At 33.8% G+C, this 57,671-nt stretch carries 48 protein-coding genes and 12 pseudogenes (1 of these 60 running past the window's edge); 49 read left to right on the forward strand and 11 right to left on the reverse strand.

Features of this window, described 5'->3' with window-relative positions:
- The 9 genes and pseudogenes from ABH959_RS23605 to ABH959_RS23645 all read left to right on the forward strand — a co-directional run.
- Positions 1 to 710: methyl-accepting chemotaxis protein (locus ABH959_RS23605; protein WP_404493246.1), on the forward strand; the 710-nt coding region annotated here is incomplete at its 5' end.
- Between the two features lie 569 nt (positions 711 to 1,279).
- Positions 1,280 to 1,741, forward strand: a complete 462-nt coding sequence (locus tag ABH959_RS23610) for a helix-turn-helix transcriptional regulator (RefSeq protein ID WP_002016811.1) — start codon at positions 1,280 to 1,282, stop codon at positions 1,739 to 1,741.
- Between the two features lie 251 nt (positions 1,742 to 1,992).
- Complete coding sequence (locus ABH959_RS23615; protein ID WP_201055160.1) at positions 1,993 to 2,370, forward strand: ammonia permease; 378 nt, start codon at positions 1,993 to 1,995, stop codon at positions 2,368 to 2,370.
- 788 nt (positions 2,371 to 3,158) lie between these two features.
- Positions 3,159 to 3,558, forward strand: a pseudogene (locus ABH959_RS23620) (hypothetical protein); the annotation flags it as partial.
- 181 nt (positions 3,559 to 3,739) lie between these two features.
- Positions 3,740 to 4,865 (forward strand): annotated as a pseudogene (gene tnpB / locus ABH959_RS23625) (IS200/IS605 family element RNA-guided endonuclease TnpB).
- A gap of 412 nt (positions 4,866 to 5,277) precedes the next feature.
- Positions 5,278 to 12,876: a non-ribosomal peptide synthetase gene (locus ABH959_RS23630; RefSeq protein WP_404446545.1), complete on the forward strand. Its 7,599-nt coding sequence runs from the start codon at positions 5,278 to 5,280 to the stop codon at positions 12,874 to 12,876.
- A gap of 554 nt (positions 12,877 to 13,430) precedes the next feature.
- Positions 13,431 to 14,336 (forward strand): ABC transporter ATP-binding protein, encoded by a 906-nt coding sequence (locus ABH959_RS23635; protein ID WP_404446548.1) that lies wholly within the window; start codon positions 13,431 to 13,433, stop codon positions 14,334 to 14,336.
- Positions 14,337 to 14,338: 2 nt separating this feature from the next.
- Entirely contained in the window at positions 14,339 to 15,064 is a 726-nt protein-coding gene (locus tag ABH959_RS23640) for an ABC transporter permease (protein WP_404446551.1), read from the forward strand.
- A 15-nt stretch (positions 15,065 to 15,079) separates the two neighbouring features.
- Positions 15,080 to 15,793, forward strand: coding sequence for an ABC-2 family transporter permease (locus ABH959_RS23645; protein WP_033729679.1), 714 nt, complete (start codon positions 15,080 to 15,082; stop codon positions 15,791 to 15,793).
- A 252-nt stretch (positions 15,794 to 16,045) separates the two neighbouring features.
- On the opposite strand, the gene ABH959_RS23650 is transcribed toward ABH959_RS23645, so the two are convergent.
- Positions 16,046 to 16,720 (reverse strand): hypothetical protein, encoded by a 675-nt coding sequence (locus ABH959_RS23650; protein ID WP_404446555.1) that lies wholly within the window; start codon positions 16,718 to 16,720, stop codon positions 16,046 to 16,048.
- A gap of 467 nt (positions 16,721 to 17,187) precedes the next feature.
- On the opposite strand from ABH959_RS23650, the gene ABH959_RS23655 reads away from it, so the two are divergent.
- Positions 17,188 to 17,358, forward strand: coding sequence for a hypothetical protein (locus ABH959_RS23655; protein WP_002016670.1), 171 nt, complete (start codon positions 17,188 to 17,190; stop codon positions 17,356 to 17,358).
- 244 nt (positions 17,359 to 17,602) lie between these two features.
- Here ABH959_RS23655 and ABH959_RS23660 read toward each other — a convergent pair whose 3' ends face one another.
- A complete protein-coding gene (locus ABH959_RS23660; RefSeq protein WP_002016668.1) occupies positions 17,603 to 17,899 on the reverse strand; it encodes a hypothetical protein in 297 nt (98 codons plus the stop codon).
- A gap of 1,150 nt (positions 17,900 to 19,049) precedes the next feature.
- Here ABH959_RS23660 and ABH959_RS23665 point away from each other — a divergent pair.
- Positions 19,050 to 20,051, forward strand: coding sequence for a LacI family DNA-binding transcriptional regulator (locus ABH959_RS23665; RefSeq protein ID WP_404493247.1), 1,002 nt, complete (start codon positions 19,050 to 19,052; stop codon positions 20,049 to 20,051).
- An 88-nt stretch (positions 20,052 to 20,139) separates the two neighbouring features.
- Here the strand turns inward: ABH959_RS23665 and ABH959_RS23670 are convergent, their stop codons facing one another.
- Entirely contained in the window at positions 20,140 to 21,420 is a 1,281-nt protein-coding gene (locus ABH959_RS23670) for an MFS transporter (RefSeq protein ID WP_404446562.1), read from the reverse strand.
- A gap of 491 nt (positions 21,421 to 21,911) precedes the next feature.
- On the opposite strand from ABH959_RS23670, the gene iolG reads away from it, so the two are divergent.
- The 7 genes from iolG to ABH959_RS23705 all read left to right on the forward strand — a co-directional run bounded on the left by iolG (position 21,912) and on the right by ABH959_RS23705 (position 30,895).
- Positions 21,912 to 22,937 (forward strand): inositol 2-dehydrogenase, encoded by a 1,026-nt coding sequence (gene iolG, locus ABH959_RS23675; RefSeq protein WP_002016661.1) that lies wholly within the window; start codon positions 21,912 to 21,914, stop codon positions 22,935 to 22,937.
- A gap of 489 nt (positions 22,938 to 23,426) precedes the next feature.
- On the forward strand, positions 23,427 to 24,425 hold the full coding sequence (gene iolC, locus ABH959_RS23680) for a 5-dehydro-2-deoxygluconokinase (protein ID WP_404493248.1): 999 nt from the start codon (positions 23,427 to 23,429) through the stop codon (positions 24,423 to 24,425).
- A gap of 77 nt (positions 24,426 to 24,502) precedes the next feature.
- Positions 24,503 to 25,966 (forward strand): CoA-acylating methylmalonate-semialdehyde dehydrogenase, encoded by a 1,464-nt coding sequence (locus tag ABH959_RS23685; protein WP_404493249.1) that lies wholly within the window; start codon positions 24,503 to 24,505, stop codon positions 25,964 to 25,966.
- A gap of 145 nt (positions 25,967 to 26,111) precedes the next feature.
- The gene (gene iolD / locus ABH959_RS23690; protein WP_201055179.1) at positions 26,112 to 28,046 is read left to right on the forward strand and encodes a 3D-(3,5/4)-trihydroxycyclohexane-1,2-dione acylhydrolase (decyclizing); all 1,935 of its coding nucleotides are present in this window, start codon (positions 26,112 to 26,114) and stop codon (positions 28,044 to 28,046) included.
- Positions 28,047 to 28,168: 122 nt separating this feature from the next.
- Entirely contained in the window at positions 28,169 to 29,065 is an 897-nt protein-coding gene (gene iolE, locus ABH959_RS23695) for a myo-inosose-2 dehydratase (RefSeq protein ID WP_340853421.1), read from the forward strand.
- A gap of 88 nt (positions 29,066 to 29,153) precedes the next feature.
- Entirely contained in the window at positions 29,154 to 29,999 is an 846-nt protein-coding gene (locus ABH959_RS23700) for a class II fructose-bisphosphate aldolase (protein WP_404493251.1), read from the forward strand.
- 104 nt (positions 30,000 to 30,103) lie between these two features.
- On the forward strand, positions 30,104 to 30,895 hold the full coding sequence (locus ABH959_RS23705) for a 5-deoxy-glucuronate isomerase (RefSeq protein ID WP_404493252.1): 792 nt from the start codon (positions 30,104 to 30,106) through the stop codon (positions 30,893 to 30,895).
- 685 nt (positions 30,896 to 31,580) lie between these two features.
- Here ABH959_RS23705 and ABH959_RS23710 read toward each other — a convergent pair.
- Positions 31,581 to 31,739: a Phr family secreted Rap phosphatase inhibitor gene (locus ABH959_RS23710; protein ID WP_098180350.1), complete on the reverse strand. Its 159-nt coding sequence runs from the start codon at positions 31,737 to 31,739 to the stop codon at positions 31,581 to 31,583.
- Positions 31,739 to 32,839: a response regulator aspartate phosphatase gene (locus tag ABH959_RS23715; RefSeq protein ID WP_201055184.1), complete on the reverse strand. Its 1,101-nt coding sequence runs from the start codon at positions 32,837 to 32,839 to the stop codon at positions 31,739 to 31,741. Before ABH959_RS23715 ends, ABH959_RS23710 begins: the two co-directional genes overlap by 1 nt.
- Positions 32,840 to 33,203: 364 nt before the next feature.
- On the opposite strand from ABH959_RS23715, the gene ABH959_RS23720 reads away from it, so the two are divergent.
- The 3 genes from ABH959_RS23720 (at position 33,204) to ABH959_RS23730 (ending at position 34,627) form a co-directional block, all read left to right on the forward strand.
- A complete protein-coding gene (locus ABH959_RS23720) occupies positions 33,204 to 33,422 on the forward strand; it encodes a hypothetical protein (RefSeq protein ID WP_002144183.1) in 219 nt (72 codons plus the stop codon).
- A 46-nt stretch (positions 33,423 to 33,468) separates the two neighbouring features.
- Entirely contained in the window at positions 33,469 to 33,594 is a 126-nt protein-coding gene (locus ABH959_RS23725; protein ID WP_256508296.1) for a hypothetical protein, read from the forward strand.
- 472 nt (positions 33,595 to 34,066) lie between these two features.
- Positions 34,067 to 34,627, forward strand: coding sequence for a GNAT family N-acetyltransferase (locus tag ABH959_RS23730; protein WP_201055185.1), 561 nt, complete (start codon positions 34,067 to 34,069; stop codon positions 34,625 to 34,627).
- A gap of 123 nt (positions 34,628 to 34,750) precedes the next feature.
- On the opposite strand, the gene ABH959_RS23735 is transcribed toward ABH959_RS23730, so the two are convergent.
- Complete coding sequence (locus ABH959_RS23735; RefSeq protein ID WP_201055186.1) at positions 34,751 to 36,133, reverse strand: alpha/beta hydrolase family protein; 1,383 nt, start codon at positions 36,131 to 36,133, stop codon at positions 34,751 to 34,753.
- Positions 36,134 to 36,621: 488 nt separating this feature from the next.
- Between ABH959_RS23735 and ABH959_RS23740 the strand changes: the two genes are divergently transcribed.
- The 7 genes and pseudogenes from ABH959_RS23740 to ABH959_RS23770 all read left to right on the forward strand — a co-directional run.
- Entirely contained in the window at positions 36,622 to 37,014 is a 393-nt protein-coding gene (locus ABH959_RS23740; RefSeq protein WP_002204105.1) for a transporter, read from the forward strand.
- 53 nt (positions 37,015 to 37,067) lie between these two features.
- Positions 37,068 to 37,562 carry a hypothetical protein gene (locus ABH959_RS23745; RefSeq protein ID WP_002013693.1) on the forward strand — a complete coding sequence of 165 codons (495 nt, stop codon included), beginning with the start codon at positions 37,068 to 37,070 and terminating at the stop codon, positions 37,560 to 37,562.
- Between the two features lie 23 nt (positions 37,563 to 37,585).
- Positions 37,586 to 37,810, forward strand: a pseudogene (locus tag ABH959_RS23750) (DDE-type integrase/transposase/recombinase); the annotation flags it as partial.
- Between the two features lie 655 nt (positions 37,811 to 38,465).
- Positions 38,466 to 38,900 carry a sodium:proton symporter gene (locus tag ABH959_RS23755; RefSeq protein ID WP_404493253.1) on the forward strand — a complete coding sequence of 145 codons (435 nt, stop codon included), beginning with the start codon at positions 38,466 to 38,468 and terminating at the stop codon, positions 38,898 to 38,900.
- 238 nt (positions 38,901 to 39,138) lie between these two features.
- Positions 39,139 to 39,840 (forward strand): YrrS family protein, encoded by a 702-nt coding sequence (locus ABH959_RS23760; RefSeq protein ID WP_404493254.1) that lies wholly within the window; start codon positions 39,139 to 39,141, stop codon positions 39,838 to 39,840.
- 43 nt (positions 39,841 to 39,883) lie between these two features.
- Positions 39,884 to 40,339, forward strand: a pseudogene (locus tag ABH959_RS23765) (Rpn family recombination-promoting nuclease/putative transposase); the annotation flags it as partial.
- Positions 40,340 to 40,610: 271 nt separating this feature from the next.
- Positions 40,611 to 40,706 (forward strand): annotated as a pseudogene (locus ABH959_RS23770) (helix-turn-helix domain-containing protein); the annotation flags it as partial.
- 155 nt (positions 40,707 to 40,861) lie between these two features.
- Here ABH959_RS23770 and ABH959_RS23775 read toward each other — a convergent pair.
- A pseudogene (locus ABH959_RS23775) lies at positions 40,862 to 41,170 on the reverse strand (amidohydrolase family protein); the annotation flags it as partial.
- A 411-nt stretch (positions 41,171 to 41,581) separates the two neighbouring features.
- Here ABH959_RS23775 and ABH959_RS23780 point away from each other — a divergent pair.
- From ABH959_RS23780 to ABH959_RS23810, 7 genes and pseudogenes are all read left to right on the forward strand, one after another.
- A pseudogene (locus ABH959_RS23780) lies at positions 41,582 to 41,967 on the forward strand (DUF6018 family natural product bioysynthesis protein).
- 48 nt (positions 41,968 to 42,015) lie between these two features.
- Positions 42,016 to 42,153 (forward strand): hypothetical protein, encoded by a 138-nt coding sequence (locus ABH959_RS23785; protein WP_404493255.1) that lies wholly within the window; start codon positions 42,016 to 42,018, stop codon positions 42,151 to 42,153.
- A gap of 102 nt (positions 42,154 to 42,255) precedes the next feature.
- Positions 42,256 to 42,375 (forward strand): annotated as a pseudogene (locus tag ABH959_RS23790) (DUF6094 domain-containing protein); the annotation flags it as partial.
- Positions 42,376 to 42,440: 65 nt separating this feature from the next.
- Positions 42,441 to 43,019, forward strand: a pseudogene (locus tag ABH959_RS23795) (hypothetical protein); the annotation flags it as partial.
- Between the two features lie 16 nt (positions 43,020 to 43,035).
- A pseudogene (locus tag ABH959_RS23800) lies at positions 43,036 to 43,745 on the forward strand (transposase).
- Between the two features lie 318 nt (positions 43,746 to 44,063).
- A complete protein-coding gene (locus tag ABH959_RS23805; protein ID WP_113937310.1) occupies positions 44,064 to 44,693 on the forward strand; it encodes a hypothetical protein in 630 nt (209 codons plus the stop codon).
- Positions 44,693 to 45,328, forward strand: a complete 636-nt coding sequence (locus ABH959_RS23810) for a hypothetical protein (RefSeq protein WP_002069133.1) — start codon at positions 44,693 to 44,695, stop codon at positions 45,326 to 45,328. Before ABH959_RS23805 ends, ABH959_RS23810 begins: the two co-directional genes overlap by 1 nt.
- A gap of 53 nt (positions 45,329 to 45,381) precedes the next feature.
- Here ABH959_RS23810 and ABH959_RS23815 read toward each other — a convergent pair whose 3' ends face one another.
- Complete coding sequence (locus ABH959_RS23815) at positions 45,382 to 45,996, reverse strand: hypothetical protein (RefSeq protein ID WP_404493256.1); 615 nt, start codon at positions 45,994 to 45,996, stop codon at positions 45,382 to 45,384.
- Positions 45,980 to 46,564 (reverse strand): hypothetical protein, encoded by a 585-nt coding sequence (locus ABH959_RS23820; RefSeq protein WP_404493257.1) that lies wholly within the window; start codon positions 46,562 to 46,564, stop codon positions 45,980 to 45,982. Before ABH959_RS23820 ends, ABH959_RS23815 begins: the two co-directional genes overlap by 17 nt.
- A gap of 125 nt (positions 46,565 to 46,689) precedes the next feature.
- Between ABH959_RS23820 and ABH959_RS23825 the strand changes: the two genes are divergently transcribed.
- From ABH959_RS23825 to alr, 5 genes and pseudogenes are all read left to right on the forward strand, one after another.
- Positions 46,690 to 47,073 carry a hypothetical protein gene (locus ABH959_RS23825; RefSeq protein WP_404493258.1) on the forward strand — a complete coding sequence of 128 codons (384 nt, stop codon included), beginning with the start codon at positions 46,690 to 46,692 and terminating at the stop codon, positions 47,071 to 47,073.
- Positions 47,074 to 47,089: 16 nt separating this feature from the next.
- Positions 47,090 to 47,728, forward strand: coding sequence for a nuclease-related domain-containing protein (locus ABH959_RS23830; RefSeq protein ID WP_404493259.1), 639 nt, complete (start codon positions 47,090 to 47,092; stop codon positions 47,726 to 47,728).
- Positions 47,729 to 48,185: 457 nt separating this feature from the next.
- On the forward strand, positions 48,186 to 48,926 hold the full coding sequence (gene map / locus ABH959_RS23835) for a type I methionyl aminopeptidase (RefSeq protein WP_016093807.1): 741 nt from the start codon (positions 48,186 to 48,188) through the stop codon (positions 48,924 to 48,926).
- Between the two features lie 317 nt (positions 48,927 to 49,243).
- Positions 49,244 to 49,959 (forward strand): annotated as a pseudogene (locus ABH959_RS23840) (tyrosine-type recombinase/integrase).
- A gap of 450 nt (positions 49,960 to 50,409) precedes the next feature.
- On the forward strand, positions 50,410 to 51,525 hold the full coding sequence (gene alr / locus ABH959_RS23845; protein WP_404493261.1) for an alanine racemase: 1,116 nt from the start codon (positions 50,410 to 50,412) through the stop codon (positions 51,523 to 51,525).
- Positions 51,526 to 51,576: 51 nt separating this feature from the next.
- Here the strand turns inward: alr and ABH959_RS23850 are convergent.
- A pseudogene (locus tag ABH959_RS23850) lies at positions 51,577 to 51,687 on the reverse strand (TetR/AcrR family transcriptional regulator); the annotation flags it as partial.
- Positions 51,688 to 52,046: 359 nt separating this feature from the next.
- Between ABH959_RS23850 and ABH959_RS23855 the strand changes: the two are divergent.
- From ABH959_RS23855 to ABH959_RS23875, 5 genes are all read left to right on the forward strand, one after another.
- A complete protein-coding gene (locus tag ABH959_RS23855; protein ID WP_404493262.1) occupies positions 52,047 to 52,370 on the forward strand; it encodes a hypothetical protein in 324 nt (107 codons plus the stop codon).
- A gap of 124 nt (positions 52,371 to 52,494) precedes the next feature.
- Positions 52,495 to 52,740: a hypothetical protein gene (locus ABH959_RS23860; protein WP_404493263.1), complete on the forward strand. Its 246-nt coding sequence runs from the start codon at positions 52,495 to 52,497 to the stop codon at positions 52,738 to 52,740.
- Between the two features lie 78 nt (positions 52,741 to 52,818).
- Positions 52,819 to 53,004, forward strand: coding sequence for a hypothetical protein (locus ABH959_RS23865; RefSeq protein ID WP_404493264.1), 186 nt, complete (start codon positions 52,819 to 52,821; stop codon positions 53,002 to 53,004).
- A 259-nt stretch (positions 53,005 to 53,263) separates the two neighbouring features.
- Entirely contained in the window at positions 53,264 to 54,157 is an 894-nt protein-coding gene (locus ABH959_RS23870) for a hypothetical protein (protein ID WP_404493265.1), read from the forward strand.
- 298 nt (positions 54,158 to 54,455) lie between these two features.
- On the forward strand, positions 54,456 to 55,004 hold the full coding sequence (locus tag ABH959_RS23875; RefSeq protein ID WP_404493266.1) for an AAA family ATPase: 549 nt from the start codon (positions 54,456 to 54,458) through the stop codon (positions 55,002 to 55,004).
- A 9-nt stretch (positions 55,005 to 55,013) separates the two neighbouring features.
- On the opposite strand, the gene ABH959_RS23880 is transcribed toward ABH959_RS23875, so the two are convergent.
- A complete protein-coding gene (locus ABH959_RS23880) occupies positions 55,014 to 55,379 on the reverse strand; it encodes a cupin domain-containing protein (RefSeq protein WP_404493294.1) in 366 nt (121 codons plus the stop codon).
- An 819-nt stretch (positions 55,380 to 56,198) separates the two neighbouring features.
- Here ABH959_RS23880 and ABH959_RS23885 point away from each other — a divergent pair.
- The 4 genes from ABH959_RS23885 to ABH959_RS23900 all read left to right on the forward strand — a co-directional run.
- Complete coding sequence (locus tag ABH959_RS23885; protein WP_404493267.1) at positions 56,199 to 56,840, forward strand: thermonuclease family protein; 642 nt, start codon at positions 56,199 to 56,201, stop codon at positions 56,838 to 56,840.
- Between the two features lie 65 nt (positions 56,841 to 56,905).
- Positions 56,906 to 57,106: a hypothetical protein gene (locus ABH959_RS23890; RefSeq protein WP_201053760.1), complete on the forward strand. Its 201-nt coding sequence runs from the start codon at positions 56,906 to 56,908 to the stop codon at positions 57,104 to 57,106.
- A 75-nt stretch (positions 57,107 to 57,181) separates the two neighbouring features.
- Positions 57,182 to 57,475 carry a hypothetical protein gene (locus ABH959_RS23895; RefSeq protein WP_002139809.1) on the forward strand — a complete coding sequence of 98 codons (294 nt, stop codon included), beginning with the start codon at positions 57,182 to 57,184 and terminating at the stop codon, positions 57,473 to 57,475.
- 33 nt (positions 57,476 to 57,508) lie between these two features.
- On the forward strand, positions 57,509 to 57,671 hold the 5' end (the start) of the coding sequence (locus ABH959_RS23900) for a disulfide bond formation protein B (RefSeq protein WP_201053761.1). Its footprint extends 269 nt past the window's final position; 163 of the gene's 432 nt are visible here — the first part of the coding sequence; its start codon is at positions 57,509 to 57,511; its stop codon lies off the right edge, out of view.

Here is a 57,671-nt window from a genome sequence, read left to right on the forward strand (position 1 = left end):
CTGAAGTATCGACCTCATCTTTATACACAAAACAAAAAGCAAATGAGGGGGAACAATTAGTAGAACAAACTGTAACACAAATGCAGTCTATACATCATTCTGTTTCCCAATCCGATAATGTAATTAAATTATTAGATAAGAAATCGCAGCAAATAGGCACTATATTAGAAGCGATTCAAAATATTGCTGAACAAACAAATCTACTAGCACTAAATGCGGCGATTGAGGCGGCTAGGGCAGGAGAACAGGGACGTGGATTTGCAATTGTTGCGGATGAAGTTGGGAAATTAGCGGAACAATCAGGACAATCTTCAATGGAAATTGGAAAATTAATTAAAGAAATACAATTAGATGTACATGAGACTGTAAAAGCTATGAATGAAGTAGGAATAGAAGTACAGTCGGGAATTAAGGTAGCGAATGATACAAAACAAAGTTTTTATGAGATTTCAAATTCAGCGAATGATATCGTTTCCAAAGTACATGGTATGGTGGACCTATCAAATAAGATGACATTTGATGCAATGCAAGTCGATACATCTATTAATCAAATAGCAGTAGCTGTAAAAGAGAACACCACAAGTATGCAAACTATAGCTGGTTCATCCGAAGAACAACATGCTTCCATGGAAGAGATAAATTCTTCAGCAATTCAATTAGCACAAATGGCCGAAGAACTTCAAGATTTAATTGGAGGATTTAAGGTATAAGTTCAGATTATAGGAAAGAATAACAGGAAGTATGTTAAAGAGTGTTAGTTGAAAATCTTTTAAAATAGCAAATAAATATAATATGTATTTTTTATAGAAATTGCACATGCAGATCAACTACTTTAAATGGTAGCTGATCTTTTTTTGTTGGAATGCAAAACAAAAAGGAATGAAAATCAAGAGGGAGTTGTGTTAAAAAAATTAAATATTAGGTGTTGCTTGTTTTGTACTAAGAGTACGCAACGTGGGAAAGATGTTGCATGTTAACAGGAAGAGTACGCAAGATGTTGCATATTTTACAGGAAGGGTACGCAATATGAGAAAGGTGTTACAACACAAACATCTGCGTACTTCCACTCACTCCTAAACGCTTATACACTTCATTAGCGGTATATACAATCTCCGTATCTGACATAGCACCATGACACCTCCTATAAGGGAATTATACCTTTCATAATCAATCGCCGAATTTCGTCCGAGGCCTAGGGAAAAATCAAGTTGAAAAAGGATTAACAAAAGTGTAAAATTACACTAAATAATACATAAGTTACTTTTGGGGAGGGGAAAAGATGAATAAGGAGCTTATAATCGAACTCATTTCAACAAAAATAAAGTTAATTCGTACTGAAAAGGGGTATACGCAAGATAAAATGGCTGAAGTTCTCGGCATTTCAAAGAAAACACTCGTTCAAATCGAAAAGGGGAGATCTAATGCAGGCTGGACCAATACCGTGGCTATTTGTGCATTATTTAGGGGGAGTGAGGTTTTACAGTCCGCTTTGGGAGATGATCCATTAGTAGTAATCGAAACAATGGCCCACAAAAGTATTAACAACTCCAAAGAAAAAACATTGGGAGGAAAATTATGGTGGAAAAAAATTCAAGAAAAAGGGGACTTTCGCTTACAGCAAAATCTGATTAGTCAGCATTATCGTATTTTAGACGAACATGATTACCGTTGGTTTAGTTCGTTTGATAGAGAAGAAGCGCTAGATCAACTGTTTAAATTAACAATAAATTCCGAAAAATAAATAATTTCTTGGGGCTAAAAAGAGGTGTAATACATAAATGAAAAATATTTTACTAATGTTGTTGACCCTGACCTTATTATTAGGATGTGCTTATTTTATCCCCAATACTATATCGACGGGATGGCGGCTTAAGCCTTTTTCAGCTTCTTAACTATTGGTAGTTGTGATTTTGTTGAACTTGATTCCTCAGTTCCTCTCTCTATATATAAATAGAGTTAAAATAAAACTTATCAACTTGAAGGAGATTATATATGTACATCTTGAGCTTACTTTATATTTTATTTACGCCTATTCTTTGTTCATGCGGTTTTTTTGGTGGGATTTTTTTAATAATTACAGGGGTTAAATATCGTAAATTACTCGCGAGTGTAATGGGATTACTTAGCCTTTCCTTTATCGTTCTACCTTATGTTGATTGGGGTCTGGGGATTGGTGGAGATATAATTCCTCCTATTCCACCCCTGCTATACTGGACTCTATTCTCTTTAACTGGGTTGTTAGCAGCATTCAATGGTCTACAAGCAAAAATTAAAAGCATACGCAATATGGGATTTATTATTTTTACTACTGGAATATTAGGGGCTTTTTTCTATTATTTAATGTCTGTACAAGATTCATTTTATATCTAATAGTTATTTTGGTTGCGAAAACTCAATCAGTGTTTTTCAGTCTATAAAACTATATTATTAATAAGTAAAGGAATCTATTTATAATGAACCTAATAAAACAGATGTTAAAAAGTTATACATTTTTATCTTTAGCAATCGGTTTATTACTTTGTTATTTTCGCATTAGTGGACTAGATCCTCAAGGACTCTTTTTTTTCGTTTTCGGATTGGAGCATATATTAAATAATTTAATATATGCTGAACCTTTTAGAGATATGGTGTTTAACCATCATATATACGCATTTCGTATATTGACAGCTCTCATATATGGTATTTTCTTTGATTGTCTAAGATATTTGATACAAAGGTATTTAACACCAAAGTATGCATTATTTTTTAAATATTTGAAATTCAGTACTTTGATACTCGTGTTAATTAGTATACTAGTACTCTTGTTGATTGGTATACTCTTCAATTTGTCTCTCCCAATCATTGATGTTGGCTTATAATAATTTACAATAGAGCCACAATTAGTATCTTAATAAAAATAGAACAGCACAACGCAATGCTGTTCTATTTTTCATTTTAACAATAATACACTAAAAATTCCTAAACCATCCATGCTATCTATCCCGAAAGGTACACCATAATGCAAATGTGTTACGTGTTTTGCGATAAGATGCACAATTCAGAAAAAAACAGTTGAATAACTAGTGATTTTTACATACTTTTGAAACTCTATTTAGAAAGGTATAAATGATTAGCAGCAATTGATATAATTGTATTAGAAGCAATTAGGAGGATTATTAGTGGAAAAGTTAAAAGTACTATTTCAAAACACTTTATATATAGCGTACCCTCTATTTACTGGAGTTGAGGGAAGTGAAAGAGTTTTAAATAAATGGCAGCACTTCTATCAAGATATAGAAAGAGATCTACAGAGGATTTACAACTCAATTTATTCGTCACAGACTTTCGAAAGATTAGTGAAATGGGTTTCTAAAAAGGAAGCTTTAGGATTAGCTGCGATAGACATCCTTCCCAAATTAGATAATTATTAAGGAAGAAATTTTTGAATGTCTAAAAGACGATTTATATATGGAATTTGGAATTAAACTGCCTGTTTTCGCAAAAGAATTACCTTTAGATTCAGAGGCTAAGAGTGATTATATAGAGCGAAGTAATGCAGGGTTTATGTACCGTTTATCATTTTAGCCAAGAAGACTCCTTCCTCAAGGAACGTGAAGAGCCACAGCCCAGTGAGTAGTTGGGAGATGAATTGTTCGACAGGTAGTAAAGTGTTACTTGACAAATTGTCATGATCATTTTATTATATGCCGAATATACGTTCGGTATATAATAGATATATATCGAAATGGAGGTGAAACTTATGATTATCAATAAAGCATTTAAATTTCGTATCTATCCAAATAAAGCACAAACGACTCTAATCAATAAAACGATTGGTTGTTCTCATTTTGTATTCAATCATTTCCTATCTCTATGGGATAATGCATACAAAGAAACAGGAAAAGGTTTGACATATGGTACATGCTCTGCCAAACTTCCTGCCATGAAGAAAGAGTTTGTTTGGCTAAAAGAAGTGGATAGTATTGCTATTCAGTCGTCTGTTCGCAACCTTGCGGATGCTTATACACGTTTTTTCAAAAAACAAAACAGTTCCCCACGTTTCAAATCTAAGAAGAACAACGTACAATCTTACACCACAAAACAAACAAATGAAAATATTGCCGTTGTAGGAACCAAAATTAAACTGCCAAAACTAGGTCTTGTTCGATTTGCCAAAAGTCGTGAAGTAAAGGGACGTATTTTAAATGCTACGGTTAGAAGGAACCCTTCTGGTAGATACTTTGTGTCATTGTTAGTGGAAACAGAAGTGCAAGAACTCCCGAAAACACTTTCTTACATTGGAATGGATGTAGGGCTAAAAGACTTCGCGATTTTGTCAGATGGAACAACCTATAAAAACCCGAAGTTTTTTCGATCGTTAGAAGAGAAGTTGGCAAAAGTACAGCGTGTTCTTTCTAGAAGAATGAAAGGATCTTCTCGCTGGAATAAACAAAGAATTAAGGTAGCTAGAATTCATGAATATATAATGAATTCTAGAAAAGATTACTTGGACAAAATCTCAACTGAAATCATCAAAAACCACGATGTTATCGGTATAGAAGATTTGCAAGTATCGAATATGTTAAAAAATCATAAGTTAGCAAAAGCAATTAGTGAGGTATCATGGTCACAGTTTCGAACCATGTTGGAATATAAAGCAAAATGGTACGGCAAACAAGTCATTGTCGTATCGAAAACATTTGCTTCAAGCCAATTATGTTCTTGTTGTGGATATCAAAACAAAGACGTTAAAAATCTAAACCTACGTAAATGGGACTGCCCTTCTTGTCGTACACATCATGATAGGGATATTAACGCAAGTATGTATCAATCTAAAGAATGAAGCGATAAGGCTTCTAACCGCAAGGACTGCGGAGATAGCCTAATCAATTAGAGTTCGATAGAATTCTTTACTTAGGAATCCCTCACTTCTAAACGAAGTGAAAGTGGGGGTAGTTCAAGTTATTAGAAATATATATAGTGACCTGTTGGAATATCCTTGAATTTATTTTCGGGGTATAAATCAGAGTATATATTTTAATAAATATATATGAGATTACTTTATAAAAAGTAATTGGAATTATTAGTAAAATGATTTTTTATGCTTAAATTGAATAAAAGTATGAACTTTCACGGTATAAATATGAATTTTATTCATCATTTTAATAACTATGCAATAAGTGAAATAAATGTTGAATTTAGTCGGAAAAAATACATTTACAAATCGTAGAATATGTACATATAGTTGTAACTGTAAATATTATCCGTTTTGAAATATTTATAAAAGGAGAAATTCAAATGAAAGAAATACAAAAGCAATGTGAAATTGTAGAAGAATTGGATGCAACAGTAGGGCAAGAAGCATTATGGATAGCTCATCAAATGGAATTAGAAAAAGGAATGAACAATGAAGCTGCCCTAATAAAGCTAAAAGGAAATCTTCAAATAGAGACTATAAAGAAAGCGCTTACTTTAATAGTGCAATCTCATCCAGCGCTACGTACACTATTTATTAAAAGGGACGAAAAAATTAAACAATTCATTCAAAAGAGTATAGATTTTGATATACCAATTAAGGATTTAACTGCTTTTAAAAACACAGAACAAAAATTTATTTTTAAAAAATTCTTAGACTCTATAGTGAATGAGAAATTTAATTTAGAAGAAGGGCCTTTGTTTAAATTCCACATCATTAAATTGTGTGAAGATGAATTTATTTTACATATGATTTTTCATCACATTATTTATGATGGATGTAGTTTAGGAATTTTTATCCAACAATTGTCTCATACGTATTGTGAATTACTTCAAGAAAATACGGGTTTAGTATTAGAATCTCCTTATAAGAGCCTTGTAGAATTTGAGGAAGGTTTTATTGACTGTGCAATATATAGAGAAGGATCATCCTATTGGAAAGATTATTTACAAGGTGAATTACCTCCTACAGAGTTTCCTGCTACTATTAAAAAAATGAATGAACCGATATATACGAATGAAAATATAAGTAAGAATATTGATGCCGATCTATTTTATCAAATACAATGTTTTGCTAAAAGTAATAACATAAGTGTCTATCGGGTTATGTTAAGTACTTATTGTGCCTTACTTCATCAAATGACAAACGCTGAAGAAATTATTGTAGGTATTCCAATTAATACTAGACCACACACGGAAGAAGGGAATGCTTTTGGTTATTTTGTTAATACATTACCTATACGTATAACAATAGAAAAGGGGGATACATTTAAGGGGATATTTAACAAGGTGAACAAATCTGTTCATTTGGCTATTAAGTATAAACATAATCCATATTCACATATAGTAAAAGATTTAAATCTAAATAATAATACACATCATAATATGATATATTCAACAGCATTTAATACGGTAAGGATACCTCAATTAAAAATTCCAGATATTGAGTCCACAGTTTTAACAGATTGTAAAAGAGTAAATCCTTTTAACATGACCTGGAGAATAATGAGATATGAAGGGGAAACAGAGAATAAAATTGAGGTTGACTATAATTCAGCGTTATATAAAGCAGAGAGTATTAGTGATTTAGTTGAAAGATATATATATTTGTTACAAAAACTAATGAAGAATGTAAATGAGCCTATCCATTCATTGGAGTTACTTTTAAAAAAGGATCATTTTTTATACAAAGATATAAACTCAAATACTCTTGCATATCCTAATTCAAAAACACTAGATCAATTAATCGATCTACAAGCATTAAAATCGCCAAATCAAATAGCGATTTCAATGGGGGATAAATCGATTACCTATTATGACTTGCAGCAAAGGTCAAATCAAATCGCGAATTATTTACGTGAAAATGATATAAAAAAGGGACAGCGTGTAAGTATTACTATGGTGAGAGAGATCGATACAATTGTGTGGATTCTAGGCATACTAAAATCAGGTGGAGTTTATGTACCAATCGATCCAAAGTTTCCTGAAAAAAGAATAGAATATATATTAAAAGATAGTGAAAGTCAAATGATTATTACAAAAAAAGAATTCAGGGGATTAATTGAAAGTTTTGCGATTCATACAATTTATCTAGAGGATTTTCATTACGCTAATTCTATAGAAAATATTGTACCTACACATACCATAGAAGATACAGCGTATATTATCTACACGTCAGGTTCGACAGGTTTACCAAAAGGAGTAGGTGTACCACATAAAGGAGTAATTAATTTATCATATTCATTAATGAATCAATTTAATTTAGACAAAAATGATGTATTTTTACAATTTGCAACGATGATTTTTGATGCCTCCATTATGGAAATGTTTCCGGTTTTGTTATGCGGAGGGAGAATGCATTTAATTTCTGAAATGGAAAAACGTTCTGCAGAAGAATTTATAAATGTAATTAACAAGAATGGTATTACATATGTTCTTTTACCAACTGCATTTTTTAAATTAATAGCTGATATGCCAAAAGAAATGTTACTTACATTAAATTCTTTAAAATGTGTATTTGTGGGAGGGGAAACCCTACCTGCTGAATCAGTTCGTAAATGGCAAAGTAAATTGGGGTTAAAGATTCCAGTTCTTAACGCATATGGTCCTACTGAAGCTACTGTATGTACAACCATTTATGAAGTAAATCATGAGATAAAAGAAGAAAGTTCTAGTATCCCAATAGGTAAACCAATTGCTAATAGTAAAGTTTTCGTGGTCAGTCCGTTCAACACGTTATGTCCGTCAGGAGTAGTAGGTGAGCTATTCATTGGTGGTGATGGGGTTGCCAAAGGATATATAAATCAAAAGGAAAAAACAGAAGAGGCATTTATTTCTTTCGGAGAATCCTATAATCGCGATAAAAAAATGTATCGTACTGGGGATTTAGTACGTCTTTTACCAAGTGGGAACTTAGAATTTATCGGAAGGAAAGATAATCAAGTAAAACTACGTGGGTATCGAATTGAGCTTGATGAAATTGAAAGAGCATTATTTAAACACCCAGAGGTAAAAGATGCAGTAGTAGTAACTTATCAAAATGACAAAATCGCTAGCTTTTATTTATCAAAAGACAATACAGAGATAAAACAAGAGGACTTAAAAACATTCTTAAGTGAAAGTTTACCAGATTTTATGACTCCAAATTATGTATTTCACCTTAAAACATTTCCATTATCACCAAGTGGTAAGATTGATAGAAAAAAATTAGAATTACAAATCCCATCTTTACTTGAAAATATGAAGAATCAATATGTACCACCAATAAGTGAAACAGAAAAAAGGTTGGTAAAAACATGGTCAGAGATTTTAAATTTAGGGAAATATAGAATCAGCAGAGATGATGACTTTTTTAAACTTGGGGGACATTCATTAATTGCTGTGCAAGTGTTAAATCAAATTCAAAAAGAGTTTCATTTGAAAATAGAAATTAGAGATATTTTTGAGCATACAACAATTGCTAGTCTATCTGCTTACATTGATAAATTAATGGAAGTAAATACGGATAGAGAAGAACATGATATGCAAGTATTAAAGGTTGCAGATAAGGAATGCTATAAGTTATCCAGTGCTCAAAAAAGAATCTGGTTTTTAAATAAGTATAACGCTATTAATAGAGTATATGATACACAACTACACATAAATATTGAGCCAAGTTTAAAAAAGAATATTTTACAAGACGCCATAAGATTTTTAGTTGAACGACACGAGATGCTACGAACAGTGTTTATTGAAAAAAACGGGGAGCCTAGACAGGTCATATTAAAATCAATATCTATTGACCTTATTCACGATGATATTGAACACATAACTAAAAAGGAACAACAAGAATATATACGTAGAACAATAAATCAAACGGATCATACACCATTTGATTTGGAAAATGGACCACTTTTCCGGATTAGAATTTTTAATCTTGATAAGAAAAGATCCTATTTATATATCAATTTACACCATATTATTACCGATGAGTGGAGTGTAAGGAATTTATTAGATGAATTAATGAAGGTATATAATGCCTTTGCTAATCGAAGAAATCCCGAGTTACCAACTATTCCTAATCGATATGTGGATTATGTTGAGTGGGAACAGAAGCAGCTAAAATTAGGCCGGTGGGATACAGAAAAATCTTATTGGATGACCGAGCTTGCGGCGCCTCTTCCCCTACTAAATCTTCCGTTAGATTTTAGTAGGGATCGTCAAAGTACAAATAAAGGTAAAGTCTTTGAAATGAAGTTAGATAATAAAATGAAAGAGTCTTTGAAACAAGTATGTGAACAAGAGAATGTGTCTATGTATATGCTATTTTTGGCAGCATATATACAATTGTTACACTATCTAACGGATCAAAAAGATATTATTGTAGGTACACCGGTTGCTGGAAGGAATTATCAGGAATTTGAACAAATACAAGGGTTTTTTGTAAATACTTTAGCTATTAGAACACAATTAAATGATGTTAAAAATTTAAAACAACTAGTACAAGTCGTTAAGGAAAAATGTTTGAATTCTTTCCAAAACCAATCGTACCCATTTGATAAAGTAATTGAGCAAATAAATCCTGATAGAAGTTTTGGAAATAACCCTATCTTTTCTACAATGTTTAGTTATCAGAAAGATATTTTGCAACAGCATGATGCGTACAAGCTTCAATTGTTACCTAATAAACAAGATGTTAGTAAGTTTGACATTTCTTTAGCTGTTGAAGAAGGATCGGATTATGTAGAGATTTCATTTGAGTATAATATTAGTCTTTTCAAGGAAGAGTCAATTAATAGGTTTACTCAAAATTTACTTAATATACTGGACGCATTTATTCATCAAAGAACAGTGGCATATGAGAATCTTTCATTCCTATCACTGGAAGAGGAATCTCTATATAGAAAGGTAAATCATACAGAAAGACCGTATCCTTATTTTCAAAATATACAGGAGCAATTCTATAAGCAAGTAGAAAGACAATCAAATAGGATTGCTATAGCTACAGAAACAGAGTCTTTAACATATAGACAATTAAATATGAATTCTAATCAAGTAGCTCAACATTTACTCGAAAAAGGTATAAAAACAGGTGACAAAGTAGCCATATTTTTAGATAGAAGTATCAATAGTATTGTCTCTATGATTGGAATATTAAAAGCTGGCGCTGCCTATATACCAATCGATGTAAAATACCCCGAGGATAGAATTAATTATATAGTAAGTGACAGCGAGGCATGTAGAATTATAACGAATTACAAATACAAAAATCATTTGAATTCAAGTAATTATAACGTTTCAATAATAGAGGATATATATCGTACGACAATAAATGATGATGTTAAAATTTTAAATAAACCAGATGACTTGGCATATGTGGTTTACACTTCAGGATCAACAGGAAAACCAAAAGGTACATTATTAACTCATAGAGGAGTATTGAATTTAGCTGAATGGAGAAATGAAGTATTTCATATTTCCAAAAATGATAAAGTAACACAGTTTTATTCCCATAGTTTTGATTCTTCTGTATCGGAAATTTTTTCTACCTTGTTAAATGGGGCGGAACTATATTTATTAAGTGATGAACAGCGCTATTCAACTGTAGCATATGCTCAAGCTATCCAAGAAATACAAGCAACTATTTCTGACGTGCCAACAGTATTTTTTAATGAATTATCGACTTCATTAACTAAATTGGATAGTGATAAGATACGTTCTTTAAGATTTATGATAATGGGAGGGGAAGCTGCATCAACAAATGCTATTAGAAGTTGGCAAAATACTTTTGAAAATCAAATACAACTGGTAAATGAGTATGGACCTACTGAAGCAACTGTTTCAGCAATGTATTATTTCATACCAGACTTAGAATGCGAAAATAACATTTTAGGTAGTATACCGATTGGTATTCCAATTTCTAATACAAAGGTTCATATATTGAACTCATATATGCAACATTGTCCGGTAGGGGGCATGGGTGAATTATATATTGAGAGTTTAGGATTGGCCCAAGGGTATTGGAAGCAGGAAGAGAAAACAAAACAGGCATTTATTTCAAATCCATTTTCAGAAGATAATAGTAAAAGGTTATATCGAACAGGTGATTTAGCAAAGTGGTTACCAAATGGAACTATAGAATTTATGGGGAGAAAAGATAAGCAGGTTAAAATTAGAGGGCATAGAATTGAATTAGGAGAAATAGAAGATGCAATATTCCAATTTGAGGGGATAAGTCAGGCTGTTGTAACACAAACAAAAGATGGAATGCTATTGCAAGCTTATTATAAAACAGTGGACGGTATAGAAATAGAGAAAAATAAGTTAGCTTTACATTTATCAAATGTATTGCCAGAATATATGATCCCTAAATATTACTCTCATGTGTTAAAAATACCAATAACGGCTAATGGGAAAATTGATTTCGGAAAACTGTCAGAAATAGAGTTTGATAATGAGCAAAAAGATGGTTGTATACTTAAGCCGCAAACTAAAGTGCAAAAAAACATTGCAAAAGTATGGTCTGAAGTTTTAAACATAAAATCTATTGGTTTAAAAGATGATTTCTTTAATTTGGGTGGGCATTCTTTAAAAGTTATGCCAGCATTAGTTAAATTAAAACCGTTATATCCTAACTTGAAAATTCAAGATTTCTTTAAGTATAGAACAATAGAAAATTTAGCCTCTCATATTGAAGAGATGGAAAATATGTCGTTAAAAAAAGAGAAAAATATTAATGTAGCGTGTATTGAAAATGAAACGAAAACGACTCCTGATTATAAAAGAAATAGTATAGAAGAATGTGAGACAGATATGGTGAATTATCCAAAAGCAGTTTTCCTTACAGGAGCAACAGGATATTTAGGAGCGCATATTTTAGAACAGTTATTGCAGTTGCCATCTACGACTATTTACTGTCTAGTAAGAAAAAATAAGAATCAAGTAATTGGTGCAAAGTTAAAAGAAAGAATGAGGTTTTATTTCGGTAAAGAAATTCTTAAAAAGTTGGAGGAGAGAGTAGAATTAATTGAAGGAGATTTATCTTTGATAAATCTAGGTCTTGATTCAAAGAAAGTGAATCATTTAAAGAGTAACGTAGAGTCAATAATACATTGTGGTGGAGAAGTTAGACACTATGGAGAACGTGAGCATTTTCAAAAGGTAAATGTTCAGTCTACAAAATGTTTATTGGAATTAGCTAAGAGTACAAATGCACGCTTCCATTATATATCGACTTTAAGTGTAGTAGGGCAGGCTGTAAGCGATCCAAAAGAATTTAAATTCTTTGAGTCTAATTTTGATAGAGGGCAAAATTTAGATAATGTGTACTTAGAAAGTAAGTTTCAAGGCGAGAAAATGGTCAGAGAGGCAATGGAAAAAGGAGTTCGTGCTACGATATACCGTGTGGGAAATTTAGTGGGTAACTCTAAAACGGGTAAATTTCAATTCAATATTAATGAGAACGCTTTTTATAGATTATTGAAAGGTATATGCCTATCTAACATAGCACCTGAAATCAGTACGTATGTAGATTTAACGCCTGTGGACTATGGAAGCTTAGCCATTACTGAATTATCTTATAAGGCTAACACAGTAAATAAAACCATGCATATTTGTAATCCAATTCAGCTTAAATGGGACCAATTTATTAATAGTTTACAAGATTTTGGATACGATTTAATGTTAATGAAGCAAGAAAAGTATATAGAGAAGTTTTTTAATACTAATCTAACTATTGATGAACAGAAAGCTTTAGAGCTCATAATGCCTTTATTAGAATCTGTAGAAGAGCTATCAGTAGCTATACCATCTTGTTCGTATACGCAAGGATATTTGAAGAATGTACATTGTTTAGAACCAAATCAAGAGTATATCAATTTGTTATTAAATTATGCTATGAGTATCGAGTTTTTACCAACCATTAAAGAACCAATATTGTTATAGAATATACTATCGATTTTGAACAGATTGATCTATAAATATGAAGTTTTGAATGTTCGTTTACTTCCGCTTATTGTTTTGAAAATGAAGAAAATCAAAGAGGTTATCTTATTTTTATGAGAGGATGTCGAGGAGAAACGTAAGGAACTTGAAGCTTTACGGGAGAAGTATTAATCGTATAATAATGTAGCGAAGGAAGACGAAAATGGCTACCAGAAATGGTGGCCATTTTTACGTAGATTGATATTAATGCTCAGGATAAATTCTTCTACATGCCATGCGACCTAATTCTGGAGAAGAAGCAATCATTGCGGCAGAAGCCACGGCAGTCATCCCAGAACTTCCAACAGCAGCAGAGGCTCCAATGGTTGCAATAGTAATTAAATATATCAAAATAATTTTGTATTAAACTTTTTTGGTGAAGCCTTAGAAAACAAAAGAAATCGAGTTAATTAATCCCTTTTTATGGTAAAATTAATTTAAATGATATCTTCTATAAATCTGATTATACGAAAAACGATACTTAATTTTATGCGGGGATGAGAGAGAGGGACAAAATGAAATTAGCAATTCAAACTAAAAATTTAACAAAGTCTTTTGCAGATCAATCCATTGTAAGGGATATAAACTTATCTGTTCCTGAAGGAAGTTTATATGCTTTTATTGGACCAAATGGTGCAGGAAAAACAACAACTATGCGAATGTTATTAGGATTAATTCCATTAGATAGAGGAACGATATTATTTAATAATAAAGATATAAAAGAATGGAAAGAAGAATTATTTGAAAATGTGGGTTGTTTTATTGATTCGCCTACCTATTATCCTAATTTAACAGCATATGAAAATTTAGCCTATGTACAAAAAATGATTAATAAACCTTTAGATGAAATAGATAGAGTATTAAAAACTACAGGAATATATAAAGCAAAAGATAAAAAAGTTAAAGATTTTTCTTTAGGAATGAAACAAAGGCTAGGTATTTCCTTTGCTATTCTTAATAACCCTAAAATACTAATTCTTGACGAGCCAACAAATGGATTAGATCCAGAGGGAGTACACGAGATAAGGCGTTTATTACTTCATTTGGTAAAAAATGAGGGGAAGACTATATTTATTTCTAGTCATAATTTAGCTGAAATTGAAATGATAGCAGATCACATAGCATTACTACATAAGGGTACCATACTCTATGAAGGGAATTTAAACAGTATTATTACTTCTAGAGAATATATTGTTCATGTTAATGACACTACTGCCACAGAAAGGATTTTAAATACAGAGGGTATACCTTATAGCATAGAAAAAGAAGGGGTATTCAAACTAATAATAGATCAAGATAGTGTTCCTAATTTAACCAGAATATTAATTAAAAATGATATAGATATTTTTGAAGTTAGCCCTAAAAAGCTAACATTAGAGGAAGTATTTTTAACTTTAACTAAACAAAAGGAGTTACTCTAATAATGCAATTTATCTTTAAAAGTGTGAATAGTGAGATGAGGAAAATTGGTGGGAGAAAATTATTATTATATTCTTTGTTTTTTTCATTATTATCAAGCTTTTTGTGTATAAGTTATTTTATTTTTAACAAGAATAATCCTGACATGTTTCAATCTACAAATCTTATAGCAATTACAGTAAACTTTAATACACTAACGTTAAGCATTTTTTCTGCTTGTATGTGGTATCTTATCATTTCTTCTGAAAATAAATATGGCACTTGGGCCATTATTTATACAAAGCCAATTTCAAAATTAAAATTATTGTTATCTAAAAATTTATTGTTTATACTGTTCTATTTGATTTTTAATATTTTAAATTTTTCGGTTATGGGTATCTATATTTTTATAAATGGATATGAAATATCCATACTTTATTTTTTAAAAATGTTTATACTTTGTACCATTCTATCTTTAGCAATACCATATTCTCAATTGCTTTTTCATTTAATTATAAAAAAGGGAATTCTTGCGGCGTCCTTGTCAGTTATTTGGATTTTTTTTAGCGTAACATATGGATTATTCCCTGCAATATTCACAAAGACATTTCCAATATTTTATGCATTGAATATAGTAAGTGACGTAATGATTAAAGAAACAACTATTTTATTATATCTTGCAAGTTCTTCAATATATATTTTAGGAATTATGTTATTGACTGTGAGTTTTAAATATTATACATATGAATAATAAAGGGTGAAACAAGTGGGTATTTTAGGTGAATATAAAAAAAGTCTTCATAATGGATTGTATATCCTGTTACTAGTATTTCTGTTGATACCAATTAGTTTTCAAGTTTTTCTAACTGTATCGGCTCAATTAAAAGATGGCGTTGCCATGCATATAGCGATTCTGAGCCTTTTTTGTAGGTTATTTTTACCTATTGCGATAGGTCTATTAGTGTCATTTTCTTTTGTAAATGAATTCAGAAGAAAAGGATATATGTCTGCTATTTATCATGGGATCACTTTAAAAACCATATTAAGTAATAAGTTTTTCTTTTGCTTAATAATTACTTTTTGTTATTTAATATGTGCTTTAATCATAACTAGTATACCTATAGTATTAACGGTTGATAATCTAGGGACTGTTTATCAAAGTTTAAGTTTTTCTATACTTTTTCTGGTAATTAGCTCTTTAATTATTGTGAATCTACATTTTTTAATAAATATAATATTTTATAAAATCCCGTTACTTTCATTATTAGTAGGGGTTATAGGTGGACTTGGTAGCTTTTTTATCTCTCATACAAACTATTGGATACTATTCCCTTGGTCATATCCAATTATGAGTCTTTATTTTGATAGCATTGGAACAAAACAATTATATATTATTCTCATTGTATATCTATTATCATTACTAAGTTGTATATTTATGTTTTCTACTTTATATAATAAAAAATCAATGAGATGGAATTAAAGTTAAAATGGGGAGAGTAGCATTAATAATATTAAAACATGTTGTAGTTACTACAACATGGGTCTCGATACGTTAAGCCAATTAATAAGACATGCGGATCAAATATTATTGAATTTGAAGAAGCTAAAGTATGATAGATGTCACTTATGGTCACTCGAATATCTATTACTAATTTACTCTATTTAAAAAAAGTAGCTGCACAAAAGCACAGCTACTTTTTTTCATACAAACATTATTATGCAAATAAAAACCTTAACGTAAACTTGCGCTTAATGGTACTTGAGAATAAACTTTGAAATTACTACCATAAGTACCGTGTTGAGAAAATGAGGAAGAAATTGAGCTGTTCCAACTTTTGTAGGTAGATCCAGATGTATCTGCTCTTAGAAGTACGTTTGAAAAGCTAGCTTGGCTAAAAGAATTACTTCCAGTATCTTCAACGCCCTGAACCATTTTTACTGGTTCATATTGAGAAAACGTACCATATACAGGTTGATTTACATATTTAGGACTTCCATTTACATACATAGTAACCGTACCGTTTCCGTTATTAACTAGTTTAAGGTTTACTCGATCACCATCTTTAATTGATGTATCATACTGTGTGTTCCAATACTTACTGTTTTGACCTGATTCATTATATCCTGAATTAAGAAATACTTTATATCCACTTGATGTTTTTGAAATACCACCCTCAACTTTAGATGCTCCAATACCTAAATACCAATTCACATATCCATCCTTAACAACAACTGATTTTGGTAGATTTATATCAGCTGCAATCCCGGTATAGTTACTATTTGTAACACTTTTTACAGCACCTTCTGTAGCTGCAAAGCTAGTAGTTGAAAACATTAATAGAGAAATTAGAAGTGAACCAACTAGATACATCATTTTTTTCTTACTTTCCCTTAATACTTGACTCATGTTAGATCCCCCATATTTTAAATTATTAAATTGTATGGAAAGTTGGCCAACTAACTACAACTTACAAATTAAAGATATATCAGGTTTCATTTAATGTATATATTTTCCTGTTATAAGTCATTGAAATGTCAAATGAATTTGATTTTTCATATTTATCAATATAGATGGAGTTGACAGAATAAAATAGTATGTCTATTTAAATGTAAGAAGATTTTGTTAAAAAATATAAAAACCTATAGGTCTGTTGGGGATAGTATGTACTACGATTCATTTAGGAGAGAGAAATATGGAATGAATATAGTTTTTTTCAATGGGTAGATCTGAAATATTTAGAAATAGATTAAAAACAAAGGAAATAAATGAATCGTTTTTCTTAAGGAATTCATTGAAATAGTTAGTAGACGAAAGGAAATATATGATTTATAAGACAGGGATTTCCTATATAAAAGAAGAAAGGGGATCCAGCTATGGGAATTACAAATACAAGATCAAAGTTAGATAATGCAGCTATTGAAGAGGCCATAGAGGCATTAAAAGATGAAAATGAATGTTTATGTATGGAAATCGATTACTTAAAAAAGTTAAAGGCCTTCCTTCAAAAAGAGATGGAATTACAGACCAAGACAAAGCAAGAGTAATTTATCTTACAAAGTTCGAAAATATATAACATATTAAGATAGTACTAGATAATTATAGAGGTCATTACAATCGCAAAATAATCAAAGTATACTTAAAAGGAATGAGTCCAGTATAATACTGGACTCACATTCAAACAGCCGCTTAATTTTTTGTTTAATTCTTCAGGTTCAGTTGATTATAGGCAATCAATTGTTGGCTTGCTACGCTCAGTGAGTGTTATTCTTTAACTCATCTCATATAACGTTAGTTTAAGTATTGAGAGTAAAAGAATAGGAATAGAAAAATTAATGTTTTGCTAAATAATCTATTAAAGAAACTTAAAGGAATAACAAGTTCTCCTATTGTAAGGATTTTAAGTTTATCCTTATTTAGTCCTATTATTAATTCTTTTAATGTTTGGAAGTTTATTTTATTAACGAAAGACCAACTTGGCACAGCTTTTGTATCTGTACCTATTTTGAAAATAATATGAATACTATGTGCATGAAAACCGCTTATTATTAAAATAAGCATAAATCCTAAAATAATGAACCAAGTCATTTTTCAACACCTCCTTTCAGTATCTAATATTAAGATATTAAAACTGCTGAGAAAGTGTGCTGTTGTCCATGAAAAATATTGAGAAATTGTTGAGGAAACATTGAGGATGTTGCAATGCTATTGATTGTAGCTGAGTTAATAATGCTTGTCATATTATATGTGTGAAAAAAGGAAATAGGAAAGAGAACAGTTGCGTAGACTGTTCTCTTAAGGAGCGGAAGTGCTGAACATTTTCAATGACAATGATTCAAGCATTCCGTTAATAGTATGTGTAAATATTTATAATCCATACAAGCAAGGTGGCTAGAATAAATAGCCGCCTTGCTTCAGGGAGAATTCAAGAAAATTAGAGATTCATTATGGATACAGATTGGCTGTTACCAATCTATTATTAGTATTGGAAATAATTACATAAATTATTCGTAAGTTAAAATCTCAATTCATCGTAGGATGAGTGACATGCAAAGTAAAAAGAGCACTTTTTAAAAGTGCTCTTTTTAAGGTGTGTATTAGGAATTGAAAGAGGCATCAATGACAATTTAGAAGGAGATATCTCTATACAACATATGGAGGTACTATGGAAGGGTGACGATAAAACATAAAAAGAGCAGTTAGAATGAACTAACTGCTCAGCTCCAGGGGAATTGGAGACTTGGTATTTTATATTATTAGCAAATTTTCGGTGTATTATTCGAAAGTAGATATAGATAGATAATTATTAATATTGTATTAGTACATTTTATCCTTTAAATAGTGTTCCTCCATCAGTAACATGGGACTCTCCAATTTCTCCAACTTCTTCAGCAGGAATAAGCGGTAAATTATTATTACCTTTTTCATTATTCCTGTTCATAGCATTAAAGATAATTAGAAATTACCGTGAGGTGGTGTAAAGGAGAGAAAGAACGTGAGTTCCTGCATTCTCTGGTTGTAATGAGCCTTGCATGTGGAGATTAAATGTCTAATAAGTATATTGGTCAAATTTTTTTCTACTGGTGTTTCATTAAGGTTGATTAGTTCATAAATATGAAGCACAACGATAAAAGATAGAAATACTTACAAATTTTAAGAGAATTCCTTTTGTCTACCAAGAAGCAAAATATTTTTATGATAAAATATAGAAAAAGATGATTAAGAAGGGACAATTAAAGTGAAACCAACAATTTATGATGTTGCTGAAAAAGCAGGTGTATCAATAGCGACTGTATCCAAAGTAATTAATCAAACGGGGCGTATTAGTGAAATAACAATAAACAAAGTAAATAAAGTAATGGATGAATTGGATTACCAGCCAAGTAGTGTAGCAGCAGCGTTAACAGGTAAAAAAACATATACGATTGGGGTACTTGTCCCAGACATTTCAAACCCATTTTTTGCAGAAGTAGCAAGAGCTTTTGAAAATAGTGCACGAGAATCAGGATATACACTCATTTTATGTAGTACAGATCATCAAACAAAACGTGAGCACGAATATATTGATTTATTATTTAAAAAGCAAGTAGATGGCATTATTATTGCGACGGAGCTAAATGATTATAAACTAGTTAAAAAAATCGTGAACCGAGATTTGCCACTTGTATTATTTACCGTAGATCATCCTTCCATCACAACTCATGTTGTGACAACTGATGATATGAGGGGAGGCTATCTAGCTGGACAGTATTTAACGCAGAAAGGCCATAAGTCTTTAACGATTATGATGGAGAAGGATAGAAAAAGTAGCATAGGGAGACTGAATGGTTTCAAGCAGGCTCTTACGGATTCAGGGATTTCGTTAGATGATGATGCTATTATTAGCTGCTATTCGACAGTAGAAGATAGCAAACGTGCAAGTAAAGAATTACTTAGTTTGCCTAGCAGGCCTACAGCGGTTTTTGCTTGTACAGATTTAATTGCTATATGCCTTATGAATGAAGCAAGAAAACATGGACTTTCGATTCCGGAAGATTTATCAATTATCGGATTTGATAATACAATCTATGCTGAGATTGCTGATCCAGGGTTAACGACGATTGAACAGCCAATCACACAAATGGCAGCCTGTACATTTGAACAACTCTTAAAAACGATGGAAATGAAGGCGCATGCTAAGCAAAAGATTACAATTATTCCTCAGTTAGTAGAGCGATCCTCAGTAAAGGATATTACATGAAAACTTTTTTAATAGCCTACTTGAATGTAACGAAAAGAAGGTCATCGTAACCATGTACAGTTATGATGACCTTCTTTTTATTTAGAGTTTATACTGAGAATTGCTCGCCGTTTTTCGTATTTAAATCCTGCTTCATCTCATTCTCCTTTGGAATAGTAAGGAAATGAGTTAGAAATGCACCAAAGAAGTACAAACCAGCAAAGATCCACATCACGCCGCCTACACCTAATGGACCGATGAAGGCAGTTACTACTAATGGACCAACAAAAGCTGATAATCCTGAACCTAAATTTAATACAGACATGGCGGCTCCTTTATTTTCAGGAGCTAAAGATGGTACTAAAGCTGTAAGAGGTACATAACCGGCAAGTGTTGCTCCGTAGCAACAGGCAACAAATAATATAGCCCAAAAATTATGTCCTACCATTTGTGGTACATAATAGAGTGCAAGAGTTACAATTCCGCAACCGACTCCCCCGAACCATTTAATCGTATTTACCCAGCCCAACTTGTCTCCAACAATACCAAAAATAATATTAAACACCATATTTACAAAGAATAGAGTGCCCCAAATTTGAAGCCATTCCGTCATTGTAAAATTATATTTCATCATATAAGTAGGCAGGAAAACAACAAATCCAAACTGAGCGGCCGAGTTTATTATTTTTACAATACCGCCTATACCAACTTTAGGGTTTTCAAATGCGATGGTAATGCCTTTTAGTAATTCACTAGATTTGTTAGCGCTTACGGTTTGTGCCTTAAATCTGTCCTTATTTACAACAATTGAGAATAATCCCCCAACGACAACAAAAATTAAGGCGCTCCATAAAGTAGCGATTTCCCCAATCTTAGGAACCATATAGCTAGAATAAAAGGCTCCTATAACACTAAGCCCAAGCTGGAATACGAACCAGAACCAGCCAACTGCTCTTGAAAGCATTTGCTGTGGAGTACTGTAAGATACCCAAACTAGAAAAGAATAAGCAAATAAAGGATAACCGAAACCTCGTAGGGCATAGCAAAGTAATATAACGGGATAATTCATATGTTGAATGCCTATACCTATGAATCCAATGGAACCTAAAATGAATGATATTAAACCAAACGTCATGACTTTTCTTGGTCCCCACATTTGTACAAATACCCCCGAAAACCAGGAAGAAGCGGATACAGTAATTCCGTAAATAGTAAACAGAAAAGCAGCGTGTTCTAGCGTTAAGCCATTCTCAACGAGATAAGGGGATAACCATCCTTGTTCTAAACCATCCCCAATCATAAATACAATAATCCCTATGTATCCCCAAGTTAAATTAGAAGGGATACCAATCTTGTCCATAAATGTTTTGTTTGAACCAATTGCGTTCATTCTCCCACCACCGATATTTTTTTGGTTAAGCGCTTAATTCTTTTTGATAAAAAAAGTATACGCTTACATTATGAGGTCGTCAATTAAATTTTTTGACAATTTACAACTTTCTTTCATAGGGTGCAATCTATTTACTTATCGGACACTAAAATAATTGTGAGTATGAAAAGAAGGGAATACCTTATAGATGGGAGTTTACTATTTAAAAGGCTCGGTTTTCTTTGTTATATCAGTATTTTAAAAGAATATATTTATAGCTTTTTAGATTATTTATTTCTAATTATTATTTTTTATTTTTATGTAATACGTTTATTGAGGGAACTTAAAATTCAGATGAAAAGGGGAGTATTCCAAAAAATAAAAATGTTTTCAATTTAGAATCAAGTGTGTATAATGAAGAAAAATAGGGAAAGCGCTTAACTAACTTGATGCGCTAAACCCTATAGACTTTCATTTCGTTTCTTAAATTTTAATATAGAGGGAGAAATCATATGAACGTTTTAAAGATTGGGATTATTGGTGCTGGAAGAATTGGGAAATTACATGTTGATAATTTGCAGCTTATGCCACAAGTAAAAATTAAAGCGGTTTCAGATGTAGTAATTAGTCATCTAGAAAAGTGGGCTCAAGATAAAGGGATTACCACTCTAACTAAAAACTATCAGGATTTATTAGCAGATCCAGAAATTGATGCTGTCTTTATTTGTTCACCAACAAATACACATGCGCAAATTATTAAAGAAGCGGCTCTTGCCAAAAAACATATCTTCTGTGAAAAGCCTGTTAGTTTCTCAGTAGAAGAAACTTTAGAAGCATTAGAAGTGGTAAAAGAACAGGGAGTATCTCTTCAAGTAGGTTTTAATCGTCGTTTTGATCCTAACTTCAGGAAAGTTTATAATCTGATTCAACAAGGCGAAGTGGGGCAGCCGCATATTTTAAAAATTACGTCTCGGGATCCACAACCGCCAAGTATAGAATATGTTCGCTCTTCTGGCGGATTGTTTATGGATATGATGATTCATGATTTTGATATGGCTCGTTATGTAATGAATAGCGAAGTCGTTGAAGTATTTGCATATGGAACAACATTAATCGATCCATCCATTCAGGAAGTAAATGATGTTGATACAGCAATTGTCACATTAAAATTTGCAAATGGAGCTTTAGGAGTAATTGATAATAGCCGCCAAGCTGTTTATGGATATGACCAGCGTGTTGAAGTGTTTGGTGAAAAAGGCGCGGTTGCTGCGGATAATTGCTGCCCGACAACAGTTCAAGTGTCAAAAACAGAAGGTATTGTAAAAGATAAGCCGCTTTATTTCTTCTTAGAGCGCTACACGCAAGCTTACATTGAGGAAGTAACACAATTTACAAAGTCAATTATAGAAGGACAAGCTGTTATTTGCAGTGGTAATGATGGATTACAAGCAGAGCGAATTGCGAAGGCTGCGAAGGAATCCTTACTAACAGGAAAACCTGTACAAATTGAACATAAACAGCCTGTATTAAATCAATAAAGAGAGCGCTTACTTCTAGATAGATAAAGAGTAATGAATAGTAGGTTTATAAAAATATGAACCATATCATTCATTCTTTCTTGAACTACTCACCACTTAACGTCCTTACGGACTGTTTGAAGTGGGAGATTCCTGCGAACACCGATGTATCCAACAGTTATCTTAGCAGGCGCCGCCCGTAGTCCCTACGGTGAAAACATAAGCATCTTGTACGTTGACTCACCACGCTTCTTACTTTAGCTTGGTTTTCGCAACTTCAGCAAACGTGGGGCGAAAGAACGTTGAAGATTTTACGGTTGCAACGTTTTTCTGCAACCAACCTCATATCTTCAGTTTTCAAAGAGCAATCTGTACAAGTATATGGTAGCAAACATGTTGGCTTATGCCAACCGACATTCATCTCCCACCTAAAATTGGTGTTTTACACCTTCACATTTTTGAGGAAGGAGTCTTTTGTCGGAAAACGATAAAGCATGGGAGGTAGTAACGATGAATCCACTTATTTTTAAAGAAGATTGTCCATTAGACCTTATTGCGGTTGGACGTTTATGCGTTGATTTAAATGCTAATGAAACACAACGTCCTATGGAAGAAACAAGAACGTTTACTAAATATGTAGGAGGTTCTCCTGCAAATATTGCAATTGGTGCTGCACGTCTTGGCTTACAAACAGGATTTATCGGTAAAGTATCTGATGACCAAATGGGCCGCTTTATTACGGGGTACCTAAAGGACAACAATACTAATACAGATCAGATATGTATAGATCGTACAGGTGCAGTGACAGGTTTAGCATTTACAGAAATTAAAAGCCCTGAAGATTGCAGTATTTTAATGTACCGCGACAATGTCGCAGACTTAAATCTTGATCCAACAGAGGTATCTGAGGACTATATTAAACAATCAAAAGCACTCTTAATTTCAGGAACAGCTTTAGCGAAAAGTCCTTCTCGCGAGGCAGTATTTTTAGCGCTAGAATATGCACGTAAGCATGATGTAGTTGTATTTTTTGATGTGGATTACCGCCCTTATACATGGCAGTCAGAAGCTGAAACGGCTGTGTATTACAATCTAGCGGCTGAAAAATCTGATGTCATTATTGGAACGCGTGAAGAATTCGATATGATGGAAAAACTATTAAACTATGAACAGTCTAATGACCAAGTTACGGCTGAAAGATGGTTTTCTCATCATGCGAAAATCGTTGTAATTAAACATGGCGGGGATGGTTCAATCGCATATACGAGAGACGGTCAATCTCACCGAGGCGGTATCTTTAAAACAAAGGTGTTAAAGACGTTTGGCGCTGGCGACTCGTATGCATCCGCGTTTATTTATGGATTAATGCAAGGGCTTGAGATTCCTCATGCGATGCGATTAGGTGGCGCTTCTGCCTCAATCGTTATTTCTAAACATAGCTGTTCAGATGCAATGCCAACAAGGGCAGAGATTTCTGCATTCATGGAAACGGCTGAGGAAATGGTATAGAAACATCATAAATGAGTAATCAAGTAAGGGCGTATCTTATGTACGCTTCTACATTACATAAAAGGGAGAGAATGAATATGACAGTACAAACAGCACAAATTGTAAAAAACTACATTGGCGGCGAATGGGTAGAATCCATTTCAACTAAGATGGAAGCTGTATATAATCCGGCAACAGGAGAAGTAATCGCTCAAGTACCACTTTCAACAAAAGAAGATGTTGAACATGCTGTATTAGCAGCAAATGAAGCATTCAAATCTTGGTCTAAAACGGCTGTGCCAAAACGCGCTCGTATTCTATTTAAATATCAACAATTACTAGTAGATAACTGGGAAGAGTTAGCGAAACTTATTACGATTGAAAACGGAAAAAGCTATAACGAGGCTTACGGTGAAGTTCTTCGTGGTATTGAGTGCGTGGAGTTTGCAGCGGGTGCTCCTACATTAATGATGGGAAAACAATTACCTGATATTGCAACAGGTATTGAGTCTGGTATGTATCGTTACCCAATTGGTGTTATAGGCGGGATTACACCTTTTAACTTCCCTATGATGGTTCCATGCTGGATGTTCCCACTTGCAATTGCTTGTGGTAATACATTTGTGTTAAAACCTTCAGAGCGTACACCACTTCTAGCAGCGAAATTAGCCGAATTAGCTGAAGAAGCAGGCTTACCAAAAGGTGTATTAAATATCGTAAATGGCGCACATGATGTAGTAAACGGTCTTCTTGAACATAAATTAGTGAAGGCAATTTCATTTGTAGGTTCTCAGCCGGTTGCAGAATATGTATACAAAAAAGGAACAGAAAGCTTAAAACGCGTTCAAGCACTAGCGGGTGCGAAAAATCATTCTATTGTATTACATGATGCAAATCTTGAACTAGCAACAAAGCAAATTATTAGTGCTGCATTTGGTTCAGCTGGTGAGCGTTGTATGGCCGCTTCTGTTGTAACAGTAGAAGAAGAAATTGCTGATCAACTAGTTGGAAGATTAGTAGAAGAAGCAAATAAAATTGTGATTGGTAATGGTCTTGATGAAGATGTATTCCTAGGACCAGTTATTCGTGATAACCATAAAGAGCGCACAATTGGTTACATCGATTCAGGTGTAGAACAGGGCGCTACATTAGTTCGTGATGGACGCGAAGATGCAGCTGTAAAAGGAGCTGGTTACTTCGTTGGGCCAACAATTTTTGACCATGTTACAAAGGAAATGAAAATCTGGCAAGATGAGATTTTTGCTCCTGTTTTATCCATTGTTCGTGTGAAAGCATTAGATGAAGCAATTGAAATTGCGAATGAGTCTCGCTTTGCAAATGGAGCTTGTATTTATACAGATAGCGGAGCAAGTGTACGTCAATTCCGTGAAACAATTGAATCAGGTATGTTAGGTGTCAATGTTGGGGTACCAGCACCAATGGCATTCTTCCCGTTCTCTGGCTGGAAAGACTCTTTCTATGGTGATCTTCATGCGAATGGTACGGACGGCGTTGAGTTTTATACTAGAAAGAAAATGCTTACATCTCGCTGGGAAAAGTAATCATTAAGAGAGAAGTAGAATCACTCTAGTTGTTCGTAAGCGAAAGTAGTAAAACATAAGAAGGAAGTATTAGGAGTCTATCAAATTCCTAATACTCCTTTTTCATATGCAGAATGAATGATAGAGATAGAAAGGAGCAAACAAAATGCAAACTGTTAGAATGACGACGGCGCAAGCATTGGTGAAATTTTTGAATCAGCAATACGTAGAGTTTGATGGAGAACAACAAAAGCTTATTAAGGGTATCTTTACTATTTTTGGTCATGGAAATGTAGTAGGCCTAGGTCAAGCTTTAGAAGAGGACGCAGGAGAACTAGAAGTATATCAAGGAAGAAATGAACAAGGGATGGCAAATGCTGCGATGGCTTTTGCAAAACAAAAACATAGAAAACAAATTATGGCATGTACTTCTTCTGTTGGTCCTGGATCAGCAAATATGATTACCTCTGCTGCAACAGCTTCTGCAAATAATATTCCTGTTTTACTACTTCCAGGTGATGTATTTGCAACGAGACAACCTGATCCTGTTCTTCAACAAATTGAACAAACGCATGACTTATCTATTTCTACGAACGATGCTTTTCGTGCGGTAAGTAAGTATTGGGACCGGGTGAACCGTCCTGAACAATTGATGACAGCTATGATTCAAGCCATGCGTGTTTTAACGAATCCGGCAGATACAGGAGCTGTAACAATTTGTTTACCACAAGATGTCCAAGGCGAAGCGTGGGACTTTCCAAGTTACTTCTTCCAAAAGCGTGTTCACCGTATTGAACGTCGTCTCCCTACAAAAGCCAGTTTAGCAGATGCGGTGGAATTGATTAAGAGAAAGAAAAAGCCAGTTATGATTTGCGGTGGTGGTGTAAGGTACGCAGAGGCAGCAGAGGAACTGAAACAGTTTGCTGAAGCATTCCGCATTCCATTTGGGGAAACGCAAGCTGGGAAAAGTGCGATTGAAAGCAGCCATCCATATAATCTTGGCGGCATCGGAGTAACTGGAAATTTAGCAGCCAATACAATTGCAAAGGAAGCGGATCTTGTTATTGGAATCGGGACGAGATTTACTGATTTTACAACGGCATCTAAGCAATTGTTTCAGAATGAAGAGGTTGAGTTTTTAAATATTAACATTTCAGAATTCCATGCGAACAAGCTCGATGCATTGAAGATGATAGCAGATGCAAAAGAAGCACTTCTTGCCCTAATAGATGAACTGCAAGCGATTGAGTATCAATCTAGTTACACAGTAGAAATCGCTAATGCAAAAGAGGATTGGGAAATAGAATTGGTACGTCTATATAATGTTCGCTTTACAAATCAAGATTTTAAACCAGAAGTTGAAGGTCATTTCGATGAGAATTTAAATGAGTATGTAGACGCACTTGGTACACAATTAACACAGACTGCAGTCATTGGACAAATGAATACATTACTTGATGAAGATGCAATCATCGTTGGTGCGGCAGGAAGTCTTCCAGGTGATTTACAAAGAATGTGGGCATCAAGAAAACCAAATACATATCACATGGAGTATGGATACTCTTGCATGGGCTATGAGGTTGCAGGCGCACTTGGTGCAAAGCTAGCTGAACCATTGAAGGAAGTATATGCAATGGTAGGGGATGGAAGCTACCAGATGCTTCATTCTGAGCTCGTTACAAGTCTTCAAGAAAACAAAAAAATTAACGTTTTATTGTTTGATAACTCCGGATTTGGCTGCATTAATAACTTACAAATGGGTAACGGAATGGGGAGCTTTGGAACAGAGTTTCGCTACCGAAACCAGGAAACTCGTAAATTAAACGGGGCTATTATGAAAATAGATTTTGCAGCTAGCGCGGCTGGATATGGCGTAAAAACGTATCGTGTTACATCGATAGAACAATTACAGGAAGCGCTTATAGATGCGAAAAAACAAACAGTTTCTACATTGATTGATATTAAAGTATTACCAAAAACAATGACAAATGGATACGATTCATGGTGGCATGTAGGTGTTGCAGAAGTATCTAATAGTCAAAGTGTACAAGCCGCGTATGAGAGTAAAGTAAGTAACTTGCAAAAGGCAAAATCTTATTAGATTAGGACACAAAGAGAGTTTTTTATCTACATGCATATTGTTTAGTAAGCTCTTTTTTTAACAAACAGATAGGAGAATTTAGCGAAACTCTATAACATTTTACAAAGAGGAGAGACAAGGGAATGTTCAAAGAAAATACGATTAAGCTTGGGATTGCACCAATTGCTTGGACAAATGATGATATGCCGGAGCTAGGAGCAGAAAATACGTTTGAACAATGTATTAGTGAGATGGCACTAGCTGGATTTAATGGAAGTGAAGTAGGTAATAAATATCCGAGAAATACAGTTGTATTGAAAAAATCTTTGGAATTACGAAACCTGGAGATTGCTAGCGCATGGTTTAGTGCGTTCTTGACAACGAGGCCGCTTGAAGAGACAGCACAAGCATTTATTAAGCATAGAGATTTCTTGCATGATATGGGTGCAAAAGTCATCGTTGTTTCAGAGCAAGGACATAGTATTCAAGGTGTAATGGATGTGCCGCTATTTCAAAACAAGCCCGTTTTTACAGAAGAAGAGTGGGATAAGCTTGCAAATGGGTTACATCACCTCGGTAAATTAGCTCAGGAAAAGGGGCTACATATTGTATACCATCATCATATGGGTACGGGTGTTCAAACAACGGCAGAAATTGAAAAGTTAATGGATATGACGGATCCAGATTTTGTATCCCTGCTTTTTGATACAGGTCATCTTGTTTTTTCAGGAGAAGAGCCACTTTATATTTTGAAAAAATATTTACCTCGTATTAAACATGTACATTTAAAAGATATTCGTGAGGAAGTAGTAGATGCTGTAAAGGAAAACGAATTAAGCTTCTTACAGGCAGTGAAGAATGGTGCATTTACAGTTCCCGGGGATGGCGTAATAGTATTTGATGAAGTGTTTACTACCCTTGCGAACTCTGAGTATAAAGGATGGTTTGTGGTAGAAGCAGAGCAAGACCCGGCTTTAGCGAATCCTTTTGAATATGCATTAAAAGCCCGGAAATTTATACAAGAGAAAGCAGGTCTTTAATTTCCGCATGGTGAGATTACATAAGGAGTAAAACGACGAGACATTTGTTTTCTATTTAATAAATAATATTGAAACAGGTGAATGTGTAATGCCATTAGTGCAAATGAAGGGTATTTTAATTAAGGCAAATCAACAGAATTATGGGGTCGGAGCTTTCAGTGTCGCTAATATGGAAATGGTAATGGGAGCTATCCAAGCAGCAGAAGAGTTACGTTCGCCGCTTATTCTACAAATTGCGGAAGTTCGTTTGAATCATTCGCCAATTCATCTGATTGGTCCTTTAATGGTTGCTGCGGCGAAAAAAGCGACTGTCCCAGTAGCAGTTCACTTTGATCATGGTATGACGTTTGAAAAGATTAAAGAGACATTAGAAATTGGTTTTAGTTCGGTTATGTTTGATGGCTCTCACTATCCGTTAGAGGAGAATATTCAAAAGACAATAGAAATTGTAGCGCTTGCGAAACAGTACGGAGCGACGGTAGAAGCTGAGATTGGCAGAGTAGGTGGTAGTGAGGACGGCTCAGAAGATATTGAGATGTTGCTGACAAGCACCACAGAAGCAAACAGATTTGCAGAAGAAACAGACGTTGATGCGTTAGCTGTTGCGATTGGAAATGCGCACGGTATGTACAATGGAGATCCTGATTTACGATTAGACCGCTTGCAGGAGATTAATGAGGTAGTTCGTATTCCTCTCGTATTACATGGTGGTTCTGGCATTAGCCCAGAGGATTTCAAACAATGTATTCACCATGGTGTTCGTAAAATTAATGTAGCGACAGCGACGTTTCAGAATGTAATTGCTGCGGTTAACACTGCTGCCCTAAATACTCCTTATTCAGATTACTTTATGTATCATCAAGATGTAATTGAGGCCGCATACGAAGACGTTAAAAATCATATGCTCATATTCGGAAGTGAAAACAAAGCATAACCAGAAAGGTTTTCTTCATTAATATCAGAAGAAACTCGAAATTTAGTTAGCTGATAAAGATAGAGAATGATAGAGTAGCCATTAATTAAAAGGGGGAGAAAGCCGTGTTAGGAAAATTAGGTGAATTAAATGAAGGGTATAATGTATTAACAGAAATGAACGGTCAATGCAGTGATATGTTAATGGATATAGGCATATATAAGATGTCTAATGGAAAAGAAGAGTTGCTATTTGATAATAAGAATGAAACGGCAGTACTTTTACTAGAAGGGGCAATACGTTTAGAGTGGGATGGAATGGAACAAGTTATTCTAAGGCAGTCTGTTTTTGAAGAAAACCCTTGGTGTTTACATGTGGCTAAAAATGTGAAGGTTACAATTACTGCTCTGTCAGATAGTGAAGTGCTTGTTCAAAAAACAGATAATGATCAAGAATTTGCGTCTAAGTTGTATACTCCAAATGAGTGTCAAAGTGTTGTAGCTGGAGATGGAGTATGGGAGGGAACAGCGCAGCGTGTTATTCGGACAATTTTTGACTATAACAATGCAGCATATTCTAATATGGTAGTAGGAGAAGTTATTTCTTATCCAGGGCGATGGTCCAGTTACCCACCGCATCATCATGACCAGCCAGAGGTATATTATTATCGCTTTAACAAGCCGCAGGGATTTGGATGTGCCATGGTTGGGGAGGATGCTCATCGCGTTGTACATAATAGCTTTATTACAATTCCGGGTGAGCTAGACCATCCACAAGCAACAGCGCCTGGATATGCAATGTATTTTTGTTGGATGATTCGACATCTTGAGAATAACCCATGGAATGATCGTATCATGGAGGAAGAACACAAGTGGTTATTAGAACCAAACGCGAAAATTTGGCCAGAAAAAGAATAAAAGAAAATTAAGGTTTTGGCAAAAAATGATTTTACTTGTGATGGTTTTTGCCCAGAACCACCAATTTTTTTGTGAATTTAGGCAGGTTCTTATATGAGATCGCATAAGAGTCTGTTCGCGTGCTCCACCTTTCTTTATGTACAATAAGGATAATAGATACTATAGACATGGAGAGGAAATCCATGTCCACTAAATTAGTTAATTTACGCATTTTAACAGGTTTCTTAAATGCAATTCTAGAGGAATCTTTAGATGCATCAATTACAGATTTTCCAAACGTGAAGTGATGATTTTAATTGAAAAAGGTAATTTGGAAGGGGTTGCAGTATTTGTAAAAGAAGAAATTACGATCTTGAAATAAAGAAGTTTGTTTGTTTAATTCACTTTGCAAATTAAACAACATTATTATTTGCTAAAATCGAAAACATTAAAACAAAAACAAATTTCTGTAAGATTAAAAACGAGCGCTCCAATTCATAGCGATAGGATGCTCGTTTTCTATTTATGTATAGAAAACCTCGTCTATTTTTAGTCTATCTCCCTACGTACAATTATAGTAACGTGAATAGTCCGAAACAATTATGTTTCGGACTAGGGGTTCGATATTTTATCCATTTTATTCAACATTTTTTAAGGATTAAGAGGCTGAATTTTCTGATTTATAAAGTAAGAAAAATGTATTACGTTAATCAATAGATACCCCACTAGAGACAATCGGTTTTGTTGGTGCTGGCGTATCTCCGCCATTAAACGAAGAGTGTTGTGATACATTTAAACTAATCATGCTACATGCTAATGCACTTACTACTACCATACTTAATAACACTTTTTTTATTTTTCTCATTACTTTAACGCTCCTTTTCTCAAATGATTCTTATTGGCATTATTGCTAATGTAGAAATATTTGCTCGCCTTAACATGATTATCTGCCTGGTAAAATTGGAGTGCTAAAATCTCTGCATGTTCTTTTACACAATCCCACATGCCCTCTTTTTCAAAATAAGAAATTGCATCAGTAACTACTTTTTCTAGTTTAATTCTAGGCAGTTCTGTGATTAGTTCATTTAAAACTGCGAAACGGTGCTTATATTCCTCATTTCCGGATTCATTTGTATATTTCATTCCCTGTTCAATATATGATTTTGCTGTTTCAACGCCTTCTAATTTATAATATGCTCTTGCTAAGACAAATAATGCTTTAAAATGGTTCGGTATTTTATTTATAATTTCAGAACTCTGTCGGATCGCCAATGGATATAAATCTTGAATATTATATAACCAGCCCAAATTGTAACGTACTCTTAATAATAAATGTTCTTTATCATACTTCTTAAAAACATCAATAACCGTATTGAGACATTCTTCAGCTCTTTCAAACTCTCTTAGATCTATACAAGCTAAGCCATATACATTGTCGCATAAAGCAATATTGATTTCATATCCTACATGATTCAGGTATATTTCTTTCGCTTTTACTACATGTTGAATCGCTTCAAATGGTTGATAAGACTGATAAAAGTAAGTTGAAATTCTATACTTAAACTCGGCTTTTTCTACTTCATCAGGTATATCAATTAAAAGTTCTTCCGCCTTTTCAAAATGTGTTCTCGCTTCAGTATAATTTGCTATAATTGTAGAGTGGATTGCCTTAAAGAAATGATAGTAGTAAGCTAAAAATGAAAATTCATCTTTGATATTAGGGAGCTCTTCTATTTTATTAAAAGAATCTTTAGTAATACTCATTCCATCTACCAAGACCTTATATCTAAAATTCAGTAGTGAATAATAGAATGATAAATATTGGTCTGTTTCTATTCCTTTTAAATTTTCTTGTACTTTTAGATATGTTTGTTTTGCTGCTTTTACATGATATGAACGGATTTCTTCATACCATTCATTTAATATTTTCATCAATTGCTCATTGCTTTTTTCTTGAACAGTCATAATATCCCCCTTTTCTCCGTATAGGCTTATTCTGATAATAACAGGAATTAGATACTTTAAATTTCACTATGAGTTTTTTTCATAAATATACAGAATATTCTGAATAAATTGAGTGTCCATACTTTATTTAATGCGACAAAATATAAGAAAGTATGAGTTTCGTCGATGGATTTTTTAGATGTTTAAACCGTTCCTACTGAATTTTTCTTATAGGAGGTGGCGTAGAATTATGACAGAAACGGAGATGGTATACACCGCTAGTGTATTGAGAAATATATAGCGATATTAAACTTCAAGGGATTCCACGAAGATAAATAGAAGTATACCTATATCTATTTATAATGAAAAAGGGGCGTTGGTTAGTATGATAAGTTTTGGGATTAATTTACGCACTATCATTAGTTATACACAAGAGAGTAGGAATCGTAATAATATAAAGATTATAAGTCAGTTAGGAATAAAGTTGTTTGATATATACGGAGAACCGTTACCAGTATCAGATGTTAATCGAGAGTTAGTGACGGCTTTAAAACGTCAAGACATAAATAAGCAACGATATATAATAAGTCATTTAGAAGGATAGAAAAACTGATATTATGGGGCGTTTCTTTACAGGAGGCGTTTTTATTTTGCGTAGAAATGAGGATGTAGCCTTTGCTTCAAATAGAAAAATGATAAAATACTGCAAAAATAGTAAAGGAGAAGGATGGCGAATGAAAGGAATCGTTATTTTAGGCAAGGAGAGGGGGACTTAATACTATTTGTTTGACAGAAAAAGATTCATTTACAGGAAAGCACCGACAAGTGAAGAGAAGAGGCATCATAATTCATTGTAGGTCGTTTTTTCTGGTTTGAAATATATTATTTGTGACAATTAAATCGTACATTGATATTGCAATTTTTATGTGGACAGGCATTACCTGACCACAATTGTCGTACTAAATGCGAGTACGTACACGTATGTTGAACAAAACTTAACATGTACAGAGATAATAAGGTTGTTTAATTTACAATAAAGTCGTTTAAAATAAGGTTTTTTAAAAAACGCCAGTCATGTTATTCAACAATCGGGCCATATAACGGAATTGAATGTTGTAAAAATTTAAAATGTTTGAAATAATTATTATTAAGTTAAAGGACAGCGATTGTAGAAAAAGGTGATACGATTTTCTCTTACTTAAGAATTGTGGAAGGGTAAAAAATCCGAGTAATTATATTCCGAAAGGTGTGTTTAATATACTATCAACTAACGTTTTTACTTATAAATCTAAGGACGGAAAAACAGTAACAATTAGAGAAGCTAAAGAACAGGATGCAGAAAGAATGTTAAATTCTGCTTCAAGAGCTTTAAAAAACGCTCCATACATGCTAAGTACGGTTGAGGATGTAAAGCAGATGAGTGTTGATGCTATTCAAAAAACGTTAAAAGCTTATTATGAAAATCCAAATTTTGTACAGTTTATTGCTGAAGTGGATAGTAAGTTAGTCGGTGCAATAGATTTTAAGAACGGAAACAAAGAAAAAATTAGTCATCAAGGTTTTTTTGCGATGACCATACTACCTGAATATCGAAATTATGGTATTGGAAGAGCTCTTCTAGAAACGTTAATCAATTGGGCTAAAAATAACTGTAAGATTGAAAAAGTTTGTCTTGAGGTAATGGAAGATAATTTAGGTGCAATCAAGTTATATAAGAATCAAGGCTTTTTTGAAGAGGGTAGAAAAGCAAAGGGTGTAAAATTGGATGGAGGCTATCAAGATTTAATATTAATGGCTTTATTCGTTTGAAATTGAACATTATTCAAGAACAGGGTGCTATTTTTGCACCAGAACCGTATCACGTGTATGGAATCATTAATATCAAAAAAGCCATCACGCAATGATGATTGCATGATGGCTTTTGTTGTTTTCTTATTTCTTTGTCTCATTGACCCATGTAGCGATGTCCTTGATGACATACGCAGGAACATTGGAAGGGACTTCGTATTCACTAGGGTGACTTAATTCCCCGTCGCCCTCCGTGAAGAAGTGATTCAATTTCGGGTATTCTTTGAAATGAACATTACTGCGGCTTGAAAGCCCTTCTTGCCATTTCGTAAACTCGTCTTTTACTGTTACTTGATAATCACGTGCGCCTTGCAGAATCAGTAATGGCTCTTTTCGTGATTTCGCTTCCTCAACTGGACGCCAACGAGTCACATCATACATGAAATGTGGAGAAAGATAATTATAACCAGCTGGTGGGTGATCTGGATCAAAAGTAGGGTCCTCAATGTAAGCGAATTGTTTTTTTATTTCATCAATATATTCCTTAGGTGCTCCGAGGTACTGATACTGATCAAGGAGCATGTCAGTAAACGGACGTGCAGGTGGTGCCATTAAAATACTTCCTCTTACAAGTGATGAAGGTGCTTTGCTTAGTATGCGCGGCATGGTGCCAGCACCTTGGCTATGTCCGAGAATGAAAATGTTATCTGGGTCAATGCCTTCCTGCTGCGCTGCTGATTTTGCTGCATATATGGCATCATCTGTAGTATCTCGGTCTAACGTTACAGGTTCTGCACTCATTTTAAAACCGTGTTCTAAGGAACGTTTCTCATAACGTAACACTGCGATACCGCTTGATGAAAGACCAGCTGCAAGGTCTCTAAAGATTTTAGCTCCCATAAATGTACTGTCACGATCATGCGGCCCAGAACCGTGAACAAGAACAACAACAGGTACTTTTTCGCCAGGTTTATGTTTTGGAACCGTTAATGTGGCTGGTAACGGGTATGTAGCATTTCCAATGACGATTTCTCGTTCTTGGTAGGAATCAGGTTGGTCATAGCTAGGATGCGGGATGGTATAAGATTTCTCTGGCGCCGTCCTTACGCCAACCTCATCAACTTTGCCGCCAGGCGTGAATTTAAGGAGTAGTGGAATAGTAGTTCCTTCGATAGCTCCTGGAATTTCAACCGTTTGATGGACCAAGTTTCGTTCTTTTATAACAGGTGTTCCCATGCTTGTAATTCTGCTCCCGCCACTTTGTGTCCACCAGCTTTGTAATATGTTTGCCGTAAACTTGGATTGAAAAGCTGCAGACGTCAACTGGAGTGCCTCTGCATATTTACCTTGTTGGAGATATGCAAAAAATAAAGACGTACGCTCCGTTAATGAGACTTGTTTCTTTTCTGCAGTTTGTGCCCCTTGTGTATCCCCATGAATAGCTGTTGTAAGCGGAAAAGAAGAAACACCTAAAGAAAAGAGTAGGGTAAAAGAAAGTGCTGATTTTTGTAACTTCTTTGTTTTCATCCTGTTTAACCCCCAAAATGTAATGGTATGAAATAGGTATGGTAATTAGTGGAATGTTTCCCTATTGGGGTTTCGTTACATGTAAGGGGGAATCCTGCATACATATCATAAAAAGCCCGTTTGAAAGAGTGGAGGAGTTAAGCAATGGATTTATACATAAATCGTTGCTAAATCATAGAAATCGATCGTTTTTCCAACAATGATTCCAATCCCGTTATGATGTAGGGGAAGAAAAACAAGAAGAGAGGGAGGCATACGATGAAGAAATTTTTATGGTTCATTTCTACATTGTGCATGTTTGATTGGTAACAGTGTGTAGTAGCAAAGATGACACTGGAATTTCCATTACCCCATACCGAAAAAAAAGGGTATAGGTATACTTTCCTGTTTAAAATGTTGTTCGTATAGGATGCGAATAAGCTTCCTATACGAACAACATTACATATTAATAATTTACAGGGTTTTAAAAATAAAGAGGTGGTTTTTAAATGTATAATGAGTCAATATATTATCCTTATATAAATTATGATCAATGCTTCGATCGTCAATTCCCTGGTCCTCAGATTCCAGGTATACCTGGAATGCCAGGTTTTCCGGGTGTACCAAGTTTTCCAGGACAGCAAAGTTCACAAGCTCCAACATCTCCTCCCCCATCATTTATTCCTCAACAATCAACTGCTTCACCATTTGCTGTTGATCCAGGGGCAATTTCATTATGTTTATTTCGAAATACTTATATATGGCTTAGTAATGGTGAACAATTTTGGTATTTCCCAATTTTTGTAGGACCAAGGTCTGTTGCTGGTTTTAGATGGAACGGTAGGTTTTGGGTTATTTTTGGAATTGATACGAGAAGGATTATTTCATTTACATGTTTTTAAAAATTATAGAGTAACGATAGAGGTTTAATTATATAAACAAAAGAGGTATTTGAATGAAAAAATTTCAATCATTTGATGGTACAATAACTATGATTAACGATTTTGTAACAGGGTCAAACGAAGATATAGGATGTAATAAATTAATGTCCGTAGATAATGGTTATGGGAATCTAATAAATTTTGTAGTGAAACCAAATACGTATTTTATCGACTATGCAACGGTAGTAGTAGGAGATAAAGTAACTGGGTTTTACGATGCCAACGCTCCTGCTCCTCTTATTTTCCCACCACAATTTCAAGCGATTGTTATGGCAAAATATACACCGCATCAAAATGTAAAAGTAGACTATTTTAATGAACAGTTGGAGAGTAGTGATGGAAAATTAAAATTAAATATTTCTCCTTCTACTCAAATTTTATTAACAAATGGTCAATTCTTTACAGGTAATCTTGTAAATCGAAATTTAATAGCTATTTATAGTTTTACAACAATGAGTATACCAGCTCAAACTACACCATATAAAATCATTGTTTTGTGTCAAAAGTGATTTCTATTCTAAAGGGTCTCTCGGTTTATCAAACTACAATCCATTGTAGAATCAAAAATTTTAGCCATCTTATTGACCAGGATCATAGGCATGTCAAGAGACGTTTTGCTAAATCTGCAGGATTTCAAAATCTTCGTCATGCTTCACGTACGATAAAAGGTATCGAGACCATTCATGCCCTATATAAACAAAGGCGAAGTCTTCAAAGAGACTCCGCCTTTTCAACGTACAATAGTATTCCTTTCTAAATATGAAGATAAAAGTATCATAAATACATCAATATCATGAAGATACAGGAACCTAATATGTAATATTGCATATTAATGAATTTATATGAGTATATATAACATGAAAATCACTATAACGAACATGCAGGTTTCCTTTTTTATTTGTTATTTTTATCAGTAAAGTAGACCACATATCAGCTTCAGATACTTGTTTTATGATACAAGTAATCAAACAAAAGGAGGGCCATACAACATAATTACACCATTATTAACAGGGCACTCTTTTAAGTACAGGAGATTATTAGCGGGTGGAGAAAATGTTGAAGATATAGAGACAGATAAACATATTCCATATGAAAAAAATGAATTGCAGCAAACTCTAGAAAAGTACGATTCGAAGGAGTTTGAGTTATAAAAAGAAAATAGATAAATTGACAAGAGAAAAGCACTTTGTGTATATCACAGGTTTTTTTTATTTTCATTTTGATATAGGGCTTGAATTAAATTCCCATGTTTTTTTGCGGCCATCCAATACTACATATGTACATATTCATTATTGAAATTAGTAATAATAAAATGTATTATTGAAAAGCACTATTTATAATTCAAGTAATCAAGGCTATGTATCCATAATAATTTGAACATTCAGAAATTATAATGTTATCATAAAAATGAGGTGAGGTTAATAGAAACAGTACATATTAAATGGTATGGATTGTATAGTTTAAATGATTTTTATAATAGAGAAGAAGCTTTTAAGAAGGGAATATTTGTAATCTCTAGAGTATATGCTAAGAATGAAACATTGATCTATATAGGAAAAACCAAAAGAAGCTTTATACAAAAGATAAGGGAACTTAATAAAGATTGGATTTTTGATGAAAGCGAATTAAAGATTACATTAGGAATAATAGAGTCTCCTAGTGGTGAAAGTTACTCTGAAAAAAAGGTAAAAGAGATAAAATCCCTTTTGATTTTACGACATACCCCAGTAGAAAACAACACATCTTTATTGTACCATAGAGGGCAGTTTAATTTGAAAATTATAAATAAGGGAAGAAGGGGCTTAATTGTTAAAAAGATTTCTACAGGAGATCTAATGTGGACGTAATTGGAATCACCTTTGAATAAAATTGAAGGTTTCTTACGAACAGATGCTTATCAATTTTTAATGTATTAAAATATTTTTGAATAACATATGTCAGATGCTTGAAACAACACGAATTTTATTATGATATGAAATCTTGTATGGGAATTGTAATTCATTTCCATTGTTTAATGAAAATATTAAGAATTATAAGAATAATGCATAAAGATTAGAAGAGAAAATAAACTCGGAGGTTTAAAAAATGGGACAAGGAAGCAGGTTTCAAGAAAAACAACAAAATCGTCGTAAAAAGGTGATTTTTAATATTGCATTTACTTTGGTATTAGTGACAGTTGGTATAGTGACATACCAGTTGTTTTCCCCTTCTGATACATCAAAGAAAGCAATTGCTCAAGAAAAGAAAGCAACAAAGATAGAAGAGAAGAAACATAAAGAGAAAGAAGCAGCGCAGTTAGAAGAGAAGAAACGTGAAGTGAAAGAAGCGGCGCAGTTAGAAGAGAAGGAACGTGAGGAGAGAGAAGCAGCACTGTTAGAAGAGAAGAAACGTGAAGAGAGAGAAGCAGCACTGTTAGAAGAGAAACAAAAAGCAGAAAAATCGGTAAAAACGAGCGGAAATGAAAATAAAGAGGGAGAAAAAACGGCATCTCAAGAAAAGGGTTCTCAAACTAATCCTTCTTGGAAGCCAATTGGTACAGAGCAAGGAGCAAAACCTGCAATGAAATTTAAAGAAGGAACAGTAGATTGGAATGAGATGAAAAAAGCAATTTCTTATGCTGTTGATGTTCCAGAGGGTCAATTGATTTTTGATTTTATTGGAAATAATGGTGAAAATAAAGCCTACGGTAATGTACGAGATAAGCAAAGTAATAAAAAATATAAGGTTGATATTGATTGGGTAGAGAATCAGGGCTGGAAACCAGTATCTGTTCAGGTGGTAAAATAAATAAGCAAAATGTAAATACTATCCTCTCTTGTTGTGAGCGACTAAGCTATTAAGTGATGATATAGAAGTTCATATAGTAGAGATTCCAAAGTTGATGAAGCAATGGCGCGAAGAGAAAGTCAATCCGTGGGAAGATTCGTTTGTTCGTTGGTTATTATTAATACCTGCGAATGAAGATGAACATCTCACACTAACATTGGAGGATATTGCCATGAACCGAGATCCGATTTTACAAAAAGCAATGAATAAATGGGAACGTATGAGTCAAGATTCTTCTTTCCGTCAAGCATATGAAGCAAGAGAAAAGGCCTTAATGGATGAGGCAGCAAAATTTGCTCATGCAGAACAACAAGGAATTAAAAAGGGAATTGAACAAGGGGTTGAGCAAGGAAAGATGCAACTCATTCGAGGCATGCATAAAAATGGTGTGTCTGTAGAAGACATTGCAAAGCTTACAGGATTACAAGAAATAGAAATACAGCGATTTTTGCAGAGCTAGTTCTTAGAGAAAGCATTTTATCCAATAAAATGCTTTCTCTAACTCTGCCTGAAAAGAAGATGAGATGTCTCAATCTTCTTTTTCTATTTTTAGGGGATACGGAAACATCAATATCAAGCTAATGAAAACGAAATAATCCAAGACTGAAAACTCCTTCCTCAAAATATAAAGATGTGAAACACTAATTTTAGGTGGGAGATGAATATCAGTAGGCTTAAGCCTACGTTTTTTTTTTACTGTAGATATCGTATAAAAAGGTGAGGTGCACCCTATGTTAGTAAGTAAAGCATATAAATTTCATATCTACCTAAATAAGAAACAAGAAATATTAATTGCTAAAACCATTGGTTGCAATCGCTTTGTATTCAAAACATGAAATAAATTAGCTAAATTCTTCTCTAAACAAAAGACCACTGATTTATTAAACCGATGGTCTTTTGTTTATATATTATTCATTTGTATAAGTGTCATATTTTTCTAGTGTCTTTAAATGATTTTTGTAATAGAAGCTTCTTATCTTTCTTATTCAAATGTTCCCTTCACTATCGGAACTTTATTTTCTACCATAAACTTGCCTTTTGCAATGACGCTGTGAATGTCCAACGTTTCTTTTTCCAACAATACGATGTCAGCATCCTTCCCGGTTTGGATACAGCCCTTACTTGAAAGTTTCAGCAATTGTGCGGGATTCATGGTAATGACTTCTAGTGCCGTTTCTAACGGAATACCTTCCACTAAAACAGATTCTCGTACTTCGTGAAATAGCGAAGATACTTTTCCAACTTGAAGGCCTGCATACTCCCCATTGTTGTCAAAGAAGGGGAGAGGTGCATGGATTGAAGTTGGTAAGACACTTAACCCTTAACGTATTACCCAAATACCTTTTGACTATCGGCCTTCACAAGCTTGAGGAATAAGAATTCGTTTGGATAATGCGTTAATTTTAATTAATAATTCTTGAAATAAATAATGTTATTATGTAATATATAGGTATATTGTTAGTTTATTTGATTCCGTTTATTCCCACACCTTTTTGTGTTGTGGTTGAGTTGTAGAAGCAAGTTGCGTCTTGTTTCATTTTTGAAAGGGCTTCTTTGAGCCGATTAGTGTATATATAGCTTATTTTGCTATGCACATTATTAATCGACTTGAAGAAGCCCTTTTTGTGTTGTTTTCAAGTTTGTAGGCAGGGTTATTTATGATTCATAACATAACAAAGTAAATAGTAGAGGAGATAGTAAAATGAAAAAAGATTGTAGAAACTTAAGACTAGTACCAACAGTAGAGGAACATAAAACACGAATGGAAAAAAATCAGAAGTCATATGCTTTATCTGCACTGTTAACCGACTCTAGATCGAGAATTAATCAATTACGAGGTTGTTTAGAGGCAGAAATCATATTACCTGATGGTAAAAAGCAATATTTTAAACCAAACTCTATTCATGAAAAAAAGCTACTCAAGAAATTACATTATTTATTAAGGGCATCCAGGAAACAAAAGAAGGCTATGTCATCTTATGGCGCTTTGTCGGGCAACAAAGTTTTTACCATGGTTCAAAGATTGTAGCTGAACCGAAGTTTCGTAAATTCATGTGTAAGATGAAAGATTATTTTTTCGATTATTAAGAAGTGGTTTATGAAACTGAAAAATAAGAAGGATAGAGGGATATAGATATGAAAAAAGATAACATTTGGACAGTATTAGATGATCCAAAAGAGCAGGAAACAAAAGAGCAATCCCAAGAGCCGGATGATATTTTTGCTGGTATGGATGAGCTATCGGAGATTACAGATGAAGAACTACTATTTTAATAAAGTCGGGGTAGTTTATAGAAGGTAGAAGGAAGAACTAAGTGATGTATATACTTGGATCTTCCTTTTTTATTGTAAAAAAAGAACTCGGAGGGAATCGTTATGCGTATAGGAAATGATTTGGCGGCTGGATTTTATCCAACACCACTAACAGTAGGGAAACACTTAGTACAACTATTACAAATGGAATCAGAGCGAGCTTATGCTTGCTTCGAAAGTTGCTCGTACGGTTCCAACGGGAGCTGATGGGAAACACAGTTAAGCTGTGCGCCCATCTTCGACCCACTCAGTTAATTGCCCAAAAGAACAAAGCTGCAGAAGCAATGAACGGTGATGCAACAAGCGATGGTGTGAATGCAATGCTTGGTGATACAGGGGATATACAGACTCTATTAATTCAAGATATTAAGAGTGGCAATCAATTAAAAGGTTCAACAGAGGAATGGACAAAAGCAGCATCTGATGAATCGAAACGTGTTCTTGCAAATATCGGTAATGTAATTACGCCTGTATTTGAAACAATTGAAATTCAATTCACGAATTGGGTGGAAAAATTACCAGAAACGATGGACGTTGCATTTATGAAAGAGGCTCTATTTGTACAAAGGGCTGTTGAATGTATTAAAAAAGAGCAATTACCTGGTGTTCGAATGAAGCACAATGTACTTGAAATAGATGGAGAAATAGAAGATCTCATACGAGCTTTAACAACACTGAATACAGATAAGCGTATGCTTGTACAAAAACAAGATATTGCATTCTGGGATGAATTGATAGTTGAAGTAGATGCTTCTCAAAAGAAAGGGAAAGGGAAACGAAAAAGTAAAGTAATTGATGGACAATTCGAGTTCGATTTATTTGGTTAAATGAGAGGAGAAAATCATGTTTACAATACTTCTTATCGCACTAATTTGCTATATGTGTTTTGTTGTTTACAAAACAAGAAAACATATGTTGATAGAAGAAAAGAAAAAAGAAAAAGGACCAGAACCGGTGGAACGACCTGTTTATTGGTGTCCGAGAAAAAATAGACCCATTGGCAGGGAACAGGAACGCATTACTGCTCCTACGAAGGAAATCACCTTAGAAAAAGATGTAGCAAGTATATATGATTTAGTTGCTTCGTCGGTTCAAATGAATTTAGGTGAAGAAAAAAAAACGTTAGAACAGGACAAGGAAGTTGCAAAAGAAGTGGAGTATGCTGAAGATTTTCACCATACTCCTGCTTCTGAAGCAGTATACGATATCCCTTTTCCTAGCGATGAGGATATACCAGAGGAATTATTAGAATATGAGGAGACATTTCCGGAACTAGAACAGTTGCCGATCCCACTAGAAACAGAGCATATCTTTCCTATTCAACAAGGAGTATCAGGGGTAGATGATATGAATTTGGTAAAGTGGACTGTAAAAGTAATAGGACGAGAACACTGACACGCGTACTTAATATGTCTGATAATAAGCGTTATTGGATTCATACAGAGGGAGAGATATTACCAGAAAATCAACAATTGTACATAGAATTACAAGCCGATTCACCGTATTCTTATGCATTAGTTGAATGGAGAAATAGACAACTAGGGAATATATGAATCTATTTCCTAGTTGTATTTTCTTAGATAAATAGCATGAAATACAGCGTTTTACCACTCATTTGTACAAGGATAAAATAATTTTTATTTTTGTACAAATGAGTGGGACAGAATGATTCACCATATAAGGATATTCGACTATAATGAAACATTGTACGTCATTGTAATATTACAATGTTTTGAGATTTAGGTGATTAACAGTCTTAGAACAGGAGAATTGAGAACTTTTCGTAATATTACAATGCTTTAAATAGATAGTATCAAATCATGAGTATTGTATGAAAAAATTTTTATCAAAGTAAATAGGAGTGATAATATATGGCAATCGATCATATAAGCAACAACGTAGTAGAAAAATTAGAACAAACGGTGCGCTATGAAAAGAAACAAATCCAGGTATTACGTGTAAGTAAAAGTAGTTCTAATACACACGCTTACATGATTTTTCCGGAATTCTCAGAGGTTAAAATTTCAAATACCGAACTGGATGAATATATAGAAAACCTATCAACAAGCGTGAAGTATGTCATTGATCGCAAGTTGAGTCAACAAGAAATTGAAAAACAAAATCATTCTTTCATTATGACGTGTGCAGTTGAGGAAGATGGTGTGATAGATGATGAAACTCTTCATTTTAATACGACTTATGTCAAACCACCAACGATTGCAAATAAAGTATTTAAGTTAGTGTGTGGATTAGGCAATCGTTTAGATAGCTTAAAAGAGTTACATATTACAGTATTAAATAATAATATTAATCGAATTGAAATTGAATTTTATAATGAAAATGAAACATACATGGCAGTAGAGAAGGAAGAAATCGCGAATGCAATTATGGGAGCATATACAAAAGCAAATATCTATTACTCAGCAGATCTCTATTATGTTGCAGAAGGAAATCAAATCAAATTAAAGAGCGTTAAACCAAAATTAGCGGGTGATGTGTGATGAAACAAGAAAAAGGGATGATAGGAGTCTTATGTACGCTTGTTTTGATGGTTTTACTTCTTATCCCCTTACAAGCAGCTCATGCATCTGTAAAAGTGGACTTTAATGAATTAAAAGGGAATGATGTTTCGTCATCCTTTAAAGAGGGATTAAACAATCGAACCAAAACACCAGAGAAGGATGATTCATTCGGTTCATCATTAATACAAAAAATTGAGGGTATGTATGCACCTGCCTTTAAAGTAGGGGTAAATATCTTTTCTATCTCTTTCGTATTAGGCGTTATTGTCATGGTTATGGCATTAATTACGAAGAATGGTCAATGGATGAAGTGGGCGACAGGGAGTATGATCTTTTCATTCGTTAGTATGATGGCGATGAGACTAAGTGTGTACTTCTTATTCAGTTCCGATGTAGTTTCGTTTATGAACATCTTTACGGATTTTTTAGACCTTTTTAAATCAACAGCACTTATTTTTACACCATTTATGTTAATTGCAGGTATTCGTTTACGAAAAATTCATGAGAGTACGAAACAACCTGAGTATTATCGTTGGTCCAATCGTGTCATAACAGGATCTTGTTTACTCTGTATGTTAGCAGTACTCGCTCCATGGTTATTTGCGAATATGTAAAGAAACACATATAAGAGGAATGAAAAAGGTACTGAATCTATATTCAGTACCTTTTATCTACCCATATGATTTCTTCGTTCGTATTCTTCAAATACCTCCGGTGATATAGGGGATAATATGCCACTTAGATATACAGCTGTATATAAAAAGTATTGTTCATCTTTTGTTTGAACTGTAAGAGTGCCGTGTTCCTCGTTATTGGGAATAATTCGTTCAATTTTCAGTTGTTTTTTGTCGTAAATAATTGCCTTGATTTTATAGACGTTATGTATTGGTAATCTTTCGATATACAGACAACTACGCTCTAACAGGTAGAAAATGAGTGCCATTTGTAGAATGAACACAATTTGTAGTAGAGCTGGTATGCCTGCAAAACAGACAAGGAAAATAGAAACTAAAATAATATTTAACTTCGAAAACCATTTCTCGTATTGCTTCATAGAAAGAATACTTTTTTTCGTTTGAAAGACTTGGAATCTCGTTATGAGGAACAGGATCGTAAAGATTCCTTCATAAATAAGCCAAGTATGCCATTCCGACTTAGAAAGCTCTAGTACTAAGTATATGATGCCGGTAAAGATAAGGATTGGTACCAGATGTACCAGGCTAAATAATATCGTATGTTCTAACATTCTTTTCTTGTAGAGGTGATTAGTAATTGAATCCAAGTTTCTTAACTCCTTCTGCAATTTTCATGATGACACCACCAATAAGTAGATGGTATTCGCCTATTCCTTTTTCGTTTACATACCAGCATATATAGTGCCTAATACCTTCTTTTGCTCCATGATCATGTAAAGGGAAAGGAGATGCGTATTTTTCAGATGACATATTATTATCACCGAAAGGAACCTGTCCTGCAAGAGCAAAACGTTTCTTTGCATCATTTACAATCCAACAACCATAATCTGCTGTTCCATACCATAATGCTTCTTTATGAATCGGATCAATAGAAGGTTGTGCTGGATAATTTTCAGATAGTATTTGTGCTTTTTCTTCACGAAGTCGTTGATGAATATGTGAATTCAATGGATCGTCCGTTCCGATTTCATAGGTTTCCTCAAAATTCCCACACTCATAAGGGATAAGGGGATTATTTGAATCAGCTGCTAATTGTAGACTGCAAGAATCCGATTTTGAAAGATAGTATACACAGTCTTTGCAGGTGAAAAGGTTTGAAAAAGCTGAATCTGTTTCTTGGTCTGTTACCGTATTATCTACTATAAGTTTTAACATATCTATCACAATCCTTTTTAGGCTAGTTCGTAAATTAATATAAACGTATCATATCATGCTTATAATTAAATGTAAATATTTTCCATTTAAAAATACCCTAATTTATTTTGAAAGGAATGTTTGTTTTGAAAAGAAATCGAGAATATATTGTTTTGCGAAATTCTATTTTAATAGGTTGGCTGCTTACAATTATCGTAATGGGTCTATCTATCTATTTTTCTTCTATTGTGTATTTACTAATTGGATGTTTCATTCTGTCGCTTAAATATGGATTAATGGGCACCATAAAGAATGTGGAAAAACGTTTACCAACCTGGGCTAACTTTGGTGTCATTGAAAAGCCAGTGAATCGAAGGGTGACAAGACCCTTTCAATTTCGGGGTGGGCTCATTGTTTCATTAGCGTTAGGATTCGTAGAGATGGTGATAAAAGGCTTATGTATTTCATATTTTATTTTAGGATTAGAAACGTATGTATATCGTTTGATACGCAAAAACGCAAGAGTGTGAAAAGGAGGTTTTTATTATGAAAATATTGATATTCGAATTAATTCTCATTGCGATTCTGATTCCATTGAATATTGTTGTAAAAAAACATGTACCTAAATGGAAAGGGAAAGCTGGAGAAAAACTGGTGAAACGTATATTAAGTAAATTGAATCCTGAAAGTTATTATGTGTTACATGATGTGACGGTTCATACGGAGTATGGTGATACAACGCAAATTGACCATATTGTTATCGCGGAAACAGGTGTATTTGTCATAGAGACGAAGAACTACGAGGGCTGGATCTATGGAGATGAGAAGGCGGCAAGATGGACACAAGGTATTTTTAGAAAGAAACACTCTTTTCAAAATCCATTTCGACAAAACTATAAACATACGAAAGCAATTGAATGGGTGATGGAACAACAGCTGCCGTGTATCTCTATTGTAGCGTTTCATCCGAAATGCAATCTAAAAAAAGTTAATGTACATTCAAAAGATAAACATATCTTATATTATTACAATCTGAAGAAATGTATTGAATCTTATACAGACATTCAGTTAACAAGAGAAGAGGTCCAGCATATCTATCAAACTATATTGCGAGCAAACATTACGGATAAGGATATTGAAAAGAAACATGTGAAGTATTTACACAATAAGTTTGCCAAACAATAATAAAATGGAGAAAGAGACATGTTATATGTAATAGGATTTTTAGTGATTTTCATAGTAAGTATTCATCTTAACAAGAAGTATTACAAGTTAAAAGGGAATCCAAAAGATTTTGTGATGAAAAAGAATGATTAAAGATATATTTGTTTAGTGCCAATAAAGTTGTTTAATTTACAGTATTAAGACCTAAATCAAAAAAAGTCATAATGTTGCTTTTAAATAAAGTCACGGTGTTTTAAAAAAAGACACGATGTTTTGCCCCTTTGGATCTGTTTATCTAAAGGGGTGTTTTTATAGTGAAAAGTGAAAAGAAGATCTGAACTGAAAGGTGGATTAAGGAATTGTTGAGTAGCAATAAAGTTACTCAACTAAAGGGCCAGATTGTTGAAGAAAACCCCGTTCCTGCTAGAAACTAAATGGTATACTAATCATAAAATACTTTAAAAAGGGAGGATATACAATGGTTGCAAAGACTGAAGAGGATTTTAATGGATTAAAAGTAATTGGTGAAATTTGTGGCGCGATTCGAGATGAATTAGTCCATAGTACGAAACCTGGAATTACCACAAAAGAACTCGATGAAATTGCGAGAGAGATGTTTGAAAAAGCAGGAGCTCAATCTGCCCCAAAAAGTGAATACGATTTTCCTGGATATACATGTATTAGCATAAATGAAGAAGTAGCGCACGGGATTCCAGGGAGACGGACCATTCAAGAAGGGGACATTGTAAATATTGATGTTTCAGGTTCAAAAAACGGATATTTCGCAGATACCGGAATTTCCTTTGTAGTAGGGGAAGGAGAGACAATTTTACAGAAAATATGTGACGTTGCTAAAGAAGCATTCGATGCTGGACTTAAGAAGGCAAAGCCAGGTTCAAAAAAAAGCGCGCTCGGAAAAGCTGCACACAATGTAGCAAAACAGCATGGCTTAACAGTCATAAAAAATCTTACTGGACACGGTGTTGGGCGTTCGATTCATGAAGAACCAAAACACATTTTCAATTACTTCTCTCACTGTGATGACGAAATTTTAAAGGATGGTATGGTAATTGCCTTTGAGCCTATGATCTCTACATTTGAAGAGGAAGTTTTCCAATCCGAAGATGGATGGACCTGCCTAACCGATGAAAGCTTTGTGGCTCAATACGAACATACGATTATCCTTACCAAGGAAGGACCGATTATTACTACATTGTAAGAGCACGAATACCACGATAGGGCGCTATTCTTTTATAGAGAAGCGTCTTTTTCTTGTATTTCAAGTGTTCTCATGGTTAAGTAATTTTTTTGTTTTCTGCGATTGTTGAATAACTAACGTATAAAAGAGACTCTCCTTGAGCATAATAGAATCTAGATTAATTGATTTATAGAATGGGAGCGTGAAGAATAAAGTTATTATCTGAGGCCTGGGAACGGTATCAATTAGATAAAAAAATTGAGGGATATTCACCTCTGACTTTAAAAACATATTGTTTTCAATATAATCTTTTATTACGTTATTTTGGTGACATTAACATGAGTGAATTTACTACAGAAAAACTAAAGGGTTACTTAATTGAAGCAGGAGAACACTTAAAGCCATCTAGTTTAGGACACCGAGTTCGTTGCATCAAATCACTTTTTAGATGGACACATGATGAAGGTTTTATTCTTAAAAACCCTGCTGCTAAATTAAAAGAGCCGAAATTAGGAAAAAAATCCCAAAATTCCTTTTGGAACTAGAGATTGAACATCTTAGGGAAGCATGTCATAACTCAATGGAGAATGCATTATTTGAATTTTTGTATTCTACTGGCTGCCGTATTGGGGAAGTCGTAAAACTGAATCGTGTCGATATTAACTTCTCAACAAATTCTGTCATTATACATGGGAAAGGTGATAAAGAAAGGGAAGTATACTTTAATACTCGTTGCACCATTTGGTTAAAAAGGTATCTAGATGAAAGAGATGATGAGGAGCCTTGTTTGTTTATTACGGAAAGAAGGCCAAAAAGACGTATGAGTATTGATAACCTAAAATTTATTATCAAACGTATATCAAATCGTGCCAGGATTAAAAAGAGTATTCATCCTCATCAATTACGTCACAGCTATGCTACACATATGATTAACAACGGTGCGTCACTTGAAGTGATACAAAGCTTACTTGGTCATGAGAAGAGTGAAACCACGAGAATATATGCTCAGCTGAGCGGAAAGTTGAGACACGATTTTTATATTAAATATTTTTGAAGGCTAGAAATTAATCTTTAATCAAAATCGAGGCGTGCATATATAAAGACGTGTCTTTTTGAATTGCGCCATTTAATAGAATAACTCCTTGCACAATTTATTTGAGTTTAATTAATCTAAAGGGAGTTGGCCCACCACCATATTTTCTAGCTACCATCTATCTTGGTGGTTCCACACCCTACCATAAGACCGTAAAAATACATATTGTGTGGACCTTTTGGGATTAGTGCAGGTATGTAAAAATTTTAGCAAGGGTATGAATGTAGTATTTAACGACTTTAAGCTTACAGACGGCCGTCCTGTATAGTATCCCTTATGTGTTGGAAGTTAATTAATTGTCTGGGAAGACGAAAAAAAGTCTGCTCTTAAAAAGTGCACAATCAGCGGGCAATCCGTTTAATGAGCTACTTGAAACGATCATTGAAAATTCACCTAAAGTGAGGGGAAATGATGTATAGACCAATATGGGCTGAAATTAGCCTTAGCAATATTTCACATAATATTAGTGAATTTCGAAGAATAATACCTAACTCAACAATAATAATGGCCACCGTAAAAGCGAATGGTTATGGCCACGGTGCTGTCGAGGTTTCCAAAAAAGCGATTAATAGTGGAGTGGATTATTTAGCAGTGGCCAGTTTAGAAGAAGCGATTAAACTACGAAAATCAGATATTCAGGCACCTATACTTATACTTGGATACACACCTCCATCAGCAGCGAATCATGTTGTTTATTGGGATTTAACACAATCAATTTTTGATATGGAACATGCAGAAGCATTATCAAAGTCTGGGCAGATCTTAGGAAAAAAGGCAAAGGTTCACGTCAAAGTCGATACAGGAATGGGACGATTGGGACTTCAAGCAGAAGAAGCAAGTGATTTTATCCATATCGTGTCACGAATGGATGGGCTCTATCTAGAAGGAGTGTACTCACATTTTGCTACCGCAGATGAAGCTGACAAACGGTATGCAGAAAAACAAAAGAACCGATGGAAAAGGTTATTGGAAGAATTGGAGAAACGAAAAGTTTCTATTCCCCTATTTCATATTGCGAATAGTGCTGCAACAATAGAAATGCCAGATATGACCTACGATATGGTTCGTATTGGAATTTCAATGTATGGTCTTTATCCATCTAAAGAGGTGAATAAAACAAAAGTTAATCTTAAACAAGCAATACAGTTAAAAACCAAAGTCATCTATATTCAGACACTTGAGAAAGGGTATGGCGTATCATATGGAGCAACTAACATTGAAAGAGATAAAGCAATTATTGCAACTATTCCAATTGGGTATGCAGATGGGTATTCGAGGCGATTATCTGGAACGGCTTATGTCCTTATACACGGACAATTAGTTCCTGTTTTTGGTAAAATATGTATGGATTTTTGTATGATTGATGTTACTGATATTAAGGGTGTAAATATTGGTGATGAGGTGGTAGTTTATGGAGGTCAAGGGGATTATTTCATATCATTAGATGAAGTGGCAAGTATGTTAGGAACCATATCGTATGAAGTTGCTTGTAACTTGGGTCAGAGAGTTCCTAGAATTTACAAATAACAAGCTAAAGACAGCATTCATCATAATTATCTCGATTGTTATGTATTAGGTCACTGTGTTGAAAAGATCTGAAATGGATGTAGCGTCATAAGCTTTTTCCCAGAATAAATACATAGCTTTATTCAAAACATGTTCTTTGTTAAAATTTATACTTCTACCCATTTTAAAACACCCCCATTCATATAATTTACTTTGAAATCAAGTCTTCCATTAAAGGGCGCTTTAATTGAGCTGTAGATTTGAAATAAAGCCGCGATGTTTTGAATAAAGTCACGACGTTTATAAAAATGTTGCGATATTTCTTTACCCTTAGATAATTTTTGTCTAAGGGTAAGTTCCTTTTTTAACTATAGGGGGTACGGAAACGATTCAGGGTATGAGGGGCTACTTATGCCCCTCATAGAAGCAACTCCATTCATTCATGTCGAAATTTAGTTAGTGTGTATTTTCGTGAAAGTGTGGGCTCTATCCCTTATAGTACTGTATAATTATTTTACGGTGCAGAAGGTTGGTTATAAACATTGGATATTAATTATGATGAATACGAACTATTAGAGCTATTCGAGAGTGAATCAGAAGACTTTTTGATTGAAGGTGCAGGTGTGTATCTGTATCGTAAAATAGATCACTTAGGATTTAAATTAATAATAATTATGTCAGTTTATGAGAATACAGTTAAATTAAGTCTTTCTTATAATGAAGGATGTGTATTTGACGTTAATATGGAGTTTGTGGAACGAGTCTATACTCGCAATGATACACTCCACATTCAGTGCTCTGAAGAGAAAAAAGCAATTGAAGTGAGATTTAAACCACATTTTGCAATTAATATTAGAGAATTCTAATCAAAAAATCGTAGGAATTATCAATTCCTACGATTTTTATTATTGAATGTTTTTCCAGAGTGGCCCATCATACTCAGAATCGTTTCCGTACCCCAAGTTGAGTGATGCAGAACGGGGAAAAGTATTGGATGAAACACTAAGTGTAGCCAACCGAGTGCTGAATTTAGAGTGCACTGTCTTTATTATGATGTTTAACGAAAAAAAGGAAATTCTTATGGGTTTTTATAAAAGAAGGCGCAAACCAAAAACAGAACTACATTTTGAAGTTGCTGATAAAGAAGGCTTCAATCAAAAGTTATACGAAGAACGTATCGAGGAATTACGGAATAATATTCGTGTGGTAGCTTTTAAAAAAATTCTGCTCCAATGAGCCAACTCCAGGTGATTTAGAATCATTTAAACAGCGCTACGAAACGGTCGTATTCCAAAAGTTAAAGAAATTGTTTCTTTGATTGAACCTAGTCTCATCCAATTAAATATGTTTTTGAATCCAGTGATTGAGTATGGAACGGGGCAAATTACGTTAGATGACATGTTAAGTGAAAACATTCTCCTACTTCAAAAATTATTGCAAAAGGAGTATTGCCCAACGGTTGAAATAACAGTAAAAGAATATTTATTTTTAGCAACTTAATAAAATCTACAATAATTAAACAATTAAAAAACCCTTCCTACAGATAACAAATAGGTGTAACTTCGTAAAAAAGATTGAACATTTATAATAAAGTTTGATAAAAATCACCTCTTTAGTTATTCTTTGAATAATGGACAAGTTAATCGGTTATTTACCAGATAGTTGTTATTTAACATGATAGAGTAAGTTTGAGATTGTAAAAAAGATGGAAATATAAGAGTCAGATTTGGAAATATCCCTAATAAGGAGAACATAAATAGTGAAACCAAATATAAATTTAGAAAATCCAATAGTCAAAGAAGCTAAAATATATTTTCAAAATAAAATGATAGAGGCACTTAATGTATCTCAAAGAGTTGAAAGTGCAGTTGTCCCTATTTATCATATACCTAAATTAAAAAGGAAACCTGTACAAATTGGTTCAGGGATATTAGTCAAAATTAAGAGTGAATATTTTATTTTAAGTGCTTCTCATGTTTTTGACGAAATAGGGAGTTATCAATTATTAATCGGAGATGGTACAGGGAGTGAAATGCAGTCACTTTCTGGCGATAGATTTAGTAGTGGTAGAGGTAACTCTGGGACACATAGAGATGATCCAATTGATGCGTCAGTTTTTCACATACAATCGCCTATTTCAGAAGCATTAAAAAAAGAAGCTATAACTTTAAATGACTTTGATTTTTCAAGTCTTAAAGAGAGTGAATCAGTATTTATTGCATCAGGATTTAGAGTACAGAAATCTAATACTGCTGGTAATACAGTTCGTTCAAAACGAGAAGGTTTTCCTTCTGTGGAGATTTCAGAAGAAGATTATTTAAGGAAGAAAATTAACTCTAAAATACATATTACATTAGCGTATGAAAATCAAATTTTGTTAAATGGCATCTGGCAAACATCACCTACACCTAAAGGGTTTAGTGGGGGGGCAATTATAAGAGTTAATGGGATATCGGTGAGTCAAGACACCATTGATAAGCCAGAGTATAAACAATTACTTACAGGGATTATAATAGTACAACGTAGAGGGAAAAACAAAGAAATGGGAGTATTAATTGGAACTAAAATTGACATTCATCTAGCTTTAATTAAAAATTTTCTCCCAGATTTAGCCGTTGACATTGACCGCCACATCACGGCGAATCAATCATAAGTAAGTGCCATTTTGATCAATCTTTTTTCAAAATGGAGTTATTGCATTTGCTGTTAAATAAAGGTGGAAGGAAACGTATTAATCAATCTTTATTCTAAAGCTATACGTATCAACAAATTTTAAATGGGTTAATTAATAGTCATGGAACTTGGGATAAAGAACAATTAGTGTTTAATACAATTCATTTTTTAACTTTGCGTCATAGCAAAAAAGTTTTTGAACATAGAGCAAATATTTTGTTTAAGAAATTTCGGAGGAATTTATAAAGTTTTAATATGTTTAAAAGAAAGGGATTTTTATGAAACTAACTAAATTAATTTTCAATAATTATCGTAGCTTTGGGCCAACTGATACAACCATTAATATTTCTGATTTAACTGCGTTTATAGGTCATAACAGTTCAGGGAAAACTACAGTATTGAGTGCACTTCAAAAGCTATTTGGAAATTCTAAAGTAACTAAATCTGATTTTCATATACCTTTAGATAAGACACCAGATGAAATACTAGATAGTAATTTTTACATAGAAGCTTATTTTGAATTTTTTGATGAGGACGGAGAAGGTTTAAAAGATGATGATTATGGCATGGCTCAGTATTTTGAAAACTTTATAGTAGATCAACCAGGTGGCAATCCATATATCGCAATACGCCTGGATGCAAGTTGTGAAAAAGGAAATTCTCCTGAAGGAGTAATAGATTATAAATATCATTATGTTGTAAATAAAGGAGAAGATGGACTTAAACCAATTTCTGCACATGATAGAGATAAAATAAAAGTTATATATATTCCAGCAGTGAGAAATCCTTCTGAACAGTTGAAAAATGCTACTAAAGAAAGTAATTGAAATATTGATTTAAATCCATATATTATTATCAGCAGTTAGTTTGGAATTAGTTTCACCAGTGTTGACTACACCTTTAGGCTCTACCAGCATTATATGGCATTCCTTTTCAGCATAGGTCTTATGCTCCACACCTTTTGGTATCACATACATTTCTCCTTTGGAAAGTTTAACCTGTCCATCGCGGAATACGATGTACATCTCGCCGTCTATCACGATGAATACCTCATCGGTGTCTTTATGATCATGCCATACAAAATCTCCTAGAATCTTAACTAACTTAAACTGATAGTCATTCATTTCACCAATTACTTTGGGCGACCAGTGTTCACTGAATTTGGACAGTTTCTCGCTTAGATTAATAGCATTATAATTGATATAAATCCCCCCAGAACTATTCTTACCCTTATTTTACAACTTTGATAGATTAATTACTATTTTGATTAAGATCTCAAAATTTTCTACTGATCTTCAACAAAATGGCCCGATTGTTTAATAATAAATTCCTTCTAAACTAGAACTTTTTATAAACCTCTGCATAAGCAACTTTCAATTACTCACGTAATTTTTTATTTTCTTCTTCTAACTTCTCATTCTTACGCTTAAGCGATTCAATAAGAGCTTCCTTTACAAACATCATAGTCTGTATTTCTGTTGCGAATATGACAGATACAATCCAAGGCTTTATATCGAAAAAAACGGGGAAATCGTTTGGTGCAAAATTAACATATGACTCTGCACAGAAGAGAATAACCTTTGTATATGAGAAGAAGAAATAATATTATAAAATCCTAAATTTCATATATAAAATTAATAAGAATTATGATATGATGAAAGTAACAAAATACTTCTAAATCTACCTGCAAAAGGACACACCTACGCATACATATGCCATAGGTGTGTCCTTTTTTCGTTGTCTATAAATTCCTAAAAAAAGAGAGGGGGAAGGTATATTGTGTACGAGTGAAATACCAACTAAAAATGTATCTTTTGAGAATGTGGAGAGTCAGAAGCGTAATAAGGAGAATGAAATATCAGTATGTCCCAAATGTAAAAAGCAATCATTCAGGGTTATGTTTAACGAACATCCAAAGTGGGTTCGTTTTTGCTTGTGTTGTGATTATAAAGAAGTTAATCCAGCATATAGTCCATTTGTATATTAAGTAGAGTGATACTAATAGGAAAGGATACTACGGTATGAAACCATGGATTAAGATTGCTTGTGTAACATCATTAGTCTTTCAAATTACAGCATGCAGCAGTTCGACACAAATGAACGATTCAAAACCTGCACAAACAGTACAAAAGGAAATACAACATCACCTAGAAGGGAAAGGTATTGTTGATATTCCAGAAGTTTATAAGGGGAAATTAAAAGACTTAGAGACCGTTAAAGGGAAGGTATTACATATAAGGGACGGAGATACGATAGACGTGAACGTAAAGGGGCAGAAACAGACGGTAAGGTTACTGTTATTAGATACCCCTGAGTTTGTATCTCAGAAAATCCCACCACAAAAGATGGGGAAAGAAGCTTCTTCCTTTTTAAAGAAACAGCTAGATGGGAAAAGTGTAACCTTGGTTTATGATCGGGGACAAAAAGAATACAAGTATGACAGAAAATTAGCGTATATATTTTGCGAGGGAATACATGTAAATGAATTAATGGTCAAATTAGGATACGGGATTGTAGCTTATATTACTAAACCGAACACTACGCTGCTTCCACAAATGTTAGATGCAGAAAAGAAAGCAAAATCAACTAAAAGTGGAGTGTGGAGTATCAAAGGTTTTGTGGATGAAAAGAAACATCATTATAACCGAAATGATGCCGCTTAACGCATATCACTCAAGCATAGTAAGAATACTAATGCTTTGAGATTAAAATAAGGAGGTTTTTAAGTGTGAAAGAGAATAAAAGAAACATGATCTTATCGTTTGTTATTTCGATTGTCTTTATATTTTCGAGCATGATGCCTTTCAGTAGTAACGAATACATCTATGTTATTTCAAAAATTGGAGCTGCAGCTGGTGTAATAAACATTGTGATGATGAGTGTTTTTTTATATTTTCAAAGCAAAAAAATGAGATATTCATTGAATTAAACTGTAAGAGAGAAAGTTTTCCTTACTCACACTAAAAAGAGAGTGGTAAGGAAAACCGCGAAGGAGATGGAAGAGATGAGTCAGGTAGCGGGATTCTTGAAATTCGTTTTAGCGAAAGAAAAACGATACGTATATTTGGCTGTATCAGAAAAGAGAAACAAACGTGTAAACACGCACATTTTTTATAAATTTGGTCAAATGGAAAAAGCATTGGAAAGTATGTACGAAATGCGGGATGATTTCGAGAATAAGTTCCCGATAGAACTAAAAGAAAAAGGATATGACTGGGAAGATATCAACGATTGGATACTTTCCATTGAGACAGGATTCTCAAAGCATGGAAATAAGCTAATCACATACGGACGCTAAGTAGAGCAGAACATTAAATGAGGTGAATGAAGTATGGCGTTAATTCGAAAGTATCACATTGCAATTGCTTGGACGATAGCTACTAGTGCAATGCTTATAAGCTTGGTTTTTAGTGAATGGATGAAACTTCCCCCATGTGATTTGTGCTGGTATCAAAGGATGGCCATGTATCCCTTAGTGTTGATATTAGGTGTTG

The sequence above is a fragment of the Bacillus sp. RC51 genome, assembly GCF_044908115.1.
GTDB classification, from domain to species: Bacteria; Bacillota; Bacilli; order Bacillales; family Bacillaceae_G; genus Bacillus_A; species Bacillus_A mycoides.

Bases quoted from the DNA above. Each gene is read 5' to 3' on its own strand.
- ABH959_RS23610 (WP_002016811.1), top strand. From the start codon at position 1,280: ATGAATAAGGAGCTTATAATCGAACTCATTTCAACAAAAATAAAGTTA.
- ABH959_RS23615 (WP_201055160.1), top strand. From the start codon at position 1,993: ATGTACATCTTGAGCTTACTTTATATTTTATTTACGCCTATTCTTTGT.
- ABH959_RS23630 (WP_404446545.1), top strand. From the start codon at position 5,278: ATGAAAGAAATACAAAAGCAATGTGAAATTGTAGAAGAATTGGATGCA.
- ABH959_RS23635 (WP_404446548.1), top strand. From the start codon at position 13,431: ATGAAATTAGCAATTCAAACTAAAAATTTAACAAAGTCTTTTGCAGAT.
- ABH959_RS23640 (WP_404446551.1), top strand. From the start codon at position 14,339: ATGCAATTTATCTTTAAAAGTGTGAATAGTGAGATGAGGAAAATTGGT.
- ABH959_RS23650 (WP_404446555.1), bottom strand. From the start codon at position 16,720: ATGAGTCAAGTATTAAGGGAAAGTAAGAAAAAAATGATGTATCTAGTT.
- ABH959_RS23655 (WP_002016670.1), top strand. From the start codon at position 17,188: ATGGGAATTACAAATACAAGATCAAAGTTAGATAATGCAGCTATTGAA.
- ABH959_RS23660 (WP_002016668.1), bottom strand. From the start codon at position 17,899: ATGACTTGGTTCATTATTTTAGGATTTATGCTTATTTTAATAATAAGC.
- ABH959_RS23670 (WP_404446562.1), bottom strand. From the start codon at position 21,420: ATGAACGCAATTGGTTCAAACAAAACATTTATGGACAAGATTGGTATC.
- iolG (WP_002016661.1), top strand. From the start codon at position 21,912: ATGAACGTTTTAAAGATTGGGATTATTGGTGCTGGAAGAATTGGGAAA.
- iolC (WP_404493248.1), top strand. From the start codon at position 23,427: ATGAATCCACTTATTTTTAAAGAAGATTGTCCATTAGACCTTATTGCG.
- ABH959_RS23685 (WP_404493249.1), top strand. From the start codon at position 24,503: ATGACAGTACAAACAGCACAAATTGTAAAAAACTACATTGGCGGCGAA.
- iolD (WP_201055179.1), top strand. From the start codon at position 26,112: ATGCAAACTGTTAGAATGACGACGGCGCAAGCATTGGTGAAATTTTTG.
- iolE (WP_340853421.1), top strand. From the start codon at position 28,169: ATGTTCAAAGAAAATACGATTAAGCTTGGGATTGCACCAATTGCTTGG.
- ABH959_RS23700 (WP_404493251.1), top strand. From the start codon at position 29,154: ATGCCATTAGTGCAAATGAAGGGTATTTTAATTAAGGCAAATCAACAG.
- ABH959_RS23710 (WP_098180350.1), bottom strand. From the start codon at position 31,739: ATGAGAAAAATAAAAAAAGTGTTATTAAGTATGGTAGTAGTAAGTGCA.
- ABH959_RS23715 (WP_201055184.1), bottom strand. From the start codon at position 32,839: ATGACTGTTCAAGAAAAAAGCAATGAGCAATTGATGAAAATATTAAAT.
- ABH959_RS23720 (WP_002144183.1), top strand. From the start codon at position 33,204: ATGATAAGTTTTGGGATTAATTTACGCACTATCATTAGTTATACACAA.
- ABH959_RS23735 (WP_201055186.1), bottom strand. From the start codon at position 36,133: ATGAAAACAAAGAAGTTACAAAAATCAGCACTTTCTTTTACCCTACTC.
- ABH959_RS23740 (WP_002204105.1), top strand. From the start codon at position 36,622: ATGTATAATGAGTCAATATATTATCCTTATATAAATTATGATCAATGC.
- ABH959_RS23745 (WP_002013693.1), top strand. From the start codon at position 37,068: ATGAAAAAATTTCAATCATTTGATGGTACAATAACTATGATTAACGAT.
- ABH959_RS23760 (WP_404493254.1), top strand. From the start codon at position 39,139: ATGGGACAAGGAAGCAGGTTTCAAGAAAAACAACAAAATCGTCGTAAA.
- ABH959_RS23785 (WP_404493255.1), top strand. From the start codon at position 42,016: ATGAAAAAAGATAACATTTGGACAGTATTAGATGATCCAAAAGAGCAG.
- ABH959_RS23805 (WP_113937310.1), top strand. From the start codon at position 44,064: ATGGCAATCGATCATATAAGCAACAACGTAGTAGAAAAATTAGAACAA.
- ABH959_RS23810 (WP_002069133.1), top strand. From the start codon at position 44,693: ATGAAACAAGAAAAAGGGATGATAGGAGTCTTATGTACGCTTGTTTTG.
- ABH959_RS23820 (WP_404493257.1), bottom strand. From the start codon at position 46,564: ATGTTAAAACTTATAGTAGATAATACGGTAACAGACCAAGAAACAGAT.
- ABH959_RS23830 (WP_404493259.1), top strand. From the start codon at position 47,090: ATGAAAATATTGATATTCGAATTAATTCTCATTGCGATTCTGATTCCA.
- map (WP_016093807.1), top strand. From the start codon at position 48,186: ATGGTTGCAAAGACTGAAGAGGATTTTAATGGATTAAAAGTAATTGGT.
- alr (WP_404493261.1), top strand. From the start codon at position 50,410: ATGTATAGACCAATATGGGCTGAAATTAGCCTTAGCAATATTTCACAT.
- ABH959_RS23875 (WP_404493266.1), top strand. From the start codon at position 54,456: ATGAAACTAACTAAATTAATTTTCAATAATTATCGTAGCTTTGGGCCA.
- ABH959_RS23885 (WP_404493267.1), top strand. From the start codon at position 56,199: ATGAAACCATGGATTAAGATTGCTTGTGTAACATCATTAGTCTTTCAA.
- ABH959_RS23895 (WP_002139809.1), top strand. From the start codon at position 57,182: ATGAGTCAGGTAGCGGGATTCTTGAAATTCGTTTTAGCGAAAGAAAAA.